The sequence below is a fragment of the Pseudomonas sp. DF5 genome (genome assembly GCF_058148225.1).
Map to the genome: position 1 here is coordinate 115,344 of NZ_JBYVYM010000010.1, position 57,671 is coordinate 173,014.

At 60.2% G+C, this 57,671-nt stretch carries 40 protein-coding genes and 1 other RNA gene (2 of these 41 cut by a window edge); 17 read left to right on the forward strand and 24 right to left on the reverse strand.

Going from position 1 to position 57,671, the window contains the following annotated elements:
- Nucleotides 1-1,430, reverse strand: partial view of a putative bifunctional diguanylate cyclase/phosphodiesterase gene (locus AC30D7_RS11695; RefSeq protein ID WP_490134162.1) — the 5' portion only. It extends 271 nt beyond the left edge of the window; 1,430 of the gene's 1,701 nt are visible here — the first part of the coding sequence; it begins with the start codon at nt 1,428-1,430; its stop codon lies beyond the left edge, outside the window.
- A 408-nt stretch (nt 1,431-1,838) separates the two neighbouring features.
- On the opposite strand from AC30D7_RS11695, the gene AC30D7_RS11700 reads away from it, so the two are divergent.
- Nucleotides 1,839-2,153 (forward strand): helix-turn-helix domain-containing protein, encoded by a 315-nt coding sequence (locus tag AC30D7_RS11700; RefSeq protein WP_007933342.1) that lies wholly within the window; start codon nt 1,839-1,841, stop codon nt 2,151-2,153.
- A gap of 182 nt (nt 2,154-2,335) precedes the next feature.
- Here the strand turns inward: AC30D7_RS11700 and ffs are convergent.
- From ffs to AC30D7_RS11730, 6 genes are all read right to left on the reverse strand, one after another.
- Nucleotides 2,336-2,432: signal recognition particle sRNA small type (gene ffs, locus AC30D7_RS11705), an RNA gene on the reverse strand.
- A gap of 180 nt (nt 2,433-2,612) precedes the next feature.
- Nucleotides 2,613-3,776, reverse strand: coding sequence for a zinc-binding metallopeptidase family protein (locus AC30D7_RS11710; protein ID WP_490134163.1), 1,164 nt, complete (start codon nt 3,774-3,776; stop codon nt 2,613-2,615).
- A gap of 248 nt (nt 3,777-4,024) precedes the next feature.
- Nucleotides 4,025-6,382: an NAD-dependent DNA ligase LigA gene (ligA, locus tag AC30D7_RS11715; protein WP_490134164.1), complete on the reverse strand. Its 2,358-nt coding sequence runs from the start codon at nt 6,380-6,382 to the stop codon at nt 4,025-4,027.
- A gap of 105 nt (nt 6,383-6,487) precedes the next feature.
- Complete coding sequence (zipA, locus tag AC30D7_RS11720; RefSeq protein ID WP_490134165.1) at nt 6,488-7,339, reverse strand: cell division protein ZipA; 852 nt, start codon at nt 7,337-7,339, stop codon at nt 6,488-6,490.
- A gap of 258 nt (nt 7,340-7,597) precedes the next feature.
- Complete coding sequence (gene smc, locus AC30D7_RS11725) at nt 7,598-11,086, reverse strand: chromosome segregation protein SMC (RefSeq protein WP_490134166.1); 3,489 nt, start codon at nt 11,084-11,086, stop codon at nt 7,598-7,600.
- 2 nt (nt 11,087-11,088) lie between these two features.
- Entirely contained in the window at nt 11,089-11,748 is a 660-nt protein-coding gene (locus AC30D7_RS11730; protein ID WP_018925281.1) for a GntR family transcriptional regulator, read from the reverse strand.
- A 266-nt stretch (nt 11,749-12,014) separates the two neighbouring features.
- Between AC30D7_RS11730 and xdhA the strand changes: the two genes are divergently transcribed.
- From xdhA to guaD, 4 genes are all read left to right on the forward strand, one after another.
- The gene (xdhA, locus tag AC30D7_RS11735) at nt 12,015-13,469 is read left to right on the forward strand and encodes a xanthine dehydrogenase small subunit (protein ID WP_490134167.1); all 1,455 of its coding nucleotides are present in this window, start codon (nt 12,015-12,017) and stop codon (nt 13,467-13,469) included.
- Nucleotides 13,462-15,861, forward strand: a complete 2,400-nt coding sequence (gene xdhB, locus AC30D7_RS11740) for a xanthine dehydrogenase molybdopterin binding subunit (protein WP_490134168.1) — start codon at nt 13,462-13,464, stop codon at nt 15,859-15,861. Before xdhA ends, xdhB begins: the two co-directional genes overlap by 8 nt.
- 118 nt (nt 15,862-15,979) lie before the next feature.
- Nucleotides 15,980-16,825, forward strand: coding sequence for a xanthine dehydrogenase accessory protein XdhC (gene xdhC, locus AC30D7_RS11745; protein ID WP_019579882.1), 846 nt, complete (start codon nt 15,980-15,982; stop codon nt 16,823-16,825).
- A 63-nt stretch (nt 16,826-16,888) separates the two neighbouring features.
- Entirely contained in the window at nt 16,889-18,187 is a 1,299-nt protein-coding gene (gene guaD, locus AC30D7_RS11750) for a guanine deaminase (protein WP_490134199.1), read from the forward strand.
- A gap of 180 nt (nt 18,188-18,367) precedes the next feature.
- On the opposite strand, the gene AC30D7_RS11755 is transcribed toward guaD, so the two are convergent.
- The gene (locus AC30D7_RS11755; RefSeq protein ID WP_007941070.1) at nt 18,368-19,132 is read right to left on the reverse strand and encodes a GntR family transcriptional regulator; all 765 of its coding nucleotides are present in this window, start codon (nt 19,130-19,132) and stop codon (nt 18,368-18,370) included.
- 353 nt (nt 19,133-19,485) lie between these two features.
- Here AC30D7_RS11755 and AC30D7_RS11760 point away from each other — a divergent pair, with 353 nt between their 5' ends.
- Nucleotides 19,486-20,676: a benzoate/H(+) symporter BenE family transporter gene (locus AC30D7_RS11760; protein WP_204125015.1), complete on the forward strand. Its 1,191-nt coding sequence runs from the start codon at nt 19,486-19,488 to the stop codon at nt 20,674-20,676.
- An 85-nt stretch (nt 20,677-20,761) separates the two neighbouring features.
- On the opposite strand, the gene AC30D7_RS11765 is transcribed toward AC30D7_RS11760, so the two are convergent.
- Nucleotides 20,762-21,106 carry a YggL family protein gene (locus AC30D7_RS11765; protein WP_018925275.1) on the reverse strand — a complete coding sequence of 115 codons (345 nt, stop codon included), beginning with the start codon at nt 21,104-21,106 and terminating at the stop codon, nt 20,762-20,764.
- A gap of 234 nt (nt 21,107-21,340) precedes the next feature.
- Here AC30D7_RS11765 and dacB point away from each other — a divergent pair, with 234 nt between their 5' ends.
- A complete protein-coding gene (dacB, locus tag AC30D7_RS11770) occupies nt 21,341-22,801 on the forward strand; it encodes a D-alanyl-D-alanine carboxypeptidase/D-alanyl-D-alanine endopeptidase (RefSeq protein ID WP_490134169.1) in 1,461 nt (486 codons plus the stop codon).
- A 138-nt stretch (nt 22,802-22,939) separates the two neighbouring features.
- On the opposite strand, the gene AC30D7_RS11775 is transcribed toward dacB, so the two are convergent.
- Together AC30D7_RS11775 and rlmKL are read right to left on the reverse strand one after the other, a co-directional pair.
- Nucleotides 22,940-25,330: a sensor domain-containing diguanylate cyclase gene (locus AC30D7_RS11775; protein ID WP_490134170.1), complete on the reverse strand. Its 2,391-nt coding sequence runs from the start codon at nt 25,328-25,330 to the stop codon at nt 22,940-22,942.
- A 143-nt stretch (nt 25,331-25,473) separates the two neighbouring features.
- Nucleotides 25,474-27,744, reverse strand: coding sequence for a bifunctional 23S rRNA (guanine(2069)-N(7))-methyltransferase RlmK/23S rRNA (guanine(2445)-N(2))-methyltransferase RlmL (gene rlmKL, locus AC30D7_RS11780; protein WP_490134171.1), 2,271 nt, complete (start codon nt 27,742-27,744; stop codon nt 25,474-25,476).
- A gap of 529 nt (nt 27,745-28,273) precedes the next feature.
- Here rlmKL and rmf point away from each other — a divergent pair.
- Nucleotides 28,274-28,489 (forward strand): ribosome modulation factor, encoded by a 216-nt coding sequence (rmf, locus tag AC30D7_RS11785; protein ID WP_003223300.1) that lies wholly within the window; start codon nt 28,274-28,276, stop codon nt 28,487-28,489.
- 311 nt (nt 28,490-28,800) lie between these two features.
- Here rmf and AC30D7_RS11790 read toward each other — a convergent pair whose 3' ends face one another.
- Nucleotides 28,801-29,820 carry a quinone-dependent dihydroorotate dehydrogenase gene (locus AC30D7_RS11790; protein ID WP_490134172.1) on the reverse strand — a complete coding sequence of 340 codons (1,020 nt, stop codon included), beginning with the start codon at nt 29,818-29,820 and terminating at the stop codon, nt 28,801-28,803.
- Between the two features lie 226 nt (nt 29,821-30,046).
- Between AC30D7_RS11790 and AC30D7_RS11795 the strand changes: the two genes are divergently transcribed.
- From AC30D7_RS11795 to cobA, 8 genes are all read left to right on the forward strand, one after another.
- Nucleotides 30,047-31,258, forward strand: a complete 1,212-nt coding sequence (locus AC30D7_RS11795) for a CmpA/NrtA family ABC transporter substrate-binding protein (protein WP_490134173.1) — start codon at nt 30,047-30,049, stop codon at nt 31,256-31,258.
- Between the two features lie 15 nt (nt 31,259-31,273).
- Nucleotides 31,274-31,849: an ANTAR domain-containing response regulator gene (locus AC30D7_RS11800; RefSeq protein WP_461951109.1), complete on the forward strand. Its 576-nt coding sequence runs from the start codon at nt 31,274-31,276 to the stop codon at nt 31,847-31,849.
- Nucleotides 31,850-32,164: 315 nt separating this feature from the next.
- Nucleotides 32,165-33,376 carry a nitrate/nitrite transporter gene (locus tag AC30D7_RS11805; protein WP_018925267.1) on the forward strand — a complete coding sequence of 404 codons (1,212 nt, stop codon included), beginning with the start codon at nt 32,165-32,167 and terminating at the stop codon, nt 33,374-33,376.
- A gap of 7 nt (nt 33,377-33,383) precedes the next feature.
- Nucleotides 33,384-35,054, forward strand: a complete 1,671-nt coding sequence (locus AC30D7_RS11810) for a bifunctional protein-serine/threonine kinase/phosphatase (RefSeq protein ID WP_490134174.1) — start codon at nt 33,384-33,386, stop codon at nt 35,052-35,054.
- 385 nt (nt 35,055-35,439) lie between these two features.
- On the forward strand, nt 35,440-37,893 hold the full coding sequence (gene nirB / locus AC30D7_RS11815; RefSeq protein ID WP_028941084.1) for a nitrite reductase large subunit NirB: 2,454 nt from the start codon (nt 35,440-35,442) through the stop codon (nt 37,891-37,893).
- Complete coding sequence (nirD, locus tag AC30D7_RS11820; RefSeq protein WP_007902067.1) at nt 37,890-38,207, forward strand: nitrite reductase small subunit NirD; 318 nt, start codon at nt 37,890-37,892, stop codon at nt 38,205-38,207. Before nirB ends, nirD begins: the two co-directional genes overlap by 4 nt.
- Complete coding sequence (locus AC30D7_RS11825; RefSeq protein ID WP_490134175.1) at nt 38,207-40,924, forward strand: nitrate reductase; 2,718 nt, start codon at nt 38,207-38,209, stop codon at nt 40,922-40,924. Before nirD ends, AC30D7_RS11825 begins: the two co-directional genes overlap by 1 nt.
- A 10-nt stretch (nt 40,925-40,934) precedes the next feature.
- Nucleotides 40,935-41,699: a uroporphyrinogen-III C-methyltransferase gene (gene cobA / locus AC30D7_RS11830; protein ID WP_490134176.1), complete on the forward strand. Its 765-nt coding sequence runs from the start codon at nt 40,935-40,937 to the stop codon at nt 41,697-41,699.
- 84 nt (nt 41,700-41,783) lie between these two features.
- On the opposite strand, the gene AC30D7_RS11835 is transcribed toward cobA, so the two are convergent.
- The 8 genes from AC30D7_RS11835 to ppsA form a co-directional block, all read right to left on the reverse strand.
- On the reverse strand, nt 41,784-42,815 hold the full coding sequence (locus AC30D7_RS11835; RefSeq protein WP_490134177.1) for an OmpA family protein: 1,032 nt from the start codon (nt 42,813-42,815) through the stop codon (nt 41,784-41,786).
- Nucleotides 42,816-42,922: 107 nt separating this feature from the next.
- Nucleotides 42,923-43,513: an RNA polymerase sigma factor SigX gene (gene sigX / locus AC30D7_RS11840; protein WP_026331741.1), complete on the reverse strand. Its 591-nt coding sequence runs from the start codon at nt 43,511-43,513 to the stop codon at nt 42,923-42,925.
- Between the two features lie 86 nt (nt 43,514-43,599).
- On the reverse strand, nt 43,600-44,424 hold the full coding sequence (locus tag AC30D7_RS11845; RefSeq protein WP_007940637.1) for a mechanosensitive ion channel family protein: 825 nt from the start codon (nt 44,422-44,424) through the stop codon (nt 43,600-43,602).
- Between the two features lie 2 nt (nt 44,425-44,426).
- Nucleotides 44,427-44,675: a hypothetical protein gene (locus AC30D7_RS11850; protein ID WP_008006975.1), complete on the reverse strand. Its 249-nt coding sequence runs from the start codon at nt 44,673-44,675 to the stop codon at nt 44,427-44,429.
- 63 nt (nt 44,676-44,738) lie between these two features.
- The gene (locus tag AC30D7_RS11855) at nt 44,739-45,734 is read right to left on the reverse strand and encodes a zinc transporter ZntB (protein ID WP_490134178.1); all 996 of its coding nucleotides are present in this window, start codon (nt 45,732-45,734) and stop codon (nt 44,739-44,741) included.
- A gap of 26 nt (nt 45,735-45,760) precedes the next feature.
- Entirely contained in the window at nt 45,761-46,252 is a 492-nt protein-coding gene (gene rraA, locus AC30D7_RS11860) for a ribonuclease E activity regulator RraA (protein ID WP_105339617.1), read from the reverse strand.
- Nucleotides 46,253-46,443: 191 nt separating this feature from the next.
- Nucleotides 46,444-47,433 carry an alpha/beta fold hydrolase gene (locus AC30D7_RS11865; protein ID WP_490134179.1) on the reverse strand — a complete coding sequence of 330 codons (990 nt, stop codon included), beginning with the start codon at nt 47,431-47,433 and terminating at the stop codon, nt 46,444-46,446.
- A gap of 95 nt (nt 47,434-47,528) precedes the next feature.
- Nucleotides 47,529-49,904 carry a phosphoenolpyruvate synthase gene (gene ppsA, locus AC30D7_RS11870; protein ID WP_490134180.1) on the reverse strand — a complete coding sequence of 792 codons (2,376 nt, stop codon included), beginning with the start codon at nt 49,902-49,904 and terminating at the stop codon, nt 47,529-47,531.
- A gap of 174 nt (nt 49,905-50,078) precedes the next feature.
- On the opposite strand from ppsA, the gene ppsR reads away from it, so the two are divergent.
- Entirely contained in the window at nt 50,079-50,897 is an 819-nt protein-coding gene (gene ppsR / locus AC30D7_RS11875; protein ID WP_018925255.1) for a posphoenolpyruvate synthetase regulatory kinase/phosphorylase PpsR, read from the forward strand.
- A gap of 35 nt (nt 50,898-50,932) precedes the next feature.
- Here the strand turns inward: ppsR and prpD are convergent, their stop codons facing one another.
- From prpD to prpC, 4 genes are all read right to left on the reverse strand, one after another.
- Nucleotides 50,933-52,417: a 2-methylcitrate dehydratase gene (prpD, locus tag AC30D7_RS11880; protein ID WP_018925254.1), complete on the reverse strand. Its 1,485-nt coding sequence runs from the start codon at nt 52,415-52,417 to the stop codon at nt 50,933-50,935.
- A gap of 210 nt (nt 52,418-52,627) precedes the next feature.
- Nucleotides 52,628-53,818, reverse strand: coding sequence for a 2-methylaconitate cis-trans isomerase PrpF (prpF, locus tag AC30D7_RS11885; RefSeq protein ID WP_490134181.1), 1,191 nt, complete (start codon nt 53,816-53,818; stop codon nt 52,628-52,630).
- 52 nt (nt 53,819-53,870) lie between these two features.
- Nucleotides 53,871-56,465: a Fe/S-dependent 2-methylisocitrate dehydratase AcnD gene (gene acnD, locus AC30D7_RS11890; RefSeq protein WP_490134182.1), complete on the reverse strand. Its 2,595-nt coding sequence runs from the start codon at nt 56,463-56,465 to the stop codon at nt 53,871-53,873.
- A gap of 201 nt (nt 56,466-56,666) precedes the next feature.
- Nucleotides 56,667-57,671, reverse strand: partial view of a bifunctional 2-methylcitrate synthase/citrate synthase gene (prpC, locus tag AC30D7_RS11895; protein ID WP_490134183.1) — the 3' portion only. Its footprint extends 123 nt past the window's final position; 1,005 of the gene's 1,128 nt are visible here — the last part of the coding sequence; its start codon lies beyond the right edge, outside the window — the gene reads right to left on this strand; its stop codon occupies nt 56,667-56,669.

The following is a 57,671-nucleotide window of genomic DNA, read 5'->3' on the forward strand; positions in this document are numbered from 1 at the left end:
TTGATGGTTTGGGTGCGTAAACGCTTGAGATAACTCAGGGACGAATAACCGGTGCCAAAGTCCCCCAGGGAAAACTGCACCCCCAGCGCCTGACAGGCCTGCAAACAGGCGCTGACATGCTGGATATTCTCGATCGCCACCGACTCGACGATTTCCAGGTCGAGCATCTGCGGAGCAACCTGCGCATGTCGTGCGAGCACGCGCCTGAGCCGGTCGACGAAATCCGCACGCTGAAAATGTCTCGCCGCAATGTTGATACTGACCGGCCAGCCCTGCCCCGCTTGCTGCCAACGGTGCAATTGCGCCAGAACCTGATCCATCACCCATTCGCCGATATCGATGATCAGGTCAGTATCCTCCACCAGCGGCAGAAACTCCCGAGGTGGCACCATGCCGTTTTGCGGATGCTCCCAACGCAACAGCGCCTCGAAACCCACGACCTCGCCACGCCGCATGTTCACCTTGGGCTGAAAATGCAGGCGCAACTCACCGGCGACCAGCGCCTGACGCACCCGTTCGACGGTCTGGTGCGTGGCTTTGACTTCTTGATCCCGGGACACATCGAACAGATGGAAGCGGTTTCGCCCGCGCTGCTTGGCCACGTACATCGCCTGATCGGCGTGACGCAGCAGGGTTTCGGCATCTTCGTTGTCATGGGGAAACAAGGTAACGCCAATACTGGCAAACACATTGATATCCTTGCCATGCAACGTATAAGGCGCCGAGATCGCCCCAAGCACACGGTTCAGCGCCGCACGCAATTCCGGCAGATCACGCACATAACGCAACACCAGCACGAACTCGTCACCGGCCAGCCGCGCCACCACATCTTCGCCGCGCACAATGTTGCGCAGACGCTTGGCCACTTCTATCAGCAACATATCGCCACTGGCGTGACCGTAGCCGTCGTTGACCGCCTTGAACCCGTCGAGGTCAAGCATGCACACCGCCAACGGAATGTTTTCAAGCCGGGAGAACTCCAGCGCCTGATCCAGCAAATCCGACAGGAATGCGCGATTGGGCAGCCCTGTCAATACGTCATGCCCGACCCGCCATTGCAGGGATTGCAGTAATTGGCGCTTTTCGCTGATGTCGAAACGAATCGACAGGTATCGGTCAACACGCCCGGTGGTGTCGTCGAGCACCGGCACCATGGTGCTGTCGACCCAATACAACCTGCCATCCTTGGCGCGATTACAAATCTCGCCCTTCCAGATATTGCCCAGGGCGATGGTGCGCCACATGGCGGCAAAGAAATCGGCGGAATGCAGGCCAGAGTTCAGCAGGCTATGGTTTTGCCCGAGCAGTTCCTCGCGGCTGTAGCCGGACACGGCGCAGAATTGATCGTTGACGTAAGTAATCCGGCCATCCAGATCGGTCTCGGAAAATATAGCGGCAGCATCCACGGCCCTGCGGTATTTCTCATCCATGAGTGAGGCTCACTGTCGCTAGCGGAGGTACCGCTCGACCAGCGCAGGATGCCCGGAAGAGATGTTTTGAGACGTACAGCGCAGAGACACGTTATCACTCCATGAACAGCATTTGATGGCCCCCGGATAGCCGAAGATCAACTAGCCTCGGGCAAGGTAGCAACACCGACTCTGGTAATATTTCGCGAGGGATTCAAACCGCTGACGGCTTCTTCGCAAACCCTGCAAGGGAAGACGATGCTGGCTGTTTCATATCGCCTAAACTTCAGAAAGCAGATCACCAAAAACACCCTCGAAGCGGCGATTCTACGAAATGCATCACATTTTGCAAAGCAAGGTGATGGATCATGCGGTTGCCTAATGCAAAAATCTATCGTTAAGTTCTTGATTCTAAATGGGAATTGAGCGATGCAAATTTCAAGTTTGGGTCCAGCCATCCGACGCTACCGCAAGGTCGCAGGGCTTACTCAGGCTGAACTCGGCGAAAAAACCGGTTTTGACCCCAAAACCATCAGCCGCTTCGAAACCGGCACCTATACCCCCAGCGTGGAAGCATTGTTCCTGCTTGCCGATGTGCTGGGCGTGAAGCTGAAAGCCTTTTTCGCAGATCTGGGCGACGAAGATGAACAGCGGGCGTACCTGTTCAGTGTCATACACAAAGCCACCCCGAAGGATCTGGGAAAGCTGATCGCAGCGGTTGACCAGGCCTTGTCCAAGCCTTAGTGCCAGGAAATGAAAAAAGGAGGCCGACCTGTCGAATGCGACAGATCGGCCTCCTTTTTTATATTCCGCCGTTTAATTCGGAAACGACGAAACCACCCTGGATGGGCTCCATGGCAGGGAAAGTAAAACAGTATTTTTAGATAAAAAACACGAAGAGGGTTCGTGTTGCGTTATGGAGGCAACCCCACCAGCCACACCCCGGCACACAATGTCACCGCTGCGGCTGCTCCCTTCCAGGCCTGACCGGGTTCACGGCTGATCGTTGCGGGGGGACCGATGGGGTCACCATAACGACGCTCACCTGACGGCGAGCCGCGCCATTGTACCTATCTGAGACGAAGTTACAACCGTTCGGGCAGATTAAAAAACATGAGCCGCTTCAAGGACATGCGCTGGCCTTCAAAAGATCGCGATCGGTAGTAGCTGCCGAAGGCTGCGTTTGGGTGCGATCTTCTGATCCTAGTGCGCCAACACTTCATCCGCCCTGCCGCCCTCCTGCTGAATCACCAGGTGAATGAAGTGCAGCCTGGCGATCACCGCCGGCGACAAGACGAACGGATAGAAATCCGGCTGCCCCATGCTGCGCGACAGCTCGTTGAGCATACCGGCCAGTTCGATCCACGCATTGACGAACGACAGGAACGCCGGGCCACCGGGGTGCTGTGGATCAAACAGCGTGCTGGGCGGAAACGGCTGATAATCGGAATCCATTTCCCGCGCACTCATTCCAAACCCCAGGGCGGTGTCCACCGCATCCATCATGTGCAGGTAATGCGCCCAGGTTTCCGCCCAGTCTTCCCAGGGGTGCATAGTGGCGTAGGCGCTGACGTAATGTTGCTGCCAGTCGAGTGGCGCGCCTTGCTGATAATGCTGCTCAAGGGCTTCGGCATAACTTTCACGCTCGTCGCCGAACAGAGCGCGGAACGGCTCCAGCCAGGCACTGTTGGCGATCAGCCGGTCCCAGTAATAATGCCCCGTCTCGTGCCGAAAGTGACCAAGCAGCGTGCGATAGGGCTCGTGCATCTGCACGCGAACCTGCTCGCGGTGGGCGTCGTCGGCTTCTTTGATATCGAGGGTGATCAGGCCGTTGGCGTGCCCGGTGGTCGGTGGCTTGCCTTCGAGATCGATACCAATGAAATCGAAGGCCAGCCCCGTCTCTTCGTCCACCGTTTTGGGAATGACCTGCAAGCCCAGGCTGACCAACTGTGCTACCAGACGACGCTTGGCGGTTTCCACTTTGCGCCAGCGTTCGTGGTTCTCGAGGATCGACAGGTCGGGAATGGTGCGATTCAGGCCACAGGCGATGCACATCCCATCGTGATGATTGGCCGGCAATAACCAGTTGCACGCAGCCGGGGAATCGAGATTTGCGCAACGGCGGAACACACCGGCGTCAGGATCGGCGTCGAGCAACCAGGTCTCCGCTTGCGGGCCGGGTTGCAGCGATGACAAACGACTTTGCTGCGGCTGATAGCCCAGCGCCGCCGAACAGGCCAGGCACTGGCTGTTGCGAAAGAACAGCGACTGTCCGCAGCGACAATGCCAGACCTTGCTGTTGCGCGAATGCTCACTCATGAAGGGCGCGGCGATACGCGAGCTGAGCTGTTCAAAGAAGCGGTACATGGCGATCTCTCTTTGGGTGCGCGCCAAGACTAGATCATTGCTCAGACAGGATCGTTCCCGCACCAAGCAGCCTCCTGATGAAGATCAGCTCTTGTGGCGAGGGGGCTTGTCGGAACGCCGCATCGCCCCGTTCGGCGGCGAAGCTGTCGCAAATCCTGCCGGCATGGTACGCCTGAAAAATCGCGAGTACCGGTTCCAGGGCCGCTACGCGACCCAACGGGAGCAAGCTCCCTCGCCACAGGCCCGGGTTAGATCGGGATGTTGTATTCCTTCAGACGAGCGACAAACGCCTCTTCATCCAGCACTTTCAACCCCAGCTCATTGGCCTTGGCCAGCTTCGAACCTGCGCCCGGTCCGGCGACTACACAATGGGTCTTGGCCGACACGGAGCCGGCGACCTTGGCGCCGAGGCTTTCAAGTTTGTCCTTGGCAACGTCGCGACTCATCAGTTCCAGCGAACCGGTCAGCACCCAGGTCTGCCCGGCCAGCGGCAATCCTTCGACGACTTTTTTCTCGCTCTGCCAATGCATGCCGAAATCGCGCAGCTGCTTTTCGGCGGCCTCGGCGAGCTGACGATTTTGCGGCACTGCAAAGAACTCCCGAACCGAAGTCGCCTGCTTCTCCGGTAGCGCCTGGCGCATGTCCAGCCAATCCGCATTCATTACCCCTTCTAGCGAGCCGAATTTGTCGGCAAGCTTCTGCGCCCCGCCCGGTCCGACCGAAGGAATGTTCAGCTTGTCGAGAAAACCGCCAAGCGTGGTGCTTGCAGCGAATTCGGCACCCAACTCCCCCTGATCCTGAATCTGCAGGCCGTGCTTCAACAGATTGGCAATCACCTGTCGGTTATGCGCATCTTCAAAGAAGCTGTGAATCTCGTGAGCCACTTCCAGCCCGACATCCGGCAAGTACGTGAGCACTTGCGGCAACGCCTGCTGAACCCGCTCCAGCGAGCCGAGAGACCGCGCGAGCACCTTGGCCGTCTCTTCGCCGACATCGGGAATGCCCAAGGCGTAGATGAACCGCGCCAGACTCGGCCGCTTGCTGTCTTCGATGGCAGCGAGCAGGTTCTTGCTCGAGAGCTCGGCGAAGCCTTCGAGGTCGACGATCTGCTCGAACGTCAGGGCATAGAGGTCGGCCGGCGAACTCACCAGACCTTCGTCCACCAATTGCTCGACGCTCTTCTCGCCCAACCCTTCGATGTCCATGGCGCGACGCGAAACGAAGTGAATGATCGCCTGCTTGAGTTGCGCACCACAGGCCAGACGGCCGACGCAGCGATACACCGCGCCTTCGCTGACAGTCTCGCGACCCTTGCTGCGCTTGACCAGTTGCGTGCGCTCGACATGGGAGCCACACACCGGGCACTGCTCGGGAATCTGCACCGGCCGGGCATTCTCCGGACGGCGCTCGGCGACCACCTGCACCACTTGCGGAATCACATCACCGGCTCGACGGATGATCACCGTATCGCCGATCATCAGGCCCAGGCGCGCGACTTCATCCATATTGTGCAGCGTCGCATTGGCCACGGTAACGCCGGCAACCTTGACCGGCTTCAAGCGCGCCACCGGCGTCACGGCACCGGTGCGGCCGACCTGAAACTCCACATCGAGCAACTCGGTGAGTTCTTCCATCGCCGGGAATTTATGCGCGATGGCCCAACGGGGTTCGCGAGCACGGAAACCCAACTCGCGCTGGGAGGCAATGCTGTTGACCTTGAACACCACGCCGTCGATTTCATAGGGCAGCGCATTGCGGCGTTCGCCGATGTCGCGGTAGTAATCCAGGCACTCATCGATGCCATGGGCCTTTTTCAACTCATGACTGATCGGCATACCCCAGGCTTTGAGTTGCTGCAGATTGCCAATGTGCGTGTCGGCGATATCGGCGGAAACCTGGCCAATGCCGTAGCAGCAGAATTCCAGCGGGCGGTTGGCGGTGATCTTCGAATCCAACTGCCGCAAGCTGCCCGCCGCCGCGTTACGCGGGTTGGCGAAGGTCTTGCCGCCGACTTCCAGTTGCGTGGCGTTGAGCCGCTCGAAACCGGCCTTGGACATGAACACTTCGCCGCGCACTTCCAGGGTCGCCGGCCAGCCGCTGCCGTGCAGCTTGAGCGGGATATTGCGCACGGTGCGCACGTTGACGCTGATGTCTTCGCCGGTAGTGCCATCGCCGCGAGTAGCGCCGCGCACCAGCATACCGTCCTGATACAGCAGACTGACCGCCAGGCCATCGAGCTTGGGTTCGCAGCTGTACTCCACCGCGGCGCCGCCACCGAACAGGTCGCCGACCGGTAGGTCCAGACCTTCCGTCACCCGGCGATCGAATTCGCGCATATCGGTTTCTTCGAAGGCGTTGCCAAGGCTGAGCATCGGCACTTCGTGACGCACCTGAGTGAACGCCGACAGCGCAGCACTGCCGACGCGCTGGGTCGGCGAGTCGCTGGTGATCAGTTCGGGATGGGCTGCTTCGAGCGCCTTGAGCTCATGGAACAAGCGATCGTATTCGGCGTCCGGAATGCTCGGCTCATCCAGCACATGGTAGCGATAGTTGTGCTGATCGAGCTCGGCGCGCAGCTCTAGAATGCGGGTTTTGGCGGCGGTCATGGGTGTTCTCTCATAAAGCAAAAGAGCAGCCGAGGCTGCTCAATCTGTTGATGCTGTACAAATCATTGCAGGAGCCAGCGGTACGGCAAACCTGGCTCCTACAGATCAACGCTTCTGGGTCAATGCGCGACGTTCGAATTCGACGATGCGCTGACGGTAGTGCTCAATCGTTTGTGCGGTCAGCACGCTGCGCTGGTCGTCTTTCAGCTCACCGTTCAGCTCTTGGGACAACTTGCGCGCCGCCGCCACCATCACGTCGAAGGCCTGCTTCGGATGACGCGGGCCTGGCAGGCCGAGGAAGAAGCTCACCGCCGGGGTGCTGAAATGGTCGATGTCGTCCAGATCGAAGACGCCCGGCTTGACCGCATTGGCCATCGAGAACAGCACTTCGCCGTTACCAGCCATGCTTTCGTGGCGGTGAAAAATGTCCATCTCGCCGAAACGCAGACCGCTTTCCAGAATGTTCTGCAACAGCGCCGGGCCCTTGAAACCGGCCGGGTCGCGGCAGATCACACTGATCACCAGCACTTCTTCGGCTTGTGGCTGATCTCTTTCAGGCGAGCTGGCGGACTTGCTGTCATCCGGGAAATCGCCGTCGCGGCTGCTGAAGCTCGGGCCGCCATCCAGGTCCAGGCTGAGGTTCATATCGCCTTGGGAAGGTTCGCCATGGCCACGCTTGCCCCGCTTGGAACCCGATTCGCGCGGTTCACGGGCAGGCATGCTCACCGACGGCAAGTCGTGCTCGTCCAGCTGCGGTTCTTTCTGGGTGTCCAGCACGCGGGGCGGGCCCAACAGCTCGGCGCTGGTGTCCTCGTCCGGCAGGTTGGACAGACTTCGGTCAAGACGGAATTTCAGTTTTCCCTTGCCGCCGCGCATGCGACGCCAGCCATCGAAAAGAATACCGGCAATGACAATAATGCCGATGACGATCAGCCACTCGCGCAGACCGATTTCCATGTAATCCCGTGCCTCTATAAAAAATGCTGAAAAATAAGGGGTTTACATTGTGCAAACCGCTTTAAAACGTGGCGCCAACTCTATGTTCTGACAGGCGTTTTGCCCACGTATACGAAAAATTGACATTAAACTAGCACGACCAAAGATAACTTTACACCGTCTGTCACATTGGCTTGCGCGAATATGTCGATTGGCCAGCAAGTCAAGGCAGGTAAAAAAGCCCTACAGCTCAAAATTACTTGCCCTACACCCAATGACTCAGGCGTCCACCATGGCCATCGCCTCCTCCACATCCACTGCCACCAGACGCGAGCAACCCGGTTCGTGCATCGTCACCCCCATTAATTGATCAGCCATTTCCATGGCGATCTTGTTGTGGGTGATATAGATGAACTGCACCGTCTGCGACATCTCTTTGACCAGCCGTGCGTAGCGTCCAACGTTAGCGTCATCCAATGGTGCGTCAACCTCATCGAGCATGCAGAACGGTGCCGGGTTCAATTTGAAGATGGCAAATACCAAGGCCAATGCGGTCAGGGCTTTTTCGCCACCGGAGAGCAAATGGATGGTGCTGTTCTTCTTTCCTGGCGGCCGCGCCATGATCGTTACCCCTGTATCGAGTAAATCTTCGCCCGTCAGTTCCAAATAGGCGCTGCCTCCACCGAAAACTTTTGGGAAAAGTGCCTGTAAACCGCCGTTGATCTGATCAAAGGTATCTTTGAAACGGTTTCGGGTCTCCTTGTCGATCTTGCGAATTACGTTCTCGAGGGTGTCCAGTGCTTCCACCAGATCGTCGTTCTGGGCATCCAGATAACGTTTACGCTCGGATTGTTGCTGGTATTCGTCGATGGCCGCGAGGTTGATCGCGCCGAGGCGCTGAATCCGCGCGGCAATGCGTTCGAGTTCTTCTTCGGCGTCTTTCTCGCTGACTCCGGCCACCAGTGTGGCGAGCACGCCATTGAGGTCGTAGCCATCTTCGAGCAATTGATCCTGCAAGGTCTTACGCCGCACCGTCAACGCTTGCCATTCCATGCGTTGCTGTTCGAGCTGGCTGCGAATCAACTGGGATTGCTGCTCGGCCTGAGTCCGGCGCTTTTCAGCATCGCGCAGTTCACGGTCGGCGTCTTCCATGGCGATTTGCGCGGTCTTGAGCTCTTCGTCGACGGTCATGCGTTTGTCGAGCAACTCTTCGAGTTTCAGCCGCAGCTCTTCCAGCGGTGCCTCGCCCTCTTCCAGATTGAGGCTCAGCTGTTCGCGCTTCTCGGTCAGGCGCTCTGCCTGCATTTCCAGCCGCTCAAGAGCCTGACGGGTGGAATCGTGTTGCGCCTTCAGCGAACCGAGGCGCACCGCCAATTGATGCGCATGGTCCTTGTGCTGCCGGGCTTCCTGGCGCACCCGGTCGAGGCGTTCGCGCAGGCTGTCGCGCTGGGCCAGCAGCAACTCGCGCTGCTCGGTATCCACCGCCATGCTGTCGAGCGCTTCCTGCAACTGCAGGCGCGCTTCGCCGATGTTTTCGTGTTCCAGGGCGCGCTGTTCGCTGAGCTCGGTGAGTTCTTCATCGAGACGGCTGCGGCGCAGGGTCAATTGTTCGACCTTGGCTTTACCGGCCGACAACTGGGCTTTCAATTCGCCCTGCTGACGCGCTTCGTCTTGCAGCAGACGGCGCAAATGTTCGCGGCCGTTTTCCTGCTGTCGCTGTTGCGCCCTTAGATTCTGAAGCTGGGTTTCCAGAGTTTCAACCGTGGCTTCGCGCTCTTCGCGCTCAAGCCCCAGCCGCTGGATTTCCTGGCCACGGGCGAGCACGCCGCTTTCTGCCTCGCTGGCCCGACGCACGCGTAAAAAGTGCCTGCCTACCCAGTAACCGTCGCGGCTGATCAGGCTTTGGCCGGCAGCCAATTGACTGCGCAAGGCCAAGGCCTGTTCGAGGCTGTCGACAGGCTTGACCTGCCCCAGCCACGGCGACAGATCGATCTGTGCCTCGACCTTGTCGAGCAAACTGCCGGGCATGCGCACGCCATCGCTGGCCGGGCTGAGCAAACGCAAATCACCTTGGGCAAACCCGGCCAGATCGAAATCGCCGAAGTCATCCACCAGCACCGCTTGCAGGTCGGCGCCGAGCACGGTTTCCACCGCCAGCTCCCAACCCGCTTCAACTTTCAGGCCTTCGGCCAGGCGCGGACGATCCGCCAGATGCTGTTCGCGCAACCATTCGGCGGTGCCGGTGCCCGGATCGAGCGCGGCTTGCTGCAAGGCTTCCAGCGATGCCAGCCGACCGTTGAGCCGCTGCAAATCACCTTGGGCCTGTTGCTGCGCCGACAACGCTTGCTGCAACTCCTGACGCAGTTGCTCAAGACGTTCGACTTGCGCCTCTTCACTGGCCTGCAAGTCTTCCAGCGTCGCCTCGGACGCGGCCAACTGCTCGCTGAGTTCCATGATTGCCGCGTCTTCCGGGTCTGCCGAAAGCAGCGCGCGCTCTTCGGCCAGACGCTTCTGGCGATCGGCCAATCGCTCCATGCTGGTTTCCAGCTGCTGGATCCTCGACTGCTGAACTTCAGCCTGGCGACGCGGCTCGGCGGCGGTGAGGTTGAAGGTGTCCCACTGCTCCTGCCAGCCATGCATGGTGGTTTCGGATTCTTCCAGTGCGGCGGCGGCCTCTTCGGCGGCGGCGCTGGTGACTTCCTGTTCCGGCGTGAGCATGTCCAGCTCTTCGCCCAAGGTCAGCAGCAAAGTGCGGTCATGGCCCAAGTGCGATTCGGTTTCCAACCGCGCGCGCTCGGCTTCTTTCAGATCGTCCTGCAATTGACGCAAGCGCTGCTGGCCGTGCTGGATGCTCTGCTCGACCCGGGCGATGTCGCCGCCGACCGAATAGAAGCGCCCCTGCACCAGATTGAAGCGCTCGGACAGGTCGTGATGCCCGTCACGCAGGCGTTCGATGGCCGCGTCGGCATTGCGCTGCTCGGCCACCAGGGCTTCAAAGGTGATTTCCTGGGTGCCGATGATCGCTTCGCGCTGGCCGACCTGCTCGTTCAGCGCCTGCCAGCGCAGGGCTGACAACTGGGCCTTGAGCTGACGCTCTTCGCCTTTGTATTCCTGATACTTCTTGGCGGCCTCGGCCTGGCGGTGCAAGCGTTCAAGCTGACGCTCGAGCTCTTCGCGCAGGTCGGTCAGGCGGGCCAGGTTTTCATGGGTGCGGCGGATGCGGTTTTCGGTTTCGCGCCGGCGCTCCTTGTACTTGGAGATGCCCGCCGCTTCTTCGATAAAGTTACGCAGGTCTTCCGGCTTGGCTTCGATCAGCTTGGAGATCATCCCCTGCTCGATGATCGAATAGCTGCGCGGGCCGAGACCAGTGCCGAGGAAAATGTCAGTGATGTCACGACGACGGCATTTGGCGCCGTTGAGGAAATAACTGTTCTGGCTGTCGCGGGTCACTTTGCGGCGGATGGAAATTTCCGCGTAGGCGGCGTATTCGCCGATCAAGGTGCCATCGGAGTTATCGAACACCAGCTCGATGCTCGCCTGGCTCACCGGTTTACGGCTGGTGGAGCCGTTGAAGATGACGTCGGTCATCGACTCGCCGCGCAAGTTCTTGGCCGAGCTCTCGCCCATCACCCAACGCACGGCGTCGATGATGTTCGACTTGCCGCAACCATTGGGCCCGACCACCGCCGCCATGTTACTGGGGAAGTTCACCGTGGTCGGGTCGACGAAGGATTTGAACCCCGCCAGTTTGATGCACTTGAGCCGCACGCTTAAGCGACCGTCAAGGCAGAAACCACCAGATCGCAACTGCGCTGGGCATACGCCGTCAGCACCACGCGGATCTGCGCAAAGTCACGGGCCAGCACGGCGGCCAGCAGGCGTTCGAACAGTTCAAGGAACTCGCTCATCGAGGCCTTGCGCTGCTCCAAGGCAAGGAAATACGCACGGCTCATGGCCGGCTGCAGATTCTCGACGGTTTCCTGCAAGTACGGGTTGTTGGCGAACGGATACGCGGCACGCATCACGCTGAAGCTGTCGTCGACGAACGTGCGGATGTCTTGGCGTTCGTAGCTGTCGGTCAGGCGCTGCTGGATCTGCAGGAACGGCGCCATGTCGGCCTGGACTTGCCAACCGCTAGCCACGGCGTTGCCGAGCAAGATGTACAACTCGCTCATCAGCGTGCACAGGCTCTGCACCTTGTGCGCCGTGAGTTCGGTCACATGGGCGCCACGTCGCGGCAAAATCGCGATCAGGTGGCGGCGCTCGAGAATCAGCAAGGCCTCACGGACTGAACCGCGGCTGACATTGAGCGCCAGCGTGACCTTCTGTTCCTGAATGCGCTCCCCCGGCTTCATTTCGCCGCGAATGATACGTTCGGCGAGGTGGTGAGCGATTTGCTCGGCGAGGCTGTCCGGCGCCTTGAACGTCATGGTTGTCCTTCAAACTCTTCGATCTGCACAAGCGGCGCAGTGTAGCGCAATTGATGGGTCATGGCGGAGTGCCCACCCAGCGGTTTTTGGCACGATTCAAGCAAAAAGCAGGCTATCCCGTGAGGGTCAATAATGAAGGAACGAGTCGTTGATCGACAAAATGCCATTTCCTGACCTTTAAGTCAGAAAATCATTGACCGAAAAGTCAGACCTGATAAATTCGGCTCATGTCGGTTAACAACAATAATGAGTTTGCGAGGCCATCCGTGATCCAGTTTTTATTAAACCAGGAACTCCGTAGCGAGCACGCCCTGGACCCGAACCTGACCGTGCTCAATTACTTGCGCGAACATGTGGGCAAACCCGGCACCAAAGAAGGCTGCGCCAGCGGTGACTGTGGCGCCTGCACCGTGGTGGTCGGCGAGTTGCAGACGGATGACGATGGCCGCGAACACATTCGCTATCGCAGCCTCAACTCCTGCCTGACCTTTGTTTCGTCGCTGCACGGCAAGCAACTGATCAGCGTCGAAGACCTCAAGCACAAGGGCGAGTTGCACAGCGTGCAAAAAGCCATGGTTGAGTGCCACGGCTCGCAGTGCGGCTTCTGCACCCCAGGCTTCGTCATGTCGCTGTTCGCCCTGCAAAAGAACAGCGATCAACCGGACGCCCACAAGGCCCATGAAGCCCTGGCCGGCAACCTCTGCCGCTGCACCGGCTATCGGCCGATCCTGGCCGCTGCCGAGCAATCCTGCTGCGGCAAACAACCCGACCAGTTCGATGCTCGCGAAGCGGACACCATCGCTCGCCTGAAAGCCATCGCCCCCACCGACATCGGCGAACTCAACAGTGGCGACAAACGCTGCCTGGTGCCGTTGACCGTGGCCGACCTGGCCGACCTCTACGACGCTTATCCACAGGCCCGCCTGCTGGCCGGCGGTACCGACCTGGCGCTGGAAGTCACGCAGTTCCACCGCACCTTGCCGGTGATGATCTACGTTGGCAACGTCGCTGAAATGAAACGCATCGAGCGCTTCGACGATCGCCTGGAAATCGGCGCCGCCACCGCTCTCTCCGACTGTTACGACGCGTTGAAGGCCGAGTACCCGGACTTCGGCGAATTGCTGCAGCGCTTCGCTTCGTTGCAGATTCGCAACCAGGGCACCCTCGGCGGCAACATCGGCAATGCCTCACCGATCGGTGACTCGCCACCGCTGCTGATTGCCCTCGGCGCGCAGATCGTTTTGTGCAAAGGCGAAACTCGACGGACGATGGCGCTGGAAGATTACTTCATTGATTACCGCGTCACCGCGCGCCAGGAAAGCGAGTTCATCGAGAAGATCATCGTACCCCGCGCCAGCGCAGAACAACTGTTCCGCGCCTACAAAGTGTCGAAGCGTCTGGACGATGACATTTCCGCAGTCTGCGCAGCCTTCAACCTGCGCATCGACAATGGCGTAGTCGCTGACGCCCGCGTTGCTTTCGGCGGCATGGCGGCCATCCCCAAACGCGCGAAGAACTGCGAAGCCGCGCTGGTTGGCGCACCGTTCAACAACGCCACCATTGAACGCGCCTGCGCCGCACTGGCCGAAGATTTCACACCGCTCTCGGACTTCCGCGCCAGCAAGGAATACCGCCTGCTCAGCGCGCAGAACCTGCTGCGCAAGTACTTCATCGAACTGCAAACACCGCACATCGAGACTCGGGTGACCGCTTATGTCTAATCATCACGCTGTAGAGAAGACCCAAGCCGAACTGGCTGAATTGTTCGCCAAGGACCTGACCACCGGAGTCGGCCGCAGCGTCAAGCACGACAGCGCCGCCAAGCATGTGTCCGGTGAAGCACAGTACATCGACGATCGGCTGGAATTCCCCAATCAGCTGCACGTTTATGCACGGCTGTCGGACCGCGCCCACGCGAAAATCATCAGCATCGATACCAAGCCCTGCTACGCCTTTGAAGGCGTGCGCATCGCCATCACCCACGAAGACGTGCCGGGCCTGAAAGACATCGGCCCGCTGTTGCCGGGGGATCCGCTGCTGGCCATCGATGACGTGCAGTTCGTCGGTCAACCGGTGCTCGCCGTCGCCGCGAAAGACCTGGAAACCGCGCGCAAAGCCGCGATGGCAGCGATCATCGTATACGAAGACCTCGAACCGGTTCTGGACGTGGTCGAAGCCCTGCGCAAACGCCATTTCGTGCTCGACAGCCATACCCACCAGCGCGGCGATTCGGCCAATGCCTTGGCCACTGCCGAGCATCGCATCCAGGGCACGCTGCACATCGGCGGCCAGGAACACTTTTATCTGGAAACCCAGATCTCTTCGGTGATGCCGACTGAAGACGGCGGGATGATCGTTTACTGCTCGACCCAGAACCCCACCGAAGTGCAGAAACTGGTGGCGGAAGTGCTGGACGTGTCGATGAACAAGATCGTCGTCGACATGCGCCGCATGGGCGGTGGTTTCGGCGGCAAGGAAACCCAGGCGGCCAGCCCGGCGTGCCTGTGCGCGGTGATCGCGCACCTGACCGGTCAACCCACCAAAATGCGCCTGCCGCGTGTTGAAGACATGCTGATGACCGGTAAGCGTCACCCGTTCTACGTCGAGTACGACGTGGGCTTCGACAGTACCGGCCGCCTGCACGGCATCGCCCTGGAGCTGGCCGGTAACTGCGGTTGCTCACCGGATTTGTCGGCGTCGATTGTCGACCGCGCGATGTTCCATGCCGACAACTCGTACTACTTGGGCGATGCGACCATCAATGGTCACCGCTGCAAGACCAATACCGCGTCGAACACCGCTTACCGTGGCTTCGGTGGCCCGCAAGGCATGGTTGCGATCGAAGAAGTGATGGACGCCATCGCCCGTCATCTGGGCCTCGATCCGCTGGCGGTGCGCAAGGCCAACTACTACGGCAAGACCGAGCGCAACGTCACCCATTACTACCAGACCGTCGAGCACAACATGCTCGAGGAAATGACCGCCGAACTGGAAGCCAGCAGCCAGTACGCCGAGCGCCGCGAAGCGATCCGTCGCTACAACGCCAACAGCCCGGTCCTGAAAAAAGGCCTGGCGCTGACCCCGGTCAAATTCGGCATTTCCTTCACCGCCAGTTTCCTCAACCAGGCGGGTGCGTTGGTGCATGTCTACACCGACGGCAGCATCCACCTGAACCACGGCGGCACCGAGATGGGCCAGGGCCTCAACACCAAGGTTGCACAAGTGGTGGCTGAAGTATTCCAGGTGGAAATGGACCGGGTGCAGATCACCGCGACCAACACCGACAAAGTGCCGAACACCTCGCCAACCGCCGCTTCCAGCGGCGCCGACCTCAACGGTAAAGCCGCACAGAACGCCGCGGAAATCATCAAGAAACGCCTGGTGGAATTTGCTGCGCGGCAATACAAGGTCAGCGAAGAAGACGTGGAATTCCACAACGGGCATGTGCGGGTTCGCGATCACATCCTGACGTTCGAAGCGCTGATCCAGCAGGCGTATTTCGCCCAGGTATCGCTGTCGAGCACTGGCTTCTATAAGACCCCGAAAATCTACTACGACCGCAGCCAGGCTCGCGGCCGGCCGTTCTACTACTACGCCTTCGGCGCGGCCTGCGCCGAGGTGATCGTCGACACCCTGACGGGCGAGTACAAGATGCTGCGCACCGACATCCTCCACGACGTCGGCGCCTCGTTGAACCCGGCCATCGACATCGGTCAGGTCGAGGGCGGTTTCATCCAGGGCATGGGCTGGCTGACCATGGAAGAACTGGTGTGGAACGACAAAGGCAAACTGATGACCAACGGCCCGGCCAGCTACAAGATCCCGGCCGTGGCGGACATGCCGTTGGACCTGCGGGTGAAGCTGGTGGAAAACCGCAAAAACCCGGAAGACACGGTGTTCCACTCCAAGGCTGTGGGTGAGCCGCCGTTCATGCTCGGCATCGCCGCCTGGTGCGCGATCAAGGATGCCGTGGCGAGCCTGGGCGACTACCGGCATCAACCGAAAATCGACGCGCCGGCGACGCCTGAGCGGGTGTTGTGGGGCTGTGAGCAGATGCGGCGGTTGAAGGTGGCGAAGGCTGTTGCGATCGAAACCGAGTTGGCTCCGCTGTAAAACCGGGTCGCGGCCATCGCAGGCAAGCCAGCTCCCACAGGTACGATGCAATCCTTGTGGGAGCGTGGCTTGCCCGCGATGAGGCCCGAACAGACAACAATGTTGTAGGGGTGAAAACATGTACAACTGGATCGACGCCCTCGCCGACCTGCAAAACCGGGGTGAACCCTGTGTGTTGGTGACCATCATCGAAGAGCTCGGCTCGACGCCGCGCAATGCCGGCTCGAAGATGGTCATCAGTGCCACGCAAACATTCGACACCATTGGTGGCGGTCATCTGGAATACAAGGCCATGCAGATCGGCCGCGAGATGCTTGCCAGCGGCCGGCAGGACACCCATCTGGAGCGCTTCAGCCTCGGCGCCAGCCTGGGCCAGTGCTGCGGCGGCGTGACCGTGTTGCTGTTCGAGCCGATGGGCCAGGTGCAAGCGCAGATTGCTGTATTCGGCGCCGGCCACGTCGGTCGGGCGCTGGTGCCGCTGCTCGCCAGCCTGCCCTGCCGGGTGCGCTGGATCGATTCGCGGGAAGCCGAATTCCCCGAACAGATCCCCCATGGCGTGCGCAAAATTGTCACCGAAGAACCGCTGGATGAAGTCGATGACCTGCCCGCTGGCAGCTACTGCATTGTCATGACTCACAACCACCAGCTCGACCTCGAACTCACCGCCGCGATCCTCAAGCGCAATGACTTCGCCTACTTCGGCCTGATCGGTTCGAAGACCAAACGGGTGAAGTTCGAACACCGCCTGCGTGATCGTGGTTTCGACAGCGCCGTGTTGCAACGCATGCGCTGTCCGATGGGGCTGGGCGAAGTCAAAGGCAAGTTGCCTGTGGAAATCGCCATCTCCATCGCCGGCGAAATCATCGCCACTTACAACGCGAATTTTGGCCAGCACACCGCCAGCGCCGGATCATCGATCGCCAAACTGCTGCCTGCTTCACGCCGCAGCCAAGCTTCTAACTGAAGAGCTTCGAACTGAAAAGCCTCGAACTGAAAAGCTCCGAACTAATTGAGAACACCCATGCCAATGACTCGCAAAGCCTACCGCGCCGCCATTTTGCACAGCATCGCCGACCCTGCCGAAGTGGGTATCGAAGCCTCGTATGAGTATTTCGAAGACGGCCTGCTGGTGGTCGAGAACGGCCAGATCAACGCCATCGGCCACGCCAGCGAATTGCTGCCAGCGCTGCCGGCCGACATCGAGATCACCCATTATCAGGACGCACTGATCACCCCCGGCTTCATCGATACCCACATTCACCTGCCGCAAACCGGCATGGTCGGCGCCTACGGTGAGCAACTGCTGGACTGGCTGAACACCTACACCTTCCCGTGCGAAAGCCAGTTCGCCGACAAGGCTCACGCCGACGAAGTGGCGGATATTTTCATCAAGGAACTGTTGCGCAACGGCACCACCACCGCCCTGGTCTTCGGCAGCGTGCATCCGCAATCGGTGAACTCGTTTTTCGAGGCTGCCGAGCAACTGGATCTGCGGATGATCGCCGGCAAGGTAATGATGGACCGCAACGCGCCGGACTACCTGACCGACACCGCCGAGTCGAGCTATGTCGAAAGCAAGGCGCTGATCGAGCGCTGGCATGGCAAGGGCCGCCTGCATTACGCGGTCACGCCGCGCTTCGCCCCGACCAGCACCCCGGAACAGCTTGCACTGGCGGGGCAGTTACTCAGCGAATACCCGGATCTGTACATGCAGACCCACATCAGCGAAAACCTCAAGGAAGTCGAGTGGGTCAAGGAACTGTTCCCGGAGCGCAAAGGCTACCTGGACGTCTACGATCACTACCAACTGCTCGGTGAGCGCTCGGTATTCGCCCACGGCGTGCACCTGTGCGACGACGAATGCGCACGCCTGGCGCAGACGGGGTCAGCGATTGCGTTCTGCCCGACCTCAAATTTCTTCCTCGGCAGCGGCTTGTTCAACCTGCCGATGGCCGAGAAGCACAAGCTGAATGTCGGCCTGGGCACAGACGTCGGTGGCGGCACCAGTTTCTCGCTGCTGCAAACCCTGAACGAAGCCTACAAGGTCATGCAGCTGCAAGGTGCGCGGCTGAGTCCGTTCAAGTCGCTGTACCTCGCCACCCTCGGTGGTGCCCGCGCGCTGCGACTGGAGGACAAGATCGGCACCCTGCAACCGGGCACCGACGCGGACTTCCTGGTGCTGGACTACAACGCCACGCCGCTGCTCGGCTATCGCCTGAAGCAGGCAAACAACATTGCCGAGACGTTGTTTGTGTTGATGACGCTGGGCGATGACCGGACGGTGTTGCAGACGTATGCGGCGGGGAATCTGGTGCATCAGCGCTAGTTTTCTCCAGGCATAAAAAATCCCCCGTAGCCGTACAGCCCGGGGGATTTTTATTGCCTGTCAGAAAGCCATCGCGGGCAAGCCCGCTCCCACAGGGTTCGGAGATGGAATGAAATCCTTGTGAACACTCCAGACACTGTGGGAGCGGGCTTGCCCGCGATGGGCGCAACACGGTCTGACTTAAAGCTTGGCTGTTGAACGCCCAGGCTTCTTGGTCTGCAACAAATGCGAGAACACCGCATGCAAATCATCCGACGCGCTTTCTTCGTCGAGGTTGAGTTTGCTGTCGATGTGGTCCATGTGATGCATCATCAAGTCCACCGCCAGCGTCGCGTCCCGCGCTTCGATGGCGTCGATCAGCTGGGTGTGTTCATCGTAGGAACAGTGGGAACGGTTGCCGCTCTCATACTGGGCGATGATCAGCGATGTCTGGGACACCAGGCTGCGCTGGAAGCTGATCAGCGGCGCGTTCTTCGCCGCTTCGGCCAGTTTCAAGTGGAACTCGCCCGACAGACGAATACCGGCACCGCGATCGCCGCGGGAGAAGCTGTCGCGCTCGTCGTTGACCATCTGCCGCAAGTCGGCAATCTGCTCGGCAGTGGCGTGCTGCACCGCCAACTCAGTGATCGCCCGCTCCACCAGCCGCCGCGCCATGAACACCTGACGTGCCTCTTCGACACTCGGACTGGCAACGACAGCGCCGCGATTCGGACGCAGCAACACCACGCCTTCATGGGCCAGACGCGACAGCGCGCGGCGAATGATGGTGCGACTGACCCCGAAAATTTCCCCCAGCGCTTCTTCGCTCAACTTGGTGCCGGGCGCCAGACGCTGTTCGAGGATGGCCTCGAAGATATGCGCGTAGACAATATCGTCCTGGGTACCGCTGCGGCCGGCTTTGCCTGCTCGCGGTTGTTTCTTGAGGGGTTGCAACTGTTCGTTCATGGGCACTCGAGTCGGGAGAACTGCGGCGAATTGACCGTGACTGTAATACGGCACAGTGGGTCGCTGGCAAGTATCGCGTAAAAAACACCGCAATTGTACACAATGGCGGGTGGCAACACGACTGTACGGCTGTTTGTCGCCTTTGCTGTATTGCAACGACCGGTTACGTTTCAGTTTAGGCTTGAACGCAGAATTCGCAGCCTGAACACAATCCCTACAGGAGCAAGGCTTGCCCGCGAAGGCGTCGTGTCAGTCGATATCAATGTTGAATGACACGACGCCTTCGCGGGCAAGCCTCGCTCCTACAGGTTCAGGCTACGGACATCTTTATCAGAACAAGGAACACCGCTGTCATGACCGACGCCACGCACACGCAGCTTCGTCCCCTGACCGACACGTCGCCCTCGGCCATTGTCGCCGGGTTCATCGCCATGATGACCGGTTACACCAGTTCCCTGGTGCTGATGTTTCAGGCCGGGCAAGCGGCGGGCCTGACCAGCGGGCAGATTTCGTCGTGGATCTGGGCAATTTCCATCGGCATGGCGGTGTGCTCGATCGGCCTGTCCCTGCGCTATCGCACCCCGATTACCATTGCCTGGTCGACCCCCGGCGCGGCGTTGCTGATCACCAGCCTGGGCGGTGTCAGCTACGGCGAGGCCATCGGCGCCTACATTACTTGCGCAGTGTTGGTGACCGTGTGCGGCCTGACCGGCAGTTTCGAACGGCTGGTGAAAAAGATTCCGGCCTCGTTGGCGGCGGCGCTGCTGGCGGGGATTCTGTTCAAGATCGGCAGCGAGATTTTCGTCGCCGCCCAGCACCGCACCGCGCTGGTGCTGGGGATGTTCTTCACGTATCTGCTGGTCAAGCGCCTGTCACCGCGCTACGCCGTGCTCGCGGCGCTGCTGATCGGCACCGCGCTGGCCGGTTTCATGGGGTTGCTGGATTTCAGTGGCTTTCACCTGGAAGTCGCGACGCCGGTCTGGACCACGCCGCATTTCTCCCTGGCCGCGACCATCAGCATCGGCATCCCGCTGTTTGTGGTGGCAATGACCTCGCAGAACATGCCGGGCATCGCCGTCTTGCGCGCCGACGGCTACAACGTGCCAGCCTCGCCGCTGATCACCACCACCGGAATTGCCTCGTTGCTGCTGGCGCCGTTTGGCTCCCACGGGATCAACCTGGCCGCCATCAGCGCAGCGATCTGCACCGGGCCACATGCCCATGAAGATCGCAACAAGCGCTACACGGCCGCGGTCTGGTGCGGGATTTTCTACGGGATTGCCGGGGTATTCGGCGCAACATTGGCGGCGTTGTTCGCCGCATTGCCTAAAGAACTGGTGCTGTCGATCGCCGCGCTGGCGCTGTTCGGCTCGATCATCAATGGCTTGAGCATTGCCATGGCGCAAGTGCAGGAACGGGAAGCGGCGCTGATTACCTTTATGGTGACGGCATCGGGGCTGACGCTGTTTTCCATCGGCTCGGCGTTCTGGGGGATTGTCGCGGGGGTGTTGACGCTGGTGATTCTGAATTGGCGCAAGGCCTGAGGGCCCCTTCGCGGGCAAGCCATGCGCCTATAAAAAGCAGGTATAAAAAAACGGCGACCCTTGGGGTCGCCGTTTTTTTAGAACATCAGGCTACCGGATTGATCGGCTTTTCCGGGTACCAGACGTCGATCAGCGGGCTGACTTCAGCGCTGGTCAATTCACTACGGCCCTTGAGCCAGGCTTCAACAGCGGCACGCTGTGCTTCGGTCACCGAGCCACGCTTCTGCAGGCAAACCAGACCGAAGTCATCGCCGCCCACATAACCCAGACCGTTGGCTTCCATGGCTTCTTTCAGGAACGCGTCGAGGAAAGCATCAATGGCTTCATCAGCCAAATCTTCTTTGAAATCCAGGTTCAGTTCGAAACCCAGCTCTTGAAATTCATCGACGCACAGTTTTTTGCGCAGACGCTGGGAACGGTTAGTCGCCATTGGAACAATCCTCATAAGTAATAACGGGCGGCACTTTAGCAGTTTAAGGCGCCGATTACCCGCCTCAGAACGGCGCGACGTCTACCGTCGGTAAAAAAATAGCGGATTAGTCGACCAAGGTGCGGCACAAGCCCTTGCACCTTGGGGCATAATGCCGACACTTTCATGACCGCTGAGGGAATTTATCACCATGCCCTCGTCTTTTTCCCCCTCGGCTGTAGGGTTTTATTTCAGATGATCAAATCTTTGCGTCCATTGCTGCTGGCCAGTCTTCTTATGCCTCTGGCCCTTTCCGTCTCCGCCGCGCCGATCAACACCGCCCTGTCGCCCAACGTCGAAAAGGCCCTCAAGGCCAGCAAATTGCCGGACAGCGCCTTGTCGCTGGTGATGATCCCGCTTAACGGCCCGGGCACCCCAACCGTTTATAACGCTGACGTTTCGGTCAACCCGGCCTCGACCATGAAACTGGTCACCACCTATGCCGCGCTGGAAATGCTCGGCCCCAACCACCAGTGGAAAACCGAGTTCTACACCGATGGCACCCTCAGCGGTGGGATCCTCAACGGTAACCTCTACCTCAAGGGTGGCGGCGATCCGAAACTGAACATGGAAAAACTCTGGCTGCTGATGCGCGACCTTCGCGCCAACGGCGTGACTCAGGTCACCGGCGACTTGGTGCTGGACCGTGGCTTCTTCATGCAACCGCAACTGCCCGAATTCAACGACGACGGCAATGACGAGAACAAACCGTTCCTGGTCAAGCCCGACGCACTGCTGGTCAACCTCAAGGCCCTGCGCTTCGTGGCCCGCAACGACTCGGGCAAGGTCCTGGTGTCGGTCGAGCCGCCGATTGCAAGCATCCGCATCGACAATCAGGTCAAGGCGCTCAACTCCAAGCAATGCACCGGTGGCGTGCGCTACAACCCGGTGACCCAGGCTGATGGCAGCGTCACCGTGACCGTCGGCGGGCAGTTGGGCGAAGGTTGCAGTTCCCAGACCTACCTGTCGCTGCTCGACCATGCGACCTACACCGCCGGCGCCGTGCGGGCGATCTGGAAGGAACTGGGCGGCAGCATCCAGGGCCAGGATCGTCTGGCCCCGACGCCGAGCAGCGCCAAGGTGCTGGCCCGGGCTTACTCGCCAGACCTGGCGGAAATCATTCGCGACATCAACAAATACAGTAACAACACCATGGCTCAGCAGTTGTTCCTGAGCCTGGGCCAGAAATTCCGCACCGACGCCGACAGTGATGACGCCAAAGCGGCCCAGCGTGTAGTGCGCCAGTGGCTGGCGCAGAAAGGCATCACTGCACCGCACCTGGTGATGGAGAATGGCTCCGGTCTGTCCCGCGCCGAGCGGGTCAGCGCCCGTGAAATGGCCGCGATGCTGCAAGCCGCCTGGCGCAGCCCGTACGCCGCCGAGTTCATCAGCTCGATGCCGATTGCCGGCACCGACGGCACCATGCGCAAACGCCTGAAACGTACGGCCATGGCCGGTGAAGCCCACGTCAAGACCGGCACCCTGAACACCGTGCGCGCCATCTCCGGCTTCAGCCGCGATGTCAACGGCAATACCTGGGCGGTGGTGGCGATCCTTAACGACAAGGCACCGTTTGGCGCGTCTTCGGTGCTGGATCAGGTGCTGCTCGACCTGTATCGCCAGCCGAAACTGCCGACCACCGCGTCGGTGTTGTAACCGGATCCAAAGAACACCTCGGATCCCTTGTGAGGGCGGGCTTGCTCGCGAATGCGGTGTGTCATTCAGCATTAATGTCGACTGAAACACCGCATTCGCGAGCAAGCCCGCTCCCACAAGGACTGCATACAAACCGGCTTAGTTTATCTGCCCCTCAACCCGATCCCGCCCCGCCTGTTTCGCCGCATACACCCCCGAATCCGCCCGCAACAGCAACGCATCCGCGCCTTCCCCGGCCCGCCAACTGGCAATCCCGAAACTCGCGGTAACGATCCCCACCTCGTCGATCGGCGAACTGCGCAACCCTTGCCACAGCTCCACGGCCAACACATAAGCCTGTTCGCCATCGATGTCCGGGCACAGCACCATGAACTCTTCGCCCCCCAGGCGACAGAACACATCGGTGCGCCGCAGACGATGACCAATGCGCTCACACACCGCCTGCAATACCCGATCACCCACGGCATGACCGTGCTGGTCATTGATGCGTTTGAAGTGGTCGATGTCGAGCATAATTACCGACAACTCGCCACCGCCGCGCTCGACCCGGGCCATTTCAGTGGTCAGGCGCTCCTGGAAGTAGCGGCGGTTATGGATCCCGGTCAGCGAGTCGGTCACCGACAGCGCGCGCAACTCCTCTTCCACCCGTTTGAGGTCGGAAATGTCCGAAATGTAGCCATGCCAGAGCACGCCACCACCGGGCAGTTCCTCTGGCGTCGCTTCGCCACGAACCCAGCGCAGGCCACGCTCGGGCAAGAGCACGCGATACTCTTCGCGCCAGGGGCTGAGGTTGTCCGCCGACACCTGGATCGACGCGCGGACCCGGCGCGAGTCCTGAGGATGAATCCGCGAGAACACCGCTTCGGCATCGCGCAACAGTACGTCCAGTTCGAGTTCATAGATGTCGCGCATCCCATCGCTGGCGTAGATCACACCGAAACGCCCATCGAATTCCATCTTGAACTGGTAAATCCCGCCGGGCACATGGGCGCTGAGCTTCTTCAACAACAAGTCTCGCGCCGCCAAGGCCTCGTGGACGCGCTTGCGCTCGGTGACGTCGATACAGATCGCCAGGTGCCCGACCCACAAACCCTGCTCGTCGAGCACCGGGGTCGCCAGCATGTTCACCGTCAAATGGCTGCCGTCTCGACGCACCAGCGTCCACTCCCGGGCTTCGTGACCGCCCTCTTCCCCACCTTCGACCAGCATCGACTGACAGGTCGGGATCGGCTTGCCATAGCGTGCGCTCAACTCCGCCGAGCGCGCCTCGAGTTCTCGGGGCAGGTGCAGGTTTTCCAGGGTCATGTGGCCCACGGCCTGCGCACTGGAGTAGCCGAGCATTTGTTCTGCACCGGCATTGAAAGTGCTGATGATTCCGCGCAGGTCGGTGGCGATGATCGCCACCTGAGTCGCGGCATCCAGCACGCCGCGCAACTGGCCATGCGTGCCGCGCAACTCTTGCTCGCGAGCGTGCAGTTCCTCCGTCCGCTGCTCGACCATTTTCAGTGCTCGTTGCCGCTGGCTGACCAACACATAGAGCAACACGCTGAGCAGCAAGCTGAGCAAACCGCCAAGCACCACCTGGCTGGTCACCGAGGAATGGTTGGCTTGCAGGAACGCTGCGCTGGGGTGCATATCCACTTGATAATCGTGGTCGGCCAGACGCAGCAAGCGCGTAGAAGACAAGTCACTGGCCCCCGCCGGGTTGGTCGACTCGTACAGCACTTCGTGTTGGTCATCGGTGGACAAGTCGAGAATGCGCACCGAGAGAGAATCATGATTCTCTTCCGGCAGCCCGTCCGCCAGTAGCTGGCGCATGCTGATCACCGCCATGACGTAACCGGCGGGCGCGGTGTTTGAAGTGCTCTGGCGGTTGACTGGTGCCACCAGCAACACACCCCGTGAATAGGCGGGCTCAATGCCTACCAGATGCAATGGTTGCGAGACAGCCATGCGGCCGGTTTGATCGGCACGCTCCAGGGTCGAACGGCGCAGGGGCTGGGACAGCAGGTCGTAACCCAGCGGCGTGGGCAGTCGGCTCTGGGTTTGGGTATAGAGCACCGGCACGTACTCGTCCCGTTCCGCAGCGACTTGCAACTGGCCGTCGGCGGAGAGTTCGCGAAAGGCGAAATTGCTCAAGCCTTCGTCATGCACGAAGCGCTCAAGCGAGGGGCGTTCGGCGCGGGAAACCCGTGGTGCCCAGGAATAGGCTTGGGTGCGCCGCAAAAGAGGTTTGGCGTAACCGTCGAATTCGTCGCGCGATACCGACTCGGAATTGGCGAAGAAGCGGCGCAGGCCATCGAGGCGCTGCTCCTGATCTTCGAAACGTTCTTCGATACGGCTGTAACGTTCACTGGCGAGCAGTTGGAAACGTTGCCGCATTTGCTGATGAAACTGATTGAGCGTGGCCCAGGCCAGCAATCCCGTGAGAATCCCGCCGACGAGCAATACCAGCAGCGCGACCAGCCAGGCCGAGACGTCTTCGCTGATAAAACCCAGGATCTTGGGGCGCACGGCGTGCAACGACATAAACGCAACTCAAAACGCCAGGTGCCGGAAAGCCCATTGGCCATGAGTTGAGTTATAGCTATTAGCCACTAATTTGACCAGCACTGAGAGAACCCAAGAGCCTTTAAAAATCAAGGCTCTGTGGATCCAATCAGGCTCGAGTGTCAACGCGCAGTGATTTTCCAGGCACGGTGGATCTTGCCGTTACGGGCGAAATCCGGATCGATGGTCTGGGCGGTGATTTCTTCAACGGCATAACGCTCGGTGAGGTTTTCCTCGAGCTGGAACTTGCGGAAGTTGTTGGAGAAGTACAACACGCCGCCCGGCGCCAGACGTGCCATGGCCAGGTCGATCAATTGCACCTGGTCACGCTGCACGTCGAAGATCCCTTCCATGCGCTTGGAGTTGGAGAAGGTCGGCGGATCGATGAAGATCAGGTCGTATTCGTCACGGCAGGCGTCGAGCCAGGCCATCACGTCGCCCTGCTCCAGACGGTTCTTGTCGGAGAAACCGTTCAGCGACAGATTGCGCCGCGCCCAGTCCAGGTAGGTTTTCGACAGGTCGACGCTGGTGGTGCTGCGCGCACCGCCCTTGGCCGCATGCACGCTGGCGGTCGCGGTGTAGCAATACAGGTTGAGGAAGCGTTTGCCGGCCGCCTCTTTCTGAATCCGCATGCGCATCGGCCGGTGGTCGAGGAACAACCCGGTGTCGAGGTAGTCGGTGAGGTTCACCAGCAGCTTCACGCCGCCTTCGTTGACCTCGTTGAACTTGCCCTGGGCGCTCTGGCGTTCGTACTGCTTGGTGCCGCTCTGACGCTCGCGACGCTTGACCACCACGCGGCTCTTGTCGATGTTCAACGCCTGCGGGATTGCCGCCAGGGCATCGAACATCCGCGCCGAGGCTTTTTCCGGATCGATGGATTTCGGCGCGGCGTATTCCTGAACGTGGACCCAGTCGTGATACAGGTCGATCGCCATGGAATATTCCGGCATGTCGGCATCGTAGACGCGATAGCAGTCGATGCCTTCACGCTTGACCCACTTGCCCAGCGCCTTGACGTTCTTTTGCAGACGGTTGGCAAACATCTGCCCGCCTTCGCTCAGGCGCGGCTGTTCGATCACCGGGGCGGGTGCCGGAGCCGGTTTGATCGGATTGCCGTTTTTGTTGTACTTGCGCTCTTGCGGCTCACTCGGAGCTTCATCGTAGGCCGCCTGTTCACGCTCGGCCTGACGCTGTTCCGGGGTGCGACGCTCGCCGGTGACGAACTGATCCGGCGTGACCTTGATCAGCAGCAATTTGCACGGCAACGCGCCGTTCCAGAACGAATACTGTTTGTGACTGCGGATGCCCATGCGCTTGCCCAGGTCCGGGGCGCCGGTGAACACCGCCGCTTCCCAGTTCAAGCATGCCTGACGCAGACGCTCGCCGAGGTTCTGGTAGAGGTAGAGCAGGCTCGCCTCGTCGCCCAGACGCTCGCCGTACGGAGGGTTGCAGATCACCAGGCCTTTCTGGTTCTGGTCCGGACGCGGCTCGAACGTTGCCACTTCGCCCTGATAGATCTTGATCCACTCGCTCAGGCCGGCACGCTCGACGTTGTTACGACCCGGTTGAATCAGGCGTGGGTCGGCTTCGTAACCGCGAATCCACAGCGGTGGCTTGGCCAGGCCGGCCGCGGCGCGCTCGGTGGCTTCTTCGTGGAGTTTTTTCCACAGCGCCGGCACGTGACCGAGCCAGGCGGTGAAGCCCCACTGCTCGCGACGCAGGTTCGGCGCCATGTCGGCGGCGATCATGGCGGCTTCCACCAGGAACGTGCCGACACCGCACATCGGGTCAGCCAGTGCGCCGCCTTCGGCCGCAATGCGTGGCCAGCCGGAACGGATCAGAATCGCTGCCGCGAGGTTTTCCTTCAGCGGCGCCGCGCCTTGCTGCAAGCGATAACCGCGTTGATGCAGGCTGTGACCGGACAGGTCAAGGGACAGGATGGCTTCGCCACGGTCCAGACGCAGGTGAATGCGCAGGTCCGGGTTGAGCTTGTCGATGGACGGGCGATCGCCTTGCGGGGTGCGCAGTTTGTCGACGATGGCATCCTTGACCTTCAAGGCGCCAAAGTGTGTGTTATCGATGCCGGAGCCGTGACCGCTGAATTCGACGGCCAGGGTGCCATCGTTGAGCATGTGGTCTTGCCACTCGATATCCAGCACGCCGTGATAGAGGTCTTCGGCGTCCTTCATCGGGAAGCGCTTGAGCACCAACAGCACCCGGTTCGCCAGACGCGACCACAGGCACAAGCGATAAGCGGTTTCCATGGTGGCCATGCCACGCACCGCCGAGGTGTGCTCGCGTGCTTCCTCAAGGCCAAGCCCGACGGCTTCCTCGATGAGCAGACCTTCAAGGCCTTTGGGGCAAGTGAGGAAGAGTTCGAAACGATCGGACATGGTAATTCCAGAGCCTTTAGCTAAGTGAACCGGCAACGCGTTGCCGATCCGGTTTTCAATCAGGCGTTTTTCTAACAGAACGCCCGCGTGGCACGAAGGTGTGCCGTCCCACCCTGACTGCTCGGGTTAAAAGAGCTTAGATGCCAGGGCAGATAAAAAAGTTGATGCAACAAAATGTCATAAGTCGACCCTTCGTCGAATAATCCCCAAGGGCAACGGGTGTCATTCTCGTTAAAGGCGCCCCCCACCATCCTGCGCAGGGCCGATCATACCGGGCTTTGGTCAATCAATATGGGACAAATATCGTGTTACTTATGGCCATAGCATCTTTATGGTTACGTTCTTATGACAAAACGATCATTCCCTCGGTGTGACGCATTGGTTAGAACTCAACTCAGGTTGACGTCGCAACGGCGTCAACACCTTGGCTCGCGACGCCGGCAGCGAGCTACCAACGGCAGAATTTTTCTGCCTGACCTCAATTGAGGTCGACGCGATACATACAGTCAACAAGTGAGGGAAACACCCTATGAGAAGACTTAAGCGTGATCCGTTGGAAAGAGCATTTTTGCGCGGATATCAATATGGCGTTGGTGGTAAATCCCGTGAGCTTTGCCCTTTTACTCTACCGTCGGTACGCCAAGCCTGGATCAATGGCTGGCGAGAAGGACGCGGCGACAATTGGGACGGTATGACCGGCACTGCGGGAATCCACAGACTCAACGAACTTCACGCCGTCGGCTAATACAGGGCACACACTCCGACACGACAATCTGATTACGCAACGACTTAACCACGCACGTCCCATCCGGACGGCGGGCTTCGGCCCAGGGGCTCCTTCGAGGAGCCCTTTTTTATGCCTGCAAAGAACTACGGTGGTGAAGTCGTTTCTGTGGCGAGGGAGCTTGCTCCCGCTGGGCTGCGAAGCGGCCCCAAAACCAATCAACCCGGTGTGTCAGGTAAAACGCGGTTGCAGGATTTACGACTGCTTCGCAGCCGAACGGGGGCAAGCCCCCTCGCCACAAAAGCCCTCAGCACAAGATCCCTACACTGCCTTCAGCGCAGCGCAGCGATGGCGTCTACCGATTCACGAATCAGTGCCGGGCCTTTATAGATAAAGCCCGAATAGATCTGCACCAGGCTCGCACCCGCGGCGATTTTCTCAGCCGCGTGCTTGCCTTCGGTGATACCGCCCACGGCGATGATCGGCAAGCGACCGGCCAGTTCTGCCGCCAGCACCTTCACGGTGTGGGTGCTCTTGTCGCGAACCGGTGCGCCAGACAAACCGCCCGCCTCGTCACCGTGCTCCAGGCCTTCGACACCGACGCGGCTCAGGGTGGTGTTGGTGGCGATCACCGCATCCATCCCGGTTTCGATCAGTGCCTGGGCCACCTGCGCGGTTTCTTCGTCGGTCATGTCCGGCGCGATCTTGATCGCCAGCGGTACATGTTTGCCGTGGCGCAAGGCCAGTTCCGCCCGGCGCGTGGCCAGGTCGGCGAGCAATTGCTTGAGCGAGTCGCCGAATTGCAGGCTGCGCAGGCCCGGCGTATTCGGCGAGCTGACGTTGACGGTCACGTAGCTGGCGTGGGCGTAAACCTTGTCCAGGCAGATCAGGTAATCGTCCACCGCACGCTCGACCGGCGTATCGAAGTTCTTGCCGATGTTGATGCCCAGCACACCCTTGTACTTGGCCGCCGCCACGCGAGCGAGCAAGTGATCGACGCCAAGATTGTTGAAGCCCATGCGGTTGATGATCGCCTCGGCCTCCGGCAAGCGGAAAATCCGTGGTTTCGGATTACCCGGCTGCGGACGCGGGGTAATGGTGCCGATTTCGACGAAACCGAAACCCAGTTGGGCAAATCCGTCGATCGCCGCGCCGTTCTTGTCCAGACCGGCCGCCAGACCCACCGGGTTCGGGAACTCCAGGCCCATGACCGTCACCGGCATTTTCGCCGGCGCCTTGCACAGCAAGCCGTTGAGGCCCAAACGCCCGCCCGCGCCGATCAGGTCCAGGGACAGATCGTGGGAGGTTTCCGGGGAAAGTTTGAACAGCAGCTGACGGGCCAGGGTGTACATGGGCAGGCTTGACTCGGGTGGCGATGAGAGGCGGCGATTATAGCCGCGCATCGAGTCCACAGGCGAGGCGCACGACAAAATCAGCCAGCGATGGCATATGCCTTGCACCAACATTTTCATCAGCACTCATGCCAACGACGGAATGAGTGGCAGGACAATGGCGTCGTCACCGGCTCTGCTCGCGCAGAGGCCATGGGGCGACGTTTTTTTTGGAAGGTGCAAATCGATGAATGAACCATCAGCCGGCCCACTGGCCTGGGTCAACGGCAGCGATGCCCCGGAAAAATCCGAAATCAACCTCGGCTTCATGGCCTTGAGCGACTGCGCCTCGGTGGTGGTGGCCGCCACCCAGGGCTTCGCCCAGCCTTACGGCCTGACCCTGACCCTCAAGCGCCAGTCGTCCTGGGCCAACCTGCGGGACAAACTGGTCAGCGGCGAACTCGACGCCGCCCATAGCCTGTACGGCCTGATCTACGCCGTGCACCTGGGTATCGGCGGCGTAGCGTCCACCGACATGGCTGTGCTCATGGGCCTGAACCAGAATGGCCAGAGCATCAACCTCTCCCACGGCTTGCAGGCCCAGGGCGTGACCAGTCCTGAAGCACTGGACCACCATGTGCACCAAAGTCGCCCAAAACTGACCTTCGCCCAGACATTTCCCACGGGCACCCATGCCATGTGGCTGTATTACTGGCTGGCGAGCCAGGGCATTCATCCGTTGCAGGATGTCGACAGCGTGGTGGTGCCCCCGCCGCAAATGGTCGCGCACCTGCAAGCCGGGCGCATCGACGGGTTCTGCGTCGGCGAACCGTGGGCCGCCAGTGCGGTGCAGCAGAATCTCGGGTTCACCCTGGCCACCACCCAGAACATCTGGCCCGATCACCCGGAAAAAGTCCTTGGCTGCACCCGCGCCTTCGTCGAGCAATACCCCAATACCGCCCGGGCCCTGGTGATGGCGATCCTCGAGGCCAGCCGGTTCATCGAAGCCAGCCGCGAGAATCGCCGCAGCACCGCGCAACTGTTGAGCGCCCCCGAATACCTCGATGCCCCGCTCGATTGCATCGAACCGCGCTTGCTCGGTGACTACGCCGACGGCCTGGGCAATCGCTGGCAAGACCCGCACGCGGTGCGTTTCCACAGTGACGGCGAGGTCAATCTGCCGTATCTGTCCGACGGCATGTGGTTCATGACCCAGTTCCGCCGCTGGGGTTTATTGCGCGACGACCCGGATTACCTCGGCGTGGCCCGCCAGGTTCAGCAACTAGACTTATACCGAGAGGCCGCCAGTGCTGTCGGTGTGCCCGCCCGTGGTCAGGAAATGCGCAGCAGTCAACTGATCGACGGCAAGATCTGGGACGGTTCGGACCCGGCCGGCTATGCCCGCAGTTTTACGCTGCACGCCATGAGCGACAGCGCTCCCCTTCTCGCCAGCCGCTGACAGGAGCCTGCGAATATGTTGCGTATCCTGCTGATCAATGACACCGCAAAAAAAGTCGGGCGTCTGAAGGCGGCTCTGACCGAAGCCGGGTTCGAGGTCATCGACGAGTCTGGCCTGACCATCGACCTGCCCGCGCGCGTCGAAACGGTGCGTCCGGACGTGATCCTGATCGATACCGAGTCACCGAGCCGCGATGTGATGGAACAAGTGGTGCTGGTGACCCGTGATCAACCACGGCCGATCGTGATGTTCACCGACGAGCACGACCCTGACGTGATGCGTCAGGCGATCAAGTCTGGCGTCAGTGCCTACATCGTCGAAGGCATTCACGCACAACGCTTGCAGCCGATTCTCGATGTGGCCATGGCGCGCTTTGAAAGCGACCAGGCCCTGCGCGCCCAACTGCACGCCCGCGACCAGCAACTGGCCGAACGCAAGCGCATTGAGCTGGCCAAGGGGCTGCTGATGAAGATGAAGGACTGCAACGAAGAAGAGGCCTACACCCTGATGCGCCGCCAGGCCATGAGCCGCCAGCAGAAGCTGATACAGGTGGCGGAGCAGATCATTGCCATGAGTGAGTTGCTTGGCTGAAGGCCGCCTTCGCGGGCAAGCCTCGCTCCTACAAGTGCAAGCACAATACCTGTAGGAGCAAGGCTTGTCCGCGAAGGCCGCGACTCGGTCTCCCTTGTTGGCACAGATCTCGCTAAGTAATCCCTGCAAGGTAACCAACGGCGGTTGCCCCACCTACGACAAAGACGTCGCTCACCTCATTCGCCCCCTGGCGGATCAGGTAGCGGCGTTTTTACGTTTTGGCCCCAGAGACCGGGGCTGGTGGTGCGGCCGTTGAGGCGCCCCACCTGCAAGCTCATGACTCCTTCTTGATACGCCTGACAGCTGAGGTGCGCGATGAATTCAAGCTTCTGGAAATCCGGCCATACCCCGACACTGTTCGCAGCCTTCCTCTATTTCGATCTGAGCTTCATGGTCTGGTACCTGCTCGGCCCTCTGGCAGTGCAGATCGCCGCTGACCTGCACCTGACCACCCAACAGCGCGGGCTGGTGGTGGCCACGCCGATTCTGGCCGGTGCCGTACTGCGCTTTGCGATGGGCCTGCTGGCTGATCGCCTGTCGCCAAAAACCGCCGGGATCATCGGCCAGATAATCGTCATCAGCGCCCTGCTCGTTGCCTGGAAAGTCGGCATCCACAGCTACGAGCAGGCGCTGTTGCTGGGCCTGTTCCTCGGCATGGCCGGTGCGTCCTTCGCCGTCGCCCTGCCGCTGGCCTCGCAATGGTATCCGCCGCAGCACCAAGGCAAAGCCATGGGCATCGCCGGTGCCGGTAACTCGGGCACCGTGCTCGCCGCCCTGATCGCCCCGGTGCTGGCCGCCGCGTATGGCTGGAGCAACGTGTTCGGCTTCGCCCTGATTCCGTTGATCCTGACCCTGATCGTCTTCGCCTGGCTGGCCAAGAATGCCCCTGAGCGGCCGAAAGCCAAGTCCATGGCCGACTACCTCAAGGCTCTGGGTGACCGCGACAGCTGGTGGTTCATGTTTTTCTACAGCGTGACCTTCGGCGGCTTCATCGGCCTGGCCAGCGCCCTGCCCGGCTACTTCAACGACCAGTACGGCCTTAGCCCGGTGACCGCCGGTTACTACACCGCGGCTTGCGTGTTCGGTGGCAGCCTGATGCGTCCGCTGGGCGGCGCGCTGGCGGATCGCTTCGGCGGGATTCGCACCCTGTTGGCGATGTACACCGTGGCAGCGATCTGCATTGCGACAGTGGGTTTCAATCTGCCGAGTTCCTACGCAGCGTTGGCGCTTTTCGTCTGCACTATGCTCGGTTTAGGTGCAGGTAACGGTGCCGTGTTCCAGTTGGTGCCGCAGCGTTTTCGTCGGGAGATTGGTGTGATGACCGGTTTGATCGGCATGGCCGGCGGCATCGGTGGCTTCGCACTGGCGGCCGGCATGGGCGCGATCAAGCAAAGTACCGGCAGCTATCAAATGGCCTTGTGGTTGTTCGCCAGCCTCGGCGTACTCGCCTGGTTCGGTCTGCACGGGGTGAAACGTCGCTGGAGAACCACTTGGGGTTCGGCAGCCGTCACCGCTGCTCGCGTGTGAGGATTGAATGAGCCTGCAACTGAGTTTTGCCGAAGCCAGCGCCATCGGGCCTCGCGAAGAGAACCAGGACGCTCTGCGCCTGGTTACTCCGGCCCCGGCACTGGCGGCGAGCAAGGGTTACCTGTTCGCCATCGCCGACGGCGTCAGCCAATGCGCCGATGGCGGTCTCGCGGCCCGTTCGACCTTGCAGGCCTTGGCGCTGGATTATTACGCCACACCGGAAACCTGGGGTGTCGCCCAGGCGCTGGATCGCCTGCTGCTGGCGCAAAACCGCTGGTTGCAGGCCAACGGCGGCGGGCAACCGCTGCTGACCACGGTCAGTGCCTTGGTGATGCGCGGCAGGCGTTTCACTTTGGCGCATGTCGGCGATTGCCGGGTTTACCGCTGGCACGCCGACACCTTGCAACGGGTGAGCGAAGATCACGTCTGGGACCAGCCGGGCATGCAGCATGTGCTCAAGCGGGCCTTGGGGCTGGATCAACATCTGGTGCTGGACTTTCTGGACGGCGAATTGCGCCTGAACGAGAGTTTCGTGCTGCTCAGCGACGGCATCTGGGCCGTGCTGGGCGACACCGCCATCGCGGCGATTCTGCGCGATCAGCCTGACCTCAACAGTGCCGCGCAGACCTTGGTCAGCGCCGCGCACCTGGCCGGCAGTCAGGACAATGCCAGCGCCCTGCTGGTGCGGGTCGATGCCCTTGGCGAAACCAGCATCGGCGATGCACTGATTCATCTGCAGCAATGGCCACTCCCGCCTGCACTGAAACCGGGCCAGACCTTCGAAGGCTGGCAGGTCGAAGGGATCCTCGGCCACAGCCAGCAATCGCTGCTCTACCGGGTGCGCGACGCACAGCAACAGCCCTGGCTGCTGAAAACCTTGCCCGCGGCTCTGCGTGACGATCATCAAGCCGGCCAGGCATTGTTGTCGGAGGAATGGTTTCTCAAGCGCGTGGCCGGTCGGCATTTCCCTGAAGTCCATGCCGCCAGTCAGCGTCAGCATTTGTACTACGTGATGCGTGAATACTCCGGGTCGACCCTGGCTGAGTTGCATGAACGCGTCACATCGCTGCCCCTGGCGCAATGGCAGGACTTGGCCGAACGCTTGTTGCGGGCTGTCGGCATCCTGCATCGACGGCAGATTTTGCACCGCGATATCAAACCGGAGAACCTGCTGCTGGGGGACGACGGCGAGTTGCGCCTGCTGGATTTCGGCCTCGCCTACTGTCCGGGGCTGTCCGAAGATCAAGCCTTCGCCCTGCCTGGAACGCCCAGCTATATCGCGCCGGAAGCCTTTCGCGGCGACCCGCCGACACCACAACAGGATTTGTATGCAGTCGGCGTGACCTTGTATTACCTGCTCACCGGGCATTATCCCTACGGCGAAATCGAAGCATTCCAGCGTCCACGGTTTGGTGTGCCGGTCAGCGCCAGTCGCTACCGGCCCGACCTGCCGGAATGGATCGCGCAAAGTCTGGAGCGCGCGGTGGCGGTAGCCCCGGATCAGCGCTTTGAAACGGCAGAAGAATGGTTGCTGGTGTTGGAACAAGGGGAACGACGCAGTTTGAGCGTGCGACCCAGACCGTTGCTGGAGCGCGAGCCGTTGAAGGTTTGGCGGACGTTGGCACTGGTGTCGTTGCTGGTGAACCTGGTGCTGATGTTTTTGCTGTTTCACGGTTAAAAGATCAAAAGATCGCAGCCTGCGGCAGCTCCTTCGGGTGCCCACGATCTCCTGCGGGAGCTGCCGTAGGCTGCGATCTTTTGACTTTTTTGCTTCAAAACCGGGCATAGCGCATTGAACCGGTGCACGAAAACACCCTTCTCCCACGCTGAGAGCCGATAAATTCGGCATATGTCCGACTTGGCACAACCACTGCATTACCTTTCCCAACATACATAAAGCCCGGCCTTCAACGTAGAAGGCTGCGCTGCCCGAGAGAACGGGACAAGGACAAAGGCGTCCTCGCTAGTTAGCTAGCGGGACGCCTTTTTTTGTTTGCGCAAAATTTTGTCGAGCAAGGCCTGAATGCCCTGATGAGGCAGGCCCGAGCTCCCCGGAGAACCTGATGAAAAAACTAAAACTGGTGATGATCGGCAACGGCATGGCCGGGGTTCGTACCCTGGAAGAACTGCTCAAGCTGAGTAATGAGCTGTACGACATCACGGTCTTCGGCGCCGAACCGCATACCAACTACAACCGCATCCTGCTGTCCCCCGTACTGGCCGGCGAACAGACGTTCGAAGAGATCGTGCTCAACGATCTGGACTGGTACCTGGAAAACAACATCAAGCTGCTGCTTAACCGCAAAGTGGTGGAGATCGACCGGGTCAAACGCCGGGTCATCGCCGAAGACGGCACAGAGGCCGAATACGACCGCCTGCTGATTGCCACCGGCTCGACCCCGTTCATCCTGCCGATCCCCGGTAATACCTTGCAGGGCGTGATCGGCTACCGCGACATTGCCGACACCCAAGTGATGATCGACACCGCCAAGACCCACAAGCACGCCGTGGTCATCGGTGGCGGCCTGCTGGGCCTTGAAGCCGCCAACGGCCTGATGCTGCGGGGCATGCACGTCACCGTGGTGCACATCGGCGAATGGCTGCTGGAGCGCCAACTGGACAAAACCAGCGGCCAACTTCTGCAAACCGCCCTGGAAGCTCGCGGCCTGCATTTCCGCCTGTGCGAACAGACCCAGGCCCTGCACGACGCCGGCAATGGCCGGGTCGGCTCGGTGCAGTTCAAGAACGGCGACATTATCCCAGCCGATCTAGTGGTGATGGCCGCCGGCATTCGCCCCAACACCGAACTGGCGGAAAAAGCCGGCATCCCTTGCAGCCGCGGGATTCTGGTCAACGACACGATGCAAACCTACGACCCTCGGGTGTACGCCATCGGCGAATGCGCCAGCCACCGCGGCACCGCCTACGGCTTGGTCGCACCGCTGTTCGAACAAGCCAAGGTGTGCGCCAACCACCTCGCCCAACTGGGCTTCGCCACTTACAAGGGCTCGGTGACGTCGACCAAATTGAAAGTCACCGGCATCGACCTGTTCTCCGCCGGCGACTTCATGGGCGGCGAAGGCACCGAGACCATCACCCTTTCCGACCCGATCGGCGGGGTCTACAAGAAACTGGTGATCAAGGATGACGTGCTGGTCGGCGCCTGTCTGTACGGCGATACGGCAGACGGCGGTTGGTATTTCCGGCAGATCCGTGAGAACCATGCCATCGGCGAGATCCGCGATCACCTGATGTTTGGCGAAAATGCTTTAGGCGATGTAGGACATCAAGGCCAGGACAAAGCCATGAGCATGGCCGACACCGCCGAAGTCTGCGGCTGTAACGGCGTGTGCAAAGGCACCATCGTCAAAGCCATTCAGGAACACGGGCTGTTCAGCGTCGACGACGTGAAGAAACACACCAAGGCCGCCAGCTCCTGCGGCTCTTGTGCCGGCCTCGTCGAACAGATCCTGATCAACACCGTGGGCGGTGCGGCAGACGTCAAACCGAAAAGCGAAAAAGCCATCTGCGGGTGCAGCGACCTCAACCACGGGCAAATCCGCCAGGCCATCCGCGACCAGCATCTGCTGACCATCGCCGGCACCATGAGCTACCTGAACTGGCGCACGCCGAACGGCTGCGCCACCTGCCGCCCGGCGCTCAACTACTACCTGATTTCCACCTGGCCCGGCGAGGCCAAGGACGATCCGCAATCGCGGCTGATCAACGAACGTGCCCACGCCAACATTCAGAAAGACGGCACTTACTCTGTAGTCCCGCGGATGTGGGGCGGTGTGACCAATCCTTCAGAACTGCGGCGCATCGCCGACGTGGCCGACAAGTACAACGTGCCGATGGTCAAGGTCACCGGCGGCCAACGCATCGACTTGCTGGGGATCAAAAAGCAAGACCTGCCGGGCGTCTGGAAAGACCTCGACATGCCGTCCGGACACGCCTACGGCAAATCCATCCGCACGGTGAAAACCTGTGTCGGCAGTGAGTTCTGCCGCTTCGGCACCCAGAATTCCACGCAACTGGGCATCGAGCTCGAACATGACCTGTTCAACATGTGGTCGCCACACAAAGTAAAACTGGCTGTCTCCGGTTGCCCACGCAACTGCTCGGAAGCGGGGATCAAGGACGTCGGAATTATCGGCGTGGATTCCGGCTGGGAGATGTACATCGGTGGCAACGGCGGGATCAAGACCGAAGTCGCGGAGTTCTTCGTCAAGCTGAAAACCGCCGAAGAGGTGCGCGAATACAACGGTGCGTTCCTGCAGCTCTACCGCGAAGAAGCCTTCTACCTCGAGCGCACCGTGCATTACCTGCAACGGGTCGGCATGGAACACATCAAGAAAGCCGTGCTGGAAGACCCGGTACGGCGCAAGGCACTCAACGAACGCCTGCAATTCTCCCTGTCGTTCGAACAGGACCCGTGGAAGGAACGCCTCGAGCAACCACTGCTGAAAAAAGAATTCGAGGTCATTCCCGTGAAGAACCTGGAGGTGTCGGCATGAACTGGCTGGATATCTGCGCACTGGAAGAGATCAACACCCTTGGCTCGCGGATCATCGCCGGCCCGAAAGGTGACATTGCGATTTTTCGTACGAGCGACGATGAGGTTTTCGCCCTCGACGACCGCTGCCCACACAAGGGCGGACCACTGTCCCAAGGCTTGATCTACGGCAAACGGGTCGCCTGCCCACTACACAATTGGCAGATCGATCTGGAAACCGGTGAGGCCCAGGCTCCCGATATCGGCTGCGCCCACCATCACTCGGCACGGGTCGAGAATGGCCGGGTGTTGCTGGCCCTGCGGGAAGCAAGCTGATGGACCGCCAAATCACCGCCTCCACCTGCTGCTACTGCGGGGTCGGCTGCGGCGTGCTGATCGAACACGACGGCGAACGCATCCTCGGCGTCAGCGGCGATCCGGCACACCCGGCCAACTTCGGCAAATTGTGCAGCAAAGGTTCGACCTTGCACCTGACCGGCGACCTGACCGCGCGCGCCCTGTACCCTGAGTTGCGCCTGGGCAAAGGCCTGGCCCGCAGCCGCACCGACTGGGACACCGCACTCGATCACGCTGCCAATGTATTCGCGCAAACCATCACCGAGCACGGCCCGGACAGCGTCGCGTTCTATATCTCCGGGCAATTGCTGACCGAGGATTACTACGCCTTCAACAAACTGGCGCGAGCGCTGGTGGGCACCAACAACATCGACAGCAATTCACGGCTGTGCATGTCTTCAGCGGTGGTTGGCTACAAGCGCAGCCTCGGCGCCGACGCTCCGCCCTGCAACTACGAAGATTTGGGACTGAGCGACTGCGTGATGATCGTCGGCAGCAACATGGCCTACGCCCACCCGATCCTGTTTCGTCGCCTGGAAGAAGCCAAATCCCGCCGTCCGCAGATGAAAGTCATCGTCATCGACCCACGGCGCACCGACACCTGCGACCTGGCTGACCTGCACCTGGCGATTCTGCCCGGTACCGATGTCGCATTGTTCCATGGGATTTTGCACCTGCTGCTGTGGGAAGACTGGATCGACCGCGACTTCATCAAGGCCCATACCGAAGGCCTGGCCGAACTGAAAAAACTGGTGCGCGATTACACCCCGGCAATGGTTTCGCAGCTCTGCGGCATCAGCGTCGAGCAACTGCAGCAATGTGCGGAATGGGTCGGCACGTCACCGAGCTTTCTGTCGCTGTGGTGCATGGGGCTGAATCAGTCCACCGCCGGCAGCGCGAAGAACAGTGCGCTGATCAACCTGCACCTGGCCACCGGGCAAATCGGCCGGCCCGGCGCAGGACCTTTCTCGCTGACTGGTCAGCCAAATGCCATGGGCGGCCGCGAAACTGGCAGTTTGTCGAACCTGCTGCCAGGCCATCGCGAAGCGGCCAATGCCGAACACCGCGCGCAAGTGGCCGCCTACTGGGGCGTTGATCAACTGCCCGAAAACACCGGGCTAACAGCCATCGAACTGTTCGAGCAGATGCGCAGCGGCAAGATCAAAGCCCTGTGGATCGCCTGCACCAACCCTGCGCAGTCTTTGCCGGACCAGACCGCCGTGCGCGAGGCATTGCAAGCCTGTCCATTCGTGGTATTGCAGGAAGCCTTCCACGCCACCGAGACCGCCGCGTTCGCCGACCTGCTGCTGCCCGCCGCCAGTTGGGGTGAAAAGGACGGCACGGTCACCAACTCCGAGCGGCGCATTTCCCACGTCCGTCGAGCCATCGGCGCACCCGGTGAAGCACGGTCCGACTGGGCGATCACGGTGGATTTCGCACAGCGCCTGGAAAAACATCTGCGTCCCGGAGCCTCCAGCTTGTTTTCCTTTGAAACCCCGGCACAGGTCTTCGACGAATACAAACAACTGACTCGTGGCCGCGACCTCGACCTGTCCGGGATCAGTCATGAGTTGATCGACCAGCTCGGTCCGCAGCAATGGCCTTTCCCCACCGGAGCCCGCGAAGGCACCGCGCGGTTGTACCTCGACGGGGTTTTCCCGACCGCCAGCGGGCGTGCACAGTTTGTGACCGACCCGTATCGCGCCGCCAAGGAGCAACGCGATGCACGCTTCCCGCTGACCCTGATCACCGGCCGCCTGCGCGACCAATGGCACGGCATGAGCCGCACCGGCACCGCCGCGCAGCTATTCGGCCATGTCAGCGAAGCCGTGTTGAGCCTGCACCCGGATGAACTGCGTCGGCATCGCCTGCAACCTGGCGACCTGATCAATCTGAAAAGCCGCCGGGGCGCGGTGATCCTGCCGGTCAGCAGCGACGACAGCGTACGTCCGGGCCAGGCCTTCCTGCCGATGCATTGGGGCGACCGTTTTCTCAAGGGCGGCGTGAATACCCTCACCCTTCCCGCCTTCGATCCATTGTCGAAACAGCCGGAACTCAAACATAGCGGCGTGCGACTCGAGCCTGTGAATTTGCCCTGGCAGCTTTTCGCCCTGATTGAAGGTGATGTTCAACAGCATCTGGAGACACTGCGACCACTCTGTGAGGCGTTTTCCTACGCCAGCCTCAGCCTCGCCGGCCGTGAACGCCCTGCACTGCTGATACGCGCTGCCAGCGCCACCGCGCCAGAGCCACAGCTATTGCGTGATATCGATCAATGCCTGGGGCTCAACGACGGCCCGGTGTTGGCCTATGACGATCCCCGGCGCTCGATCGGTAAGCGGGTTCGTATCGAAAACAGCCGGATCACCGCGATTCGCCTGGCCGGTGAAACGCTCGCCCAGCACTGGCTGCAAAGCCTGTGGCTCGAAGGTCGCGCCGACGAACAACTGCGCCGTTGGCTGCTGGCACCGTTGAGTGCGCCGCCAGGCAACACTGGCGCCCCGGCATCCGGCACCAAAACCCTGTGCAACTGCATGAACGTCAGCCAGAACGCAGTCTGCGCCGGCATCAGCCGTGGCCTGGACTTGCAGGGCTTGAAACAAGAATTGGGCTGCGGCACGCAATGCGGTTCCTGCGTCCCGGAAATCAAGCGTTTGCTGGCCGCCACCGCGCAGCCAGTCGCCGTCACCTCGTGAGGAAAACACTATGAACGCAAAAGTCTGGCTGGTGGGTGCGGGTCCCGGCGATCCGGAATTGCTGACCCTCAAGGCGGTTCGCGCGTTGCGCGAAGCGGACGTGGTGTTGATCGACGATCTGGTCAATCCTGCGGTGTTGGAGCATTGCCCGAATGCCCGGATTATTCCTGTGGGCAAGCGCGGCGGCTGCCGCTCCACGCCTCAAGCCTTCATTCATCGCCTGATGTTGCGCTATACCCGCCACGGTAAATGCGTGGTGCGGCTCAAGGGTGGCGATCCGTGCATCTTCGGGCGCGGTGGTGAAGAGGCGCAGTGGTTGCGTGAACGTGGCGTCGAGGTTGAGCTGGTTAATGGCATCACCGCTGGCCTTGCCGGCGCGACCCAATGCGATATTCCGCTGACGCTGCGGGGCGTCGCCCGTGGCGTGACACTGGTCACGGCGCACACTCAGGATGACAGCAGCCTGAACTGGCAGGCCCTGGCTCAAGGCGGCACCACGTTGGTGATCTACATGGGCGTGGCAAAACTCAGTGAAATTCGCGAGCAACTGCTGGCCGGTGGAATGGCCGCCGATACGCCCGTGGCGATGATCGAAAACGCTTCGCTGCCGCACCAACGGGAATGTCGGAGTGATCTGACAGCGATGGAGAAAGACGCCTGCGCCTTTGAATTGAAAAGCCCAGCCATCTTGGTGATTGGAACCGTGGCAGCCTGTGCAACCTCATCTCTGTGGGAGCGTGCGTTGCCCGCGATGACGGCCGATCAATCAGCCTGAACCCTACCTATCACTCCCACTTCACCAAATCGCAGACAAAGAAAAGCCCGGCCTAAGCCGGGCTTTTCTTGAGCTGCGAGCTAATTACTTAGCTGCTGCTTCAACCTTCGCTTCTACGCGACGGTTTACAGCGCGACCAGCTTCAGTGGCGTTGTCAGCAACTGGGCGGGATTCGCCGTAGCCAACAGACTGAACGCGGGACGGCGAAACACCGTACTGGTTGGTCAGAACTTGCTTAACGGCGTTTGCACGACGCTCGGACAGTTTCTGGTTGTAAGCGTCAGGACCGACGGAGTCAGTGTGACCTTCAACAACAGTAGTGGTGGATGGGTACTGCTTCATGAAGTCAGCCAGGTTTTTGATGTCGCCGTAGCTGTTAGGCTTGACTACCGACTTGTTGAAGTCGAATTTCACGTCCAGCTCAACACGAACAACTTCAGCAACTGCCGGGCAGCCATCAGCGTCAACAGTTACGTTGGCTGGGGTGTCTGGGCACTTGTCAACGTTGTCGCAAACGCCATCGTTGTCGCTGTCGGAGCAAACTTCAGCCGGTGCTGGAACTGGAGCAGCAGCAGGCTTGGAGCCGCCACCGAAGTTCACACCGATACCGACGCTAGGAGCCCACTCGGTGTCGCCCTGGTCGATGTTGTACTGAGCTTCAACGCCGGCACGGGCGTAGAAGTTTTCAGTGAAGTACAGCTTGGCACCGCCGCCAACGTTGGCGAAAGTGGAGCGGTTACGACCCGAACCGTTCTGGCCAATGCTCTGGTCCGAGAAACCGGCAGAAACGTATGGACGGATCATGTCGCCTGGGTTGTTGAAGTGGTACAGAGCGTCCAGAGCGGTATCAGCGCCCTTTACGTTACGACCATCATCTGCACGTACGTTGTGTACTTCGTCGTAGGCCAGACGCAGTTCCACGTCGTCGGTCAGGAAGTAACCAACCGAACCGCCGAACAGGTTGCCGTTGTTCTTGAAGTTACGATCGCTGTCGTACTGTTCTTTCTTGGCGAAGCCTTCGATTTCAACTGCGCCTTGGCCTTGTGCCAGCGCGCCGAACGAAGTAGCGGCAATAAGAGAACCAATGGCAAAGCCCAAGGTGTTTTTCAGTTTCATCCGTTAAATCCCCATCTGGTGATTGTGAAGCAGTCCCGCAAACCGGGGGACAACTCGGCGGCAAGTCTATCAGAACTTGCCTACGCGTAAGAGATATTTGCGCCAAACTAAGTTTCGGCAATGCCTGCAAATTTCTCACGCAATTTGTCTAGAGCGCGTTTGTACCGCATTTTTGTTGCACTCAAACCCATGTGCATGATGTCTGCGATCTCCTGAAACTCCAGCTCTGCGACAAATCGTAGCACCAGAATTTCACGGTCAATCGGGTTCACATACACCAGCCAGCGATCAAGTCCGCCCTTCTCCTCGGGTTTCGGCGCCTTTTCTTCAGACGCTTCCTCGAGGGGGTCCAGACTCAAAGCGTCCATCAAGCGACGCTTACGCCGTTCCTTCCGATACTGAGTGATGCATTCGTTGTAGGTGATGCTGTAGAGCCACGTTTTGAACTTCGATTTGCCCTCGAAGTTCTTCAGGCCGTACAGCACCTTCAACATCACTTCCTGACAGACATCGTCTGCGTCACGATCGTTCCCCAGATACCGTGCACAAACGTTAAATAATGTTCGCTGGTAACGCCGCATCAGTTCTTCATAGGCGCGCGTTACGTGAAACAGCTCGGAGTGCGAGCGCGCGACCAACTCCTCATCAGAGAGCTCGCGGGGGTCGTAGCGCGTGGAGAGCGATTGAGCTTTATTCAAAACAAGTCTGGCCGACAGTCAGGTCAATGTCCGCCGCAGCCCTTCAGGGCAATTTGCGGCGGCATACATTAGCAGGATTTGCCGGGTTAGCGGCTACTCACATGCTGCTCCAAGAGAATCCGATTCGAGAGAGAGACTAGCTCACCCTCATCGGTCAGCACCGTGGTTTTCACCGTGCCGATCTCTTCGATCTGCCCTTCGACCTCGCCAACACGTACTTGTTGCCCAACCTGATACAACTCACGCACATAGATTCCCGCAAGAATCTGACCGGCAATTTCCCGGCTTCCCAATCCCATGGCCAGCGCAACCGCCAGACCAACGGTAATCAAGACAATCACGATCACATGGTTGAGCAGGTCTGTCTTGACCTCCAACTGGCTGATCGCGACCGAAATACTGATGATGATCACCAGGCCCTGGGCAATTCGCCCCAGGCCCGCGGCGTAATCCAGCCCTACGCCTTCTGCCGCGCCGCGTACAAGCCCATTGGCCAATTGCGCCAGCAAGACACCCACCAACAACACCAACGCGGCACCGAATACTTTCGGCACATACAGCGCCAACATGTCCAGCGTAGCCGAAACTCGCTCAAGACCGAGGGATTCTGCGGCAGAAACCAGAAAAATCAGCAGAACGAACCAATAGACGATCTTGCCGATCAGCGTCGAAATAGGCACCTGGAGGCCGGCGCGGGACAGCAACTTGGTCAGCCCGGTACCGCCCATCAGACGATCGAGACCCAGTTTGGCGAGCAATTTGGAAAGCAGCGTGTCCAGCAGCTTGGCCACGACAAAACCCAGCAGCAGCACAACCAGTGCGCCGAACAGGTTCGGAATGAAGTTTGCCACTTTGGTCCACAACGCAGTCATTGCAGTGACGAGGCTCTGAGTCCAGAGATCAAGTTCCATATTCAATCAGCCTTATCAGCAGTGCGGGCGGTAGGTTTACGCAGACGAGAAACCGGCGAGACATGGGCCGATCCGTTATTCAGGGCGATCATCAGCGCGGGCAGCCAACGGCCCAGCAGGCTGAACAGATCGCCGGCACCGACCTGGCGGTTGGCGGTTTTCAGTACACGCCCCAGACAGGCATCGTCGTCACGGCTGGACGGCGATGCTTTGAGCATGTCACGCAAAGACTGTTCAAACGGATCGTGCATACGCACCTCTCGTGATATCTGTCAAAGACGCGGTTAAATTTGGTCGGGTCACATGGCCCATTGTCAGACCCAACGCAAACGTCGGAATAACCACCACTGCCCCAGCGCCACCGAGACCATCAACAGGCAAGCGATCAGGAAGCCGTAAGGGCTGGCAGAGAACGGAATGCCGCCAACGTTGATTCCCAAAAGACCGGTCAGAAAACTCATCGGCAAAAAGATCCCGGTGATGATCCCGAAGCGGTACATCGTGCGGTTCATACGCACGCTCAAACGCCGATCTTCAGCCTCCAGGACCAACCCCACGCGCTCCCGGGTCAATTCCAGCTCCTCGAGATAACGGGTCAGGCTGTTGTTCAATTCGTTCCAGTAGTCGCCATCATCTGAGCAGAACCACGGCAGTTTTATCCGCGTCAGCTGACCGAAAATATCCCGCTGCGGCGCCAGGAAACGCTTCAGCCCGGCGGCCCTACGGCGGATGTGCAAAATGGCGCCATGCTCGGGAGTATACCGTTCGTCGGCATCGAGCTTTTCTTCTTCTTCATCGACCACCTCGGAGAGGCAAGCGACCAGATCCTGCACCTTGTTGGTCAGGTATTGCGCCATATAGAGAATCAGTTCGGAAGCTGTTCCAGGTCCCTTGCCCTCGGCCAGCTGCACCAGCAACTCATCGGTGGCGCGCAATGGCCGCAAACGCAGGGAGATCACCCGCTGGGCCGAACCGAAGATCCGCACCGAGACCATGTCTTCCGGCTCTGCGCCCGGGTTCAGGTTGACCCCGCGCAGAAACAGCAGCAGCTCGGAGTCCGGCAGCGGCAAAAGACGCGGTCGGGTGTTTTCTTCCAGCAACAAGTCGCAACTAAATTCACTCAAGCCGCTGTATTTGCGCAGCCAGGTCTGGGTTTGCGGATGACTGCGATCCCAGTGCAGCCACAGGCTTTCATGGGCCTGCAGCTGCAAGTCATCGAGTTCAGTCCGGGCTATCGAACGCGCACCGCCTTTACCGTCCAGCACCAGGGCATGCACCAGCCCCCACTGCGCGTTTTCTTCCTCGAACATCCTCACCCCTTGGTTGATACGGTGCTTTATTCAGGCATTGCAAGCGGGCTTGGCGAAACGATCACGCCGTTATTGTCCGCGTAGATGTAGTGACCCGGATGGAACGTCACACCCGCAAAGGTCACAGCAATGTTGAGTTCACCGACGCCGCGTCTGTCGGTTTTCATTGGGTGGCTGGCCAGGGCCTGGACACCGAGGTCGGTTTGCGCAATGACATCGACGTCGCGGATGCAACCGTAGATCACCAGCCCTTCCCAACCGTTGTTCGCGGCTTTCTCGGCCAGCATGTCGCCCATCAGCGCGCGGCGCAGAGAACCGCCACCGTCGACCACCAGCACTTTACCGTTGCCCTTGAGTTCGACTTGCTCCTTGACCAACGAGTTATCTTCGAAACATTTGATGGTCACGATTTCGCCGCCGAACGAATCACGGCCACCGAAATTGCTGAACATCGGTTCCAGCACCTGCACCAGCTCCGGGTAGGCATCGCACAGGTCAGGCGTGAGGTAATGATTCATCGAGAAACTCCTGTAACAAGGAAGACAATCGAGTATGCAGCATACTCGGGCCAGGGTCGGACGGTGTAAATCACTCCGTTCGCACGAACATCGTGATCAACTCGATCACTCAAAGTGACCAGAACCGCTCAACGCGTCACATCTTAGCCGCAAGCCGATCAGAGCGGAATGCCCTCGTTAGAGCATCCACCTTAAACCGCGGCGGCCAAATCCGGCTTTCCATCCAGCAAAGGCGCCTGTTGATCCGCCAGCCAACGCGCCACCAACGGCCAGACCTCAGCCTGCGCAGCCTTGCTGACCAACATTTCCACGTGACCGAAATTATCGCCAAAGCCTTGCTCGCGGCCAAGGGTGATGAACTGTTTGTGCTCGGAGCCGACTTGATCGAACAGCTTACGGCAGGCCCAGGTCGGATCCTGATGATCGCCCGCGGCGCTCACCGCCAGCACTGGCAATTGCACCTCGGCCAAACCCGCCCACCAGTCTTTGTCGGCATCGCCAAAACGGCCGAACAGCCCGTACCAGCGCATGCTTTCCAGGGCCAGGCCTATCGGCTCGTCCTCCGGGCCGCGTTTGAGTCGTGAGCCCGACAGTTGGGCAAAACGCTTGAGAATGAAGCGCCCGCTCCATTCCACCGGAGGGAACTTCAACGGCCAGTAAGTGCGGCTGACTTGGGTGCCAAAAAACGCTGCCGAAGCCACAACAGGCTCGCCCAGATACTGACCGCCCAATGCCGCGGCCAGGGTAATGCCCCCCAGCGAATGGCCGATCCAGTGCGGGATCTGGCCGCTTTGCTCGCGCACGAACGCGCCAATGGCCGGCAAATCGTAACGCGCATAGTCGGCGACGCTGTTCTTGCGATAGTTCTGGTTGCGTTGAGACAGGCCGTGACCACGCATTTCCGGAATCCACACATCGAATCCCAGACGCGTCAGGTAAGCGCCCAGGCCCAAGCCTTTGGGAGAGAACCAGAACCGCCGATTGGAAAAGCTGCCGTGCAGCAGAATCACCGGCACGCCACGCACCGCCGGCTCATCGGCCAGGCCCAGGCGTGTCACAGCCAGCTCAACGGTGCCATCGGGGCTGTTGCCGGGTTTCAAACGATAGACGTCTTCGCTCAGATCGCCGCGCCGCTCGGCGCTGATCAGGGCGACAGGAAATAGGTTGCTGCTACTTTGCATATGCTCTTGCACAAAAAAGGGCGGCATCCAGAGGAGCCCGCCCTACTTGAATCTCTGAAAGGGCCGATCACAGATCGGCCCTTTCACTCACACCATCAAGCCGAAGCCTGACCTTCAGCCAGGAAGAACCAGGTTTCCAGTACGGAATCGGGGTTCAACGAAACGCTTTCGATGCCCTGCTCCATCAGCCACTTGGCCAGGTCCGGGTGGTCCGAAGGGCCCTGACCGCAGATGCCGATGTACTTGCCGGCCTTGTTGCACGCGGCAATGGCGTTGGCCAGCAGTTTCTTGACTGCAGGGTTACGCTCGTCGAACAGGTGCGCGATGATCCCGGAGTCACGGTCCAGGCCCAGTGTGAGCTGGGTCAGGTCGTTGGAGCCGATGGAGAAACCGTCGAAGAACTCGAGGAATTCTTCAGCCAGGATCGCGTTGGACGGCAGTTCGCACATCATGATCACGCGCAGACCGTTGTCGCCACGGGCCAGACCGTTTTCAGCCAGCAGATCGACCACCTGGCTCGCTTCGCCCAGGGTACGGACGAACGGCACCATGATTTCAACGTTGGTCAGGCCCATCTCGTTACGCACGCGCTTGAGGGCGCGGCATTCGAGCTCGAAGCAGTCACGGAACGATTCGCTGATGTAACGCGAAGCGCCACGGAAGCCCAGCATCGGGTTTTCTTCTTCCGGCTCGTAGAGTTTGCCGCCGATCAGGTTCGCGTATTCGTTGGACTTGAAGTCCGACAGACGCACGATGACCTTTTTCGGCCAGAACGCTGCCGCCAGCGTGCTGATACCTTCGACCAGTTTGTCGACATAGAAGCCGACCGGGTCGTTGTAACCGGCAATGCGCTTGTCGACGCTGTCCTTGATTTCCTGCGGCAGACCGCTGTAGTTCAACAGCGCCTTGGGGTGCACGCCGATCATGCGGTTGATGATGAATTCCAGACGGGCCAGGCCCACACCGGCGTTCGGCAGTTGCGCGAAGTCGAAGGCGCGGTCCGGGTTGCCAACGTTCATCATGATCTTGAACGGCAGCTCCGGCATGGCATCCACGGAGTTTTTCTTGATGTCGAAGCCCAGTTCGCCTTCGAAGATGTAACCGGTGTCACCTTCAGCGCAGGAAACGGTCACGCCCTGGCCGTCTTTCAACAGCTGGGTGGCGTTGCCGCAACCGACCACGGCCGGGATACCCAGCTCGCGAGCGATGATCGCCGCGTGACAGGTACGGCCACCACGGTTGGTGACGATGGCGCTGGCGCGCTTCATGACCGGCTCCCAGTCCGGGTCGGTCATGTCGGAAACCAGAACGTCGCCTGGCTGGACTTTGTCCATCTCGGACACGTCCTTGATGATCCGCACCTTGCCGGCGCCGATGCGCTGGCCGATGGCGCGACCTTCCACCAGCACGGTGCCGGTTTCTTTCAACAGGTAACGTTCCATGACGTTGGCCTGGGTGCGGCTCTTCACGGTTTCCGGACGGGCCTGCACGATGTAGAGCTTGCCGTCGTCGCCGTCTTTGGCCCATTCGATGTCCATCGGGCACTTGTAGTGCTTCTCGATGATCATCGCCTGCTTGGCCAGTTCGCTGACTTCGGCGTCGGTCAGGCAGAAACGTGCGCGATCAGCCTTGTCGACATCGACGGTCTTGACCGATTTACCGGCCTTGGCTTCGTCGCCGTAGATCATCTTGATGGCTTTGCTGCCCAGGTTGCGACGCAGGATGGCCGGGCGACCGGCTTCCAGCGTGCCTTTGTGGACGTAGAACTCATCCGGGTTCACCGCGCCTTGTACGACGGTTTCACCCAGGCCGTAGGCGCCGGTGATGAACACCACGTCACGGAAGCCCGATTCGGTATCGAGGGTGAACATCACGCCGGCGGTGCCGGTTTCGGAGCGGACCATGCGTTGCACACCGGCCGACAGAGCCACCAGCTTGTGATCGAAACCCTGGTGGACGCGGTAGGAAATGGCACGGTCGTTGAACAGCGAGGCGAATACCTCTTTGGCGGCGCGAATGACGTTTTCGACACCACGGATATTCAGGAAGGTTTCCTGCTGACCGGCGAAGGAAGCATCCGGCAAGTCTTCGGCGGTAGCGGAAGAGCGCACGGCCACGGCCATGTCAGGGTTGCCGGCCGACAGCGTGGCGAACGCGGTGCGGATCTCGGCGTTGAGCTTCTCGGGGAACTCGGCTTCCATGATCCATTGACGTATCTGGGCGCCGGTCTTGGCCAAGGCGTTTACATCATCGACGTCCAGGGCGTCGAGGGCGGCATGGATCTGATCGTTCAGGCCGCTCAGTTCCAGAAAATCACGATAAGCCTGAGCTGTCGTGGCAAAGCCACCTGGCACCGATACACCGGCGCCTGCAAGGTTACTGATCATCTCGCCCAGGGATGCGTTCTTGCCCCCCACATGCTCTACATCATGGACGCCGAGCTTATCGAGGGAAACTACGTACTCTACCAAGGTGATCTCTCCACTAACTGTGTTGGAAAAGCTCAGAAGCCGGCGACTCGGGGGAGCCTTTGCCGGCTGTATGGCCTGGACCTGGAAAATAAGTGAGAATGCGGGCCATCGGTGGCCGACAAATCGCGCCTACTATATCCAAGAATCGTCACTAGCTTAAGGCCCAAGGTGCAAATGAAACGATCTGCTTTCTTTATCTCCGATGGCACCGGCATTACCGCCGAAACCCTCGGCCAAAGCCTGCTGGCGCAGTTCGAAAACATTACCTTCAGCAAAATCATACGACCGTACATCGACGACGCTGATAAAGCGCGGGCCATGGTACAACAAATCAACAAAGCCGCCGAAAACGATGGTTTTCGTCCGATTATTTTCGACACCATTGTCAATCAGGACATTCGTGAGATTCTCGCAACGTCGAATGGTTTCATGATCGACATTTTCTCGACCTTCCTGGCGCCCCTTGAACAGGAGCTGACCGAGCATTCTTCCTACACCGTCGGCAAATCCCACTCCATCGGCCATAACTCCAATTACATGGAGCGTATCGAGGCGGTGAACTTCGCCCTCGACAATGACGATGGCGCCCGCACGCACTATTACGACAAAGCTGACTTGATACTAGTAGGCGTGTCGCGATGCGGCAAAACACCGACGTGTTTGTACATGGCCATGCAATTCGGCATCCGCGCAGCCAACTATCCGCTGACCGAAGACGACATGGAGCGCCTGCAACTGCCGACCGCCCTGCGCGCCCATCATCACAAGCTGTTCGGCCTGACCATCGACCCCGACCGCCTCACCGCGATCCGCAACGAACGCAAGCCCAACAGCCGCTATTCGAGCTACGCGCAGTGCGAGTTCGAAGTGCGCGAGGTGGAGAATCTGTTCCGACGCGAGAACATTCCCCACATCAATTCCACGCATTTCTCCGTGGAAGAGATCTCGGCGAAGATTCTGGTGGAGAAAGGTGTGGAACGGCGGTTCAAGTAGATAGTCGGCGGCAGTTATGCCGCCTTCGCGACCAGCTAGATCACAAACAAATCCACAAACCGGTTCACCGGCGTCGCTTCAAGCGCTGCCGGGTCCTTGCACAGCGCAAGGATCTCGGCGCTTCGCTGAGCCGTGAAGCGCGTCGTCAGGTTGACCTTGAACTTGTCTTCCAGCAACGGAATGCCATCAGCACGGCGCCGGCGATGACCGATCGGGTACTCCACCATCACGTTATCGGTGCTGGAACCGTCCTTGAAGAACACCTGTACCGCGTTGGCGATGGAGCGTTTGTCCGCCTCCAGGTATTCGCGGGTGAAACGCGGGTCTTCGACAATGACCATTTTGTCGCGCAGCACATCGATAATCGGGTGCGCGGCGTGGAAGTCGTCTTCGTACTGCTCGGCCACCAGATTGCCGAATACCAGGGGTACGGCGGTCATGTACTGGAGGCAGTGATCGCGGTCCGCAGCGTTGGCCAGCGGGCCGACCTTGGAGATGATGCGGATCGCTGATTCGTGGGTGGTGATAACGATCCTGTCGATTTCATGCAGGCGATTCCTGACCAATGGATGCAGGGTGACGGCAGCCTCGCAGGCCGTTTGCGCGTGGAACTCAGCGGGGAAGCTGATCTTGAACAGCACGTTTTCCATCACATAGCTGCCGAACGGCCGGGAAAAACTGAAAGCTCGCTTGCCTTCAGGCTTGAGCCCCAGGTCGTTGTTGGTGTGGCTGAACAGTACATCGTAGAAACCCCATTGCTTGGCGGTCAGTACGCCGGGGATGCCCATCTCACCACGCATCGCAATGTCCGCCAGACGCACGCCCCGACTGGTCGCGTCTCCGGCCGCCCAGGATTTACGCGATCCGGCGTTCGGCGCATGTCGGTAAGTGCGCAGCGCCTGGCCGTCGGCAAAGGCATGAGACAACGCCGACAGCAGCTGCTCGCGATTGGCGCCCATGAGTTTGGCAGTAACGGCGGTCGAGGCGACTTTCACCAGAATCACGTGATCGAGACCGACGCGGTTGAACGAATTTTCCAGGGCGATCACGCCCTGGATCTCGTGCGCCATGATCATGGCTTCCAGCACAGCGCGAATGGTCAACGGGGCGTCGCCATTGGCCAGGCGCTTTTGCGACAGGTGGTCGGCCACCGCGAGAATACCGCCGAGGTTATCGGACGGATGGCCCCATTCGGCGGCGAGCCAGGTGTCGTTGTAATCGAGCCAGCGGACGATGCAACCGATGTCCCAAGCGGCCTTGACCGGGTCGAGACGATAGCTGGTGCCGGGCACGCGGGCGCCGAAGGGGACGACAGTGCCTTCGACGATAGGACCCAGGTGTTTGGTGCATTCGGGGAAACGCAGCGCCAGCAAGCCGCAGCCGAGGGTGTCCATCAGGCAATTGCGGGCAGTATCAAGCGCCTCGGGCGACTGGATGTTGAAATTGAGGACGTAGTCGGCGATGTCCTGCAGAACCGTGTCGTAGTCGGGGCGGGTGTTCAGGTCGACGTTGGCGCTCATGTTCGATTCACTCTTGAAGTGGTTCGTTGATGGGACCTCGGTTCAGGATCGATGCGCGCTGCTTTCTTATTGTAGGAACGGGATTAAAAGTGGGAGCGGGCTTGCTCGCGAAGAGGGAGCGTCAGTTGACATCAACATTGCCTGACACACCGCTTTCGCGAGCAAGTCGGATCGCCGCACCGCCGCTCCCACATTGGCTCAGTGCCGGGTTTAGAAACAATCCCCCGGCACGCGGACGTAACCTTCCATCAACACCCGCGCACTACGGCTCATGATGGCTTTTTTCACCGTCCACTCACCGTTGACCTTTGCGGCCTCGGCGCCCACGCGCAAGGTGCCGGACGGATGACCGAAGCGCACGGCATTGCGTTCGATGCCGCCCGCCGCCAGATTGACCAGCGTGCCGGAAATCGCCGCCGCCGTGCCGATGGCTACCGCCGCTGTGCCCATCATGGCGTGGTGCAGCTTGCCCATGGACAACGCGCGCACCAGCAGGTCGATGTCGGTGGCTGCGATTTTCTTGCCGCTGGACGCGATGTAATCCGCCGGCTTGGCGACGAACGCGACCTTCGGCGTGTGCTGGCGCTTGGCGGCTTCATCCAGGTGTTGAATCAGCCCCATGCGCAGTGCACCGTAAGCGCGGATGGTTTCGAACATTGCCAACGCCTCCAGGTCACTGTTGATCGCGCCCTGCAGTTCGGTGCCGGTGTAGCCGATGTCTTCGGCGTTGATGAAGATGGTCGGGATGCCGGCGTTGATCAGGGTTGCCTTGAGCGTGCCGACACCCGGCACTTCAAGGTCGTCCACCAGGTTGCCGGTGGGGAACATCGAACCACCACCACCCTCCTCTTCCGCCGCCGGATCCATGAATTCGAGCTGCACTTCGGCCGCCGGAAAGGTCACGCCGTCGAGTTCGAAATCGCCGGTTTCCTGGACCTCGCCATTGGTGATCGGCACATGAGCGATGATGGTCTTGCCGATATTGGCCTGCCACACGCGCACCACCGCCACACCGTTGTACGGAATGCGACTGGCATCCACCAGGCCGTTGCTGACGGCGAAGGAACCGACCGCCGCCGACAGGTTGCCGCAGTTGCCGCTCCAGTCGACGAAAGGCTTGTCGATGGCGACCTGACCGAACAGGTAATCGACGTCGTGATCGGCCTTGATGCTTTTCGACAGGATCACGGTTTTGCTGGTGCTGGACGTCGCGCCGCCCATGCCGTCGATTTGCTTCTCGTACGGATCGGGGCTGCCGATCACGCGCAGCAACAAGGCATCGCGGGCCGGGCCAGGAATCTGCGCCGCTTCGGGCAGGTCTTTCAAGCTGAAAAACACGCCTTTACTGGTACCGCCGCGCATGTAGGTGGCAGCGATTTTTATCTGAGATGCGTGAGCCATATTGATCCTGTATGGCCAGCGCGAGACTTGAAATCCCGCGCGGCTCGTCGTGTTAAACGGCAACCGCCGACTCTTCGAGGAAGTCCTGAGCGAAACGCTGCAACACGCCGCCGGCCTCGTAGATCGACACTTCTTCGGCGGTGTCGAGGCGGCAGGTCACCGGCACTTCGACGCGTTCACCGTTCTTGCGGTTGATCACCAGCGTCAGCGTTGCGCGCGGGGTGCGATCGCCGATCACGTCATAGGTTTCGCTGCCATCTATCCCTAAGGTTTTACGATTGGTACCTGGCAGGAATTCCAGCGGCAACACGCCCATGCCCACCAGGTTGGTGCGGTGAATACGCTCGAAACCTTCGGCGGCAATCGCTTCCACCCCCGCCAGACGCACACCTTTGGCCGCCCAGTCCCGGGACGAACCCTGGCCGTAGTCGGCACCGGCAATGATGATCAGCGGTTGCTTGCGCTCCATGTAGGTTTCGATGGCTTCCCACATGCGCATCACTTTGCCTTCCGGCTCCACGCGGGCAAGAGAACCCTGCTTGACCTTGCCGTTTTCCTGCACCATTTCATTGAACAGTTTCGGGTTGGCGAAGGTTGCGCGCTGCGCGGTCAAGTGGTCGCCACGGTGCGTGGCGTAGGAGTTGAAGTCCTCTTCCGGCAGGCCCATTTTCGCCAGGTACTCACCCGCTGCGCTGTCGAGCATGATCGCGTTCGAAGGCGACAGGTGATCGGTGGTGATGTTGTCCGGCAGCACCGCCAGCGGGCGCATGCCCTTGAGCGGACGCGCCCCGGCCAGCGCGCCTTCCCAGTACGGCGGACGACGAATGTAGGTGCTCATCTCGCGCCAGTCGTACAGCGGCGCGACCTTCGGACCGGTGTCTTCGTGGATGGCGAACATTGGGATGTACACCTGGCGGAACTGCTCCGGCTTGACCGAGGCCTTGACCACCGCGTCGATTTCCTCGTCGCTCGGCCAGATGTCTTTCAGGCGGATTTCCTTGCCATCGACCACGCCCAGTACATCTTTTTCGATGTCGAAACGGATGGTGCCGGCGATGGCATAAGCCACCACCAATGGCGGCGATGCGAGGAACGCCTGCTTGGCGTACGGGTGAATCCGCCCGTCGAAGTTGCGGTTGCCGGAGAGTACGGCGGTGGCGTACAGGTCGCGGTCGATGATCTCTTGCTGGATCACCGGATCCAGCGCGCCGGACATACCGTTGCATGTAGTGCAGGCGAAGGCCACGACGCCGAAGCCAAGCTGCTCCAGCTCTTTAGTCAGGCCGGCTTCATCCAGATACAGCGCCACGGTTTTCGAACCGGGTGCCAGAGACGACTTGACCCATGGCTTGCGGGTCAGCCCAAGCTTGTTGGCATTACGCGCCAGCAGGCCGGCGGCGATGACGTTGCGCGGGTTGCTGGTGTTGGTGCAACTGGTGATGGCAGCGATGATCACCGCACCGTCCGGCATCTGGCCGGGCACGTCTTCCCACTGGCCGGAGATGCCTTTGGCAGCCAGATCCGAGGTCGCAACACGCGCATGCGGGTTGCTCGGGCCTGCCATGTTGCGCACCACCGAGGACAGGTCGAAGCTCAGCCCACGCTCGTATTGCGCGCCTTTGAGGCTATCGGCCCACAGGCCGGTCTGTTTGGCGTAGTTCTCGACCAGTTGCACTTGCTCGTCTTCACGGCCGGTGAGTTTCAGGTAGTCGATGGTCTGCTGGTCGATGTAGAACATTGCCGCAGTGGCGCCGTATTCCGGGGCCATGTTGGAAATGGTCGCGCGGTCGCCGAGGGTCAGGTTTGACGCGCCCTCACCAAAGAACTCCAGCCATGCGCCAACGACTTTTTGTTTGCGCAGGTATTCGGTCAGCGCCAGCACCATGTCGGTGGCGGTGATGCCCGGTTGCAGCTTGCCAGTGAGTTCAACGCCAACGCTTTCCGGCAGACGCATCCACGATGCGCGGCCGAGCATCACGCTTTCCGCTTCCAGACCGCCAACGCCAATGGCGATCACGCCCAGTGCATCGACATGCGGGGTATGACTGTCAGTACCCACGCAGGTATCAGGGAAAGCAACGCCGTCGCGCACCTGGATCACCGGCGACATTTTCTCCAGGTTGATCTGGTGCATGATCCCGTTGCCCGGCGGGATCACGTCGACGTTCTTGAAGGCTTTCTTGGTCCAGTTGATGAAGTGGAAACGGTCTTCGTTGCGACGGTCTTCGATGGCGCGGTTCTTTTCGAAGGCTTCGGGATCGAAGCCGCCACGCTCGACGGCCAGGGAATGGTCGACGATCAATTGCGTCGGCACCACCGGGTTCACTTGCGCCGGGTCGCCGCCTTGCAGGGCGATGGCATCGCGCAGGCCGGCGAGGTCCACCAGGGCGGTCTGACCGAGAATGTCGTGGCACACCACGCGGGCCGGAAACCACGGGAAGTCGAGGTCGCGTTTGCGCTCGATCAGTTGTTTCAGGGAATCGGTGAGCGTGGCCGGGTCGCAGCGACGCACGAGGTTTTCCGCCAGCACGCGGGAGGTGTACGGCAGGGTGTCGTAGGCGCCGGGTGCAATGGCATCGACCGCCGCACGGACGTCGAAATAATCCAGAGAGCTGCCGGGTAGCGGTTTGCGGAATTCAGTATTCATCGTCAGGACTCGGTCACGGTAATTTCAATAGGTGGGCGCCTGGCACCGGGCTGAACCCCGACCTCTGTAGGAGCGAAGCTTGCTCGCGAAAGCGGTGTAACAGGCGACATCAATGTTGAATGTCGGTCCGTCTTCGCGAGCAAGCTTCGCTCCTGCAGGGTTCCCGGTTCCTTCAGTCACCAGTACCGGCACCCTCCCCAGTCAGCGTTGTTCGATTGGCACGAACTTGCGCTGTTCAACGCCGACGTACTCGGCGCTCGGGCGGATGATGCGATTGTTGGCACGTTGCTCGAACACATGCGCCGCCCAGCCGGTCAGGCGCGAGCAGACGAAAATCGGTGTGAACAACTTGGTCGGAATGCCCATGAAGTGGTACGTCGAAGCGTGGTAGAAGTCGGCGTTCGGGAACAGTTTCTTCTGTTCCCACATGGTTGCGTCGATGGCTTCTGAAACCGGGAACAACACCGTGTCGCCCACTTCGTCGGCGAGTTTTTTCGACCAGCCCTTGATCACCTCGTTGCGCGGGTCGTTGTCCTTATAGATCGCATGACCGAAGCCCATGATCTTGTCCTTGCGTGCCAGCATGCCAAGGGTGCCCTCGACCGCCTCTTCCGGCGAGCTGAAGCGCTCGATCATTTCCATCGCCGCTTCGTTGGCCCCGCCGTGCAGCGGGCCGCGCAGGGAACCGATGGCGGCGGTGATGCAGGAATACAGATCCGACAGCGTCGAGGCACACACCCGGGCGGTGAAGGTCGAGGCGTTGAATTCGTGTTCCGCGTAGAGGATCAGCGAAACGTTCATCACCTTGACGTGCAATTCGCTCGGCTTCTTGTCGTGCAACAGGTGCAGGAAATGGCCGCCGATGCAGGCTTCGTCGGTCACGCAGTTGATGCGCTTGCCGTCGTGGCTGAAGCGATACCAGTAGCACATGATCGCCGGGAACGCGGCCAGCAGGCGGTCGGTTTTGTCGTGCTGCTCGGAGAAGTCTTTCTCCGGCTCGATGTTGCCCAGGAACGAGCAGCCGGTGCGCATCACATCCATCGGATGGGCGTCGGCGGGGATGCGCTCCAGCACTTCTTTCAGCGCTTGCGGCAGGTCGCGCAGCTTGCTCAGTTTCTGGGTGTAGGCAGCGAGTTGTGCCTTAGTCGGCAGCTCGCCGTACAGCAGCAGGTAAGCCACTTCTTCGAACTGTGCGTCCGCTGCCAG

Coding starts and splice junctions, on each gene's coding strand:
- AC30D7_RS11700 (WP_007933342.1), top strand. CDS start 1,839: ATGCAAATTTCAAGTTTGGGTCCAGCCATCCGACGCTACCGCAAGGTC.
- AC30D7_RS11710 (WP_490134163.1), bottom strand. CDS start 3,776: ATGTACCGCTTCTTTGAACAGCTCAGCTCGCGTATCGCCGCGCCCTTC.
- ligA (WP_490134164.1), bottom strand. CDS start 6,382: ATGACCGCCGCCAAAACCCGCATTCTAGAGCTGCGCGCCGAGCTCGAT.
- zipA (WP_490134165.1), bottom strand. CDS start 7,339: ATGGAAATCGGTCTGCGCGAGTGGCTGATCGTCATCGGCATTATTGTC.
- AC30D7_RS11730 (WP_018925281.1), bottom strand. CDS start 11,748: ATGACGTTCAAGGCGCCGGACAGCCTCGCCGAGCAAATCGCTCACCAC.
- xdhB (WP_490134168.1), top strand. CDS start 13,462: ATGTCTAATCATCACGCTGTAGAGAAGACCCAAGCCGAACTGGCTGAA.
- xdhC (WP_019579882.1), top strand. CDS start 15,980: ATGTACAACTGGATCGACGCCCTCGCCGACCTGCAAAACCGGGGTGAA.
- guaD (WP_490134199.1), top strand. CDS start 16,889: ATGACTCGCAAAGCCTACCGCGCCGCCATTTTGCACAGCATCGCCGAC.
- AC30D7_RS11755 (WP_007941070.1), bottom strand. CDS start 19,132: ATGAACGAACAGTTGCAACCCCTCAAGAAACAACCGCGAGCAGGCAAA.
- AC30D7_RS11760 (WP_204125015.1), top strand. CDS start 19,486: ATGACCGACGCCACGCACACGCAGCTTCGTCCCCTGACCGACACGTCG.
- AC30D7_RS11765 (WP_018925275.1), bottom strand. CDS start 21,106: ATGGCGACTAACCGTTCCCAGCGTCTGCGCAAAAAACTGTGCGTCGAT.
- dacB (WP_490134169.1), top strand. CDS start 21,341: ATGATCAAATCTTTGCGTCCATTGCTGCTGGCCAGTCTTCTTATGCCT.
- AC30D7_RS11775 (WP_490134170.1), bottom strand. CDS start 25,330: ATGTCGTTGCACGCCGTGCGCCCCAAGATCCTGGGTTTTATCAGCGAA.
- rlmKL (WP_490134171.1), bottom strand. CDS start 27,744: ATGTCCGATCGTTTCGAACTCTTCCTCACTTGCCCCAAAGGCCTTGAA.
- rmf (WP_003223300.1), top strand. CDS start 28,274: ATGAGAAGACTTAAGCGTGATCCGTTGGAAAGAGCATTTTTGCGCGGA.
- AC30D7_RS11790 (WP_490134172.1), bottom strand. CDS start 29,820: ATGTACACCCTGGCCCGTCAGCTGCTGTTCAAACTTTCCCCGGAAACC.
- AC30D7_RS11795 (WP_490134173.1), top strand. CDS start 30,047: ATGAATGAACCATCAGCCGGCCCACTGGCCTGGGTCAACGGCAGCGAT.
- AC30D7_RS11800 (WP_461951109.1), top strand. CDS start 31,274: ATGTTGCGTATCCTGCTGATCAATGACACCGCAAAAAAAGTCGGGCGT.
- AC30D7_RS11805 (WP_018925267.1), top strand. CDS start 32,165: ATGAATTCAAGCTTCTGGAAATCCGGCCATACCCCGACACTGTTCGCA.
- AC30D7_RS11810 (WP_490134174.1), top strand. CDS start 33,384: ATGAGCCTGCAACTGAGTTTTGCCGAAGCCAGCGCCATCGGGCCTCGC.
- nirB (WP_028941084.1), top strand. CDS start 35,440: ATGAAAAAACTAAAACTGGTGATGATCGGCAACGGCATGGCCGGGGTT.
- nirD (WP_007902067.1), top strand. CDS start 37,890: ATGAACTGGCTGGATATCTGCGCACTGGAAGAGATCAACACCCTTGGC.
- AC30D7_RS11825 (WP_490134175.1), top strand. CDS start 38,207: ATGGACCGCCAAATCACCGCCTCCACCTGCTGCTACTGCGGGGTCGGC.
- cobA (WP_490134176.1), top strand. CDS start 40,935: ATGAACGCAAAAGTCTGGCTGGTGGGTGCGGGTCCCGGCGATCCGGAA.
- AC30D7_RS11835 (WP_490134177.1), bottom strand. CDS start 42,815: ATGAAACTGAAAAACACCTTGGGCTTTGCCATTGGTTCTCTTATTGCC.
- AC30D7_RS11845 (WP_007940637.1), bottom strand. CDS start 44,424: ATGGAACTTGATCTCTGGACTCAGAGCCTCGTCACTGCAATGACTGCG.
- AC30D7_RS11850 (WP_008006975.1), bottom strand. CDS start 44,675: ATGCACGATCCGTTTGAACAGTCTTTGCGTGACATGCTCAAAGCATCG.
- AC30D7_RS11855 (WP_490134178.1), bottom strand. CDS start 45,734: ATGTTCGAGGAAGAAAACGCGCAGTGGGGGCTGGTGCATGCCCTGGTG.
- rraA (WP_105339617.1), bottom strand. CDS start 46,252: ATGAATCATTACCTCACGCCTGACCTGTGCGATGCCTACCCGGAGCTG.
- AC30D7_RS11865 (WP_490134179.1), bottom strand. CDS start 47,433: ATGCAAAGTAGCAGCAACCTATTTCCTGTCGCCCTGATCAGCGCCGAG.
- ppsR (WP_018925255.1), top strand. CDS start 50,079: ATGAAACGATCTGCTTTCTTTATCTCCGATGGCACCGGCATTACCGCC.
- prpD (WP_018925254.1), bottom strand. CDS start 52,417: ATGAGCGCCAACGTCGACCTGAACACCCGCCCCGACTACGACACGGTT.
- prpF (WP_490134181.1), bottom strand. CDS start 53,818: ATGGCTCACGCATCTCAGATAAAAATCGCTGCCACCTACATGCGCGGC.
- acnD (WP_490134182.1), bottom strand. CDS start 56,465: ATGAATACTGAATTCCGCAAACCGCTACCCGGCAGCTCTCTGGATTAT.